The sequence below is a fragment of the Acidovorax sp. genome, from assembly GCF_027492855.1.
Classification (GTDB): domain Bacteria; phylum Pseudomonadota; class Gammaproteobacteria; order Burkholderiales; family Burkholderiaceae_C; genus Acidovorax.
The window spans coordinates 54628-106627 of sequence record NZ_JAPUDY010000022.1 but is presented as its reverse complement, the minus strand read 5'-3'; the positions used below and the strand labels follow the sequence as shown (position 1 = coordinate 106627).

Here is a 52000-nt window from a genome sequence, read left to right as displayed (position 1 = left end):
GACATCCTGCGCTCGCCGCACGTCAACAAGACCAGCCGCGACCAGCTCGAAATCCGCACGCACCAGCGTCTGATGGACATCGTGGACCCTACCGACAAGACGGTGGACGCACTGATGAAGCTCGACCTGCCTGCTGGCGTGGACGTCGAGATCAAGCTGCAGTAATGGCCGTTGCGAGGTGGGTTCGCCCGCCTCGCGATGTCTCAAATAACGCGAACTTGCTTGCAAAAGCAGTTCGCGTTATACTTTAGGGCTTCGCTCAATTTGTGTGCGCTTTTTGGCGCGCGCAGGAGTGGAGTTTTAATAACCCTCTTTCATGCACGCAAGTGCAACGCCGTAGCCAATTGAAGTTGCGGCGGTGGAAGTTTTGGAGAAACAAATGAGTCTGAGCAACTCCCTCGGGTTGCTGGGTCGCAAAGTGGGCATGATGCGTCTGTTCACCGATGATGGGGACGCAGTGCCTGTCACGGTGGTGGATGTGTCCAACAACCGCGTTACCCAGGTCAAAACCCAAGAGAACGATGGCTACGTGGCCCTGCAGGTCACGTTCGGTTCGCGCAAGGCATCGCGTGTGACCAAGCCAGAAGCCGGCCACCTTGCCAAGGCAGGTGTGGAAGCCGGTGAAATCATCCAGGAATTCCGCGTGACCGCAGAAACCGCCGGCAAGTACGCCGCTGGTGCTGCTGTTCCTGCCTCCGATGTGTTTGCCGTGGGCCAAAAGGTCGACGTGCAAGGCACCTCGATCGGTAAGGGCTACGCCGGTACCATCAAGCGCCACAACATGAGCTCGCAGCGCGCGTCGCACGGTAACAGCCGTTCGCACAACGTGCCTGGCTCTATCGGTATGGCACAAGACCCTGGTCGCGTGTTCCCCGGTAAGCGCATGACGGGCCACCTCGGCGACGTCACCAAGACCACGCAAAACCTCGATGTCATCCGCATCGACGAAGCGCGTCAACTGCTCTTGATCAAGGGCGCTATTCCGGGCTCCAAGGGCGGGTTCGTGACGGTGCGTCCAGCGATCAAGGCCAAAGCCTCCAAAGGAGCGAACTAATGCAGCTCGAACTCCTGAATGACCAAGGCCAAGGCGCGTCCAAGCTGGATGTTCCTGAAACCGTGTTCGGTCGTGAATACAACGAAGATCTGGTTCACCAGATCGTGGTGGCTTATCAAGCCAACGCACGCCAAGGCACTCGCGCCCAGAAGGACCGCGAGCAAGTCCGTCACTCGACCAAGAAGCCTTTCAAGCAAAAGGGTACGGGTAACGCACGTGCAGGTATGACCTCTTCGCCACTGTGGCGCGGGGGCGGTCGGATTTTCCCGAACATGCCTGACGAAAACTTCACGCAAAAGATCAACAAGAAGATGTACCGCGCCGGTATGTCTGCCATCTTGTCGCAGCTGGCCCGCGAAGGCCGTCTGGCAGTGGTCGATTCGCTGAAGCTTGACTCGCCCAAGACCAAGGTCCTGGCCGACAAGTTCAAGGCGATGAACCTGCAATCGGTGATGGTGATCGCCGAAGAAGTGGACGAAAACCTGTACCTGGCTTCGCGCAATCTGGTGAACGTGCTCGTCGTCGAGCCCCGTTACGCCGATCCCGTGTCGCTGGTCCGATTCAAGAAAGTGCTCGTCACCAAGGGTGCAATCGACAAACTCAAGGAGATGTTCGCATGAGCACGCTCAAGTTTGACGAAGGTCGTCTGATGCAAGTGCTGGTCGCTCCCATCGTGTCCGAAAAGGCCACCATGGTTGCTGAAAAGTCCAATGCTGTGACGTTCAAGGTGCTGCAGAACGCTACCAAGCCAGAAATCAAGGCCGCTGTGGAATTGATGTTCAAGGTTGAGGTCAAGGGCGTTTCCGTGGTGAACACCAAAGGCAAGACCAAGCGCTTCGGCAAGACCGTGGGCCGCCGCGACAACGTTCGCAAGGCATACGTCACGCTGCAGCCAGGTCAAGAGCTGAACCTCTCCGGGGAGGCCGCGTAATCATGGCTGTCGTAAAGATGAAACCAACCTCGCCCGGCCAACGTGCCGTGGTGAAGGTCACGCGTGACCACCTGTACAAGGGTGAAGCTTACGCCCCCCTGCTGGAGCCACAATTCCAGAAGGCCGGTCGTAACAACAACGGTCACATCACTACCCGTCACAAGGGCGGTGGTCACAAGCACCACTACCGTGTGGTGGACTTCAAGCGCAACAAGGACGGCATTCCAGCCAAGGTTGAGCGCATTGAGTACGACCCCAACCGTACGGCCCACATCGCTCTGGTGTGCTATGCCGACGGCGAGCGTCGCTACATCATCGCTCCCCGCAACCTGGAAGTGGGCGCAACCCTGCTGTCCGGTTCGGAAGCCCCGATCCGCGCTGGCAACACGCTGCCTATCCGCAACATCCCCGTGGGTTCGACCATCCACTGCATCGAGCTCAAGCCCGGTGCCGGTGCACAGATCGCACGCTCGGCCGGTGCTTCGGCAACGCTGCTGGCCCGTGAAGGCGTCTACGCTCAGGTGCGTATGCGCTCGGGTGAAGTGCGCAAGATCCACATCGAATGCCGCGCCACCATTGGTGAAGTGGCCAACGAAGAACACAGCCTGCGCCAACTGGGCAAGGCCGGTGTGAAGCGCTGGATGGGTATTCGCCCAACGGTTCGCGGCGTTGCCATGAACCCAGTGGATCACCCTCACGGTGGTGGCGAAGGCCGCACCGGCGAAGGCCGCCATGCAGTCGATCCTTGGGGCAATCTGACCAAGGGTTATCGCACCCGTAACAACAAGCGCACACAGATCATGATCGTGTCGCGTCGCAAGAAGTAAGGGGTAACAGATGACTCGCTCTCTTAAAAAGGGTCCATTTGTTGACCATCACTTGCTGGCCAAGGTCGAAAAGGCCGTCGCCACCAAGGACAAGAAACCAGTCAAGACCTGGTCGCGTCGCTCCATGGTTCTGCCCGAGTTCATCGGTCTGACCATTGCCGTGCACAACGGCAAGCAGCACGTACCTGTCTATGTCACCGACCAGATGGTGGGCCACAAGCTGGGCGAATTCGCCCTGACGCGCACCTTCAAGGGTCACCCCGCTGACAAAAAAGCGAAGAAGTAAGGAACGACCATGTCTGAAACACGTGCAGTCCTCCGGGGCGTCCGTCTGTCGGTCGACAAGGGCCGTCTGGTCGCCGATCTGATCCGCGGCAAGAAGGTGGACCAGGCTCTGAACATCCTGAACTTCACGCAGAAAAAAGCTGCGGGAATCGTCAAGAAGGTTCTGGAGTCGGCCATCGCCAACGCCGAACACAACGATGGCGCTGACATCGACGAATTGAAGGTCAAGACCATCTACGTCGAACAAGGCACCACGCTCAAGCGCTTCACCGCGCGCGCCAAAGGCCGCGGCAACCGCATCAGCAAGCCCACGTGCCATGTGTACGTGACGGTTGGCAACTAAAGGCTCGGAAGACTATGGGACAAAAAATCCATCCTACCGGCTTCCGCCTTGCGGTCAGCCGCAACTGGTCCAGCCGTTGGTACGCTAGCAACCGCGACTTCGCGGGCATGCTGGCCGAAGACATCAAGGTGCGCGAGTACCTGAAGGCCAAGTTGAAGAACGCCGCCGTGTCGCGCATCCTGATCGAGCGTCCTGCCAAGAACGCCCGCATCACCATTTACTCGGCACGTCCTGGTGTGGTGATCGGCAAGAAGGGTGAAGACATTGAGAACCTCAAGAAGGAACTCGCTGCTCGCCTGGGCGTGCCCGTCGCAGTGAACATCGAAGAAGTGCGTAAGCCCGAAATCGATGCCAAGCTGATCGCCGACAGCATCACGCAACAGCTCGAAAAGCGGATCATGTTCCGCCGCGCCATGAAGCGTGCCATGCAAAACGCCATGCGTCTGGGTGCCCAGGGCATCAAGATCATGTCGTCCGGCCGTCTGAACGGTATCGAAATCGCTCGCTGCGAGTGGTACCGCGAAGGCCGCGTGCCACTTCACACGCTGCGCGCTGACATCGACTACGGCACCTCTGAAGCCAAGACCACCTATGGTGTGATCGGCGTCAAGGTCTGGGTCTACAAGGGTGACACGCTGGGCCGCAATGACCTGCCCGCCGTGGAAACGCCTCGTCCAGACGAAGAGCGCCGCCCACGCGGCCCACGCCGTGATGGCCGCCCAGGTGGCGACCGTCCAGGCGCAGGCCGTGGCCCACGTCGTCCTGTCGGTGGCAACACCGCTCCGGCCGACGGCAGCGACAAGCCAGCGGAAGCTGGTGGCGCTGATAACACCGCCGTTAAGCGCGTACGCAAAGTCGCCGCGCCCGCTACAGCAGCGGACGGAAAAGGAGAATAAGTATGCTGCAACCTGCTCGCCGCAAGTACCGCAAGGAGCAAAAGGGCCGTAATACCGGTGTCGCAACGCGGGGTGCCTCCGTTGCGTTCGGTGATTTCGGTCTGAAGTGCACCGATCGTGGCCGTCTGACGGCCCGCCAGATCGAAGCTGCACGCCGTGCGATTTCCCGTCACGTCAAGCGTGGCGGCCGTATCTGGATCCGCGTGTTCCCGGACAAGCCAATCTCTACCAAGCCCGCAGAAGTGCGTATGGGTAACGGTAAGGGCAACCCCGAGTACTACGTGGCCGAAATCCAGCCCGGCAAGATCGTTTTCGAGATCGTCGGTGTGCCCGAAGAACTGGCCCGTGAAGCGTTCCGCCTGGCTGCTGCCAAGCTGCCGCTGCGCACCACGTTCGTCAGCCGTCACCTTGGCGCGTAATTCAGGAGAACAAGCAATGAAGACTACTGAACTGCGCCAAAAAGACGTCGCCGGTATCGAAGCCGAAATCAAGGCTCTGCAAAAGGCCCATTTCGGCCTGCGCATGCAGAAGGCTACGCAGCAATTGGGTAACACCAACACGCTGCGCACCACCCGCCGCGATATCGCCCGTGCCAAGACCATTCTTGCTGAAAAGCAAGCCGCCAAGTAAGGAGCCCACATGACGGAACCTAAAAAATCCCTCAAGCGCACCTTGGTTGGCAAGGTGGTCAGCGACAAGCGTCAAAAGACTGTGACCGTGCTGGTCGAGCGCCGTGTGAAACACGAGCTCTACGGCAAGATCGTGGCCAAGTCGAGCAAGTACCACGCCCATGACGAAAAGGGCGAGTACAAGCTGGGCGACACGATCGAAATCACCGAGAGCCGTCCGCTCTCCAAGACCAAGAACTGGGTTGCTACCCGCTTGGTGCAAAAGGCTGGCCTGCTGTAATCGCAGCGCTGCATTGAAGTCCGGGGCAAAACCCTGGACTGCAAGGCCCTTCAAAACGACCCACAATGTGGGTCGTTTTGCTTTGTGGGCGCCGTTTTTTCGGCGGCCCCTGCAGATTCCTGGGCTCCATCGCTTCCGATGGCCCCACTCATTCACGCATTTATTTCCAAGGAGACAACAATGATCAAAGTCGGTGACACCCTGCCAGCCAGCACGCTAATGGAGTATTCGGAAGTGGAGGGCGAAGGCTGCAGCATTGGCCCAAACCCCGTGCCAGTGGACAAGGCCACGGCGGGCAAGACGATTGCCCTGTTCGCGCTGCCCGGCGCCTTCACGCCCACCTGCTCGGCCAAACATGTGCCAGGCTATGTGGAAAAAGTGGCCGAGTTCAAGGCCGCTGGCGTGGATGAAATCTGGTGCGTGAGCGTGAACGACGCCTTCGTGATGGGCGCTTGGGCGCGCGACCAGAAGACCGACGGCAAGGTGCGCATGCTGGGCGACGGCGATGCCACGTTTGCCAAGGCCACCGGCCTCACGCTGGACCTGACCGGCAAGGGCCTGGGGCTGCGCAGCAACCGCTACTCGATGCTGGTGCGCGATGGCAAGGTGGTCACGCTCAACGTGGAAGCCCCTGGCAAGTTCGAGGTGAGCGACGCCGCCACGCTGCTCCAGCAGGCCCAAAAGGCTTGAGGCTAGCGTTGCCCTAAGTCGTCGTTGTAAATCGGATGGTATCGAACAGGCGCATCAACTTGTCCTTGCGCGTCGATGCCAGCCACTGACCGGCCCAGTGGAGTTCTCCAGCAACCTGGGCGCGCTCGTTTGCGTCCACCTGAGACAGGTTCGCCAGCCGATGTAGCCGTGCCTTGAGCGTGTCGTACTGGGCGCGGCTGTAGTTCGCGCGCTGATTGACCACCAAGCCCGTGACGTACTGCCGCTGGTGCGCGGGCATCACGCGGGTTTTATCCACACGCAGTGTGAAGCCCTCATCCTGCGCAATGGCGCTTACCCAGGCGCGCAGCGCTCCAAACTGGCCGCGCAACGCCTTGGGGCCGGAGAACACAAGGTCGTCGGCATAGCGTGTGTAACACGCGCCAAAGCGTTGAGCCAGCGCATGCAGCCGCAGGTCCAGCTCGAAGGCGCACAGATTGGCCAGATTCGGCGATGTGGGAGCACCTTGCGGCAGATGGGGCTGCGCCAGGCGTATGGCGATGGCCCGGCGCTGCGCAATGGCCTGTGGCGGAATCGGCGTTGTTTCCAGCAGGCGTTCGCGAATGGCCTGGGGTGTGCGTGTGGTGGTCAGGCGCGTCAGCAAGTCGGCGGCAGAGCGGCCATGCCCCAGCGCGCGCCACAGTGCTCGCACGCGCGTGGCATTGATGCTTGTAAAAAAATCGGCCAAATCGAAACGGATCACCACCGCTTGGTTCGTGTGAACCTGTGCGTGGCTGCCCACGCTGCGGCCGCGCACAAAGCCGTGCGCGGCCTCGTGGGTTGGAACTCCTGCCAACAAGGTGTCGAGGATGCGACGCTGGGCGACGGCGAGGCGCGGGCGTGGCGCCTCCAGCAAGCGTAAGCCGCCACTCGGCTTGGGCAGCAGGCGGTAGCGGTAATGCGAAGAGGGCAGCGCGTGGCCTCCGTCTTGCCGCTCGCGCCATTGCGCATGTTCGGGCGCGAGCCACAGCAGATCCTCCTGTGGCACACCCAGGGCCTGCGTGACGTCATGTGCTGATGCAAGCACAGGCGTTTTGCTGTCGCGTCCCATCCATGCAGGATGTGGACCCGCTGTGCCTGGCCGCAGCAGCCAGCGCAGGGGCATGCCTGAGCGCGGAGTGGCGGCCCAGGTGCGAAATGCTTGGGCGAGTTCGAGGGCGGTCCATTGATGCAATGGCAAGGTGGGATGTGCGTCGTCCTCATCGGCCAGGCCGTCGTGCCAGTCTTCGGCCTCTAGGTCCGCGTCTTCTGGCGCCAGGGGCTGTACCGAGCCACCGCGCACCCCCGCCTTGCGCCGCCAGTAGCCGCAGCAAAACCACGTCGCCAGGTCTTCCGGCTCCAGCCGAGCCCATTCGGATGTGGACACGATGGATACGCGGCGTAATTGCTCGAACAGAGCTTCGGGCAGGGGGCGTGGGTCTTGCCCTGGGGTGGTATGGCCAAGGCAGTTTCCTGCCCGCGCAGCCAGTGCCCGGATCGTGCGGCCCTCGGGGGGCGCGGAATCGGCCAGCACGGCCATGGACAAGGCCTTGGCCAGTGCGCGGGCGCGTGGGGGAATGATCACGAAATGGTGTGCTACTGCAGTGGGTTGGCCTGGCACCAACCAGCGGGTTGGGCGCGAACTGCTTGCCATGCGTGGCAGATGGTTCGCGCGCCGCAATGAGCGCGTTTCAATAAAACACCGTGAGGCTGCCCCACGGCTCGAACCCTAACAGGCTCGAAATGCTTGGCACCAGGCCGCTGTGATTTTATGCTTGCTGCCAAAATAATAGCTATCGGTGCATGCCCAATGCGCCCCAAAGCACAAAAAGGCTAAAAAATGTCGACCTTAAGGTAATGCGCCCCCGCAATGGGGTTGTGGTAGTAGGGCGGGATCTCTTCAAAGCCCAGGTCGGTGTACAGCGCGCGCGCTGATTCCATTTCGTCCAGCGTGTCGAGCAAAACGCAGGCGTAGCCCGCTTGCCGGGCGCGGTCAAGCATGGCTTCGGCCAGCTCGCGCCCCAGGCCAAACCCCCGGAACGCCTTGCGCACATACAGGCGTTTCATCTCGCTGGCGTTGGGGTAGTCGGCCGTGTCCAGCGGCCTCAGGGCGCAGCAGCCGGCTATGGAGCCCTCCACCTCCGCCAGCAGCAAGGCCCCGCGTGGCTCTGCGTAGTCGCCGGGCAATTCGGCGAGCTCGTTTTCGAAGTCTTGAAAACACAAGTCCACGCTCAGCGTGCTGGCGTACTCGCGGAAGATGTCACGGACGGCGTCCATCTCGGCGGGCGAGTTGGCGATCCGCAGGGTGATAGAGGGCTTGTCCAAGGCGCTGGGGATTCGAAATCAACAAAGACGGAACCCGCAGTGTAGCGATTTCGCTCAGAAGCCTGCCGCCATGCCCAGCGATGACACCCACCAGGCCACACCCGCGCAGAGGGCCAGCACGGCCAAGGCCAGAAGGCGGCTTGGGGCATCGTCGCGCGACGGCGTGGCGGGCGCGGGGAGCGTTTTGTCGCCGCCCAGCATGGGTTTGACGAGTGGTTGCCTGCGCACCCGCGCGTAGAAGATGATGGCCAGCACATGCAGGGCCACCAGCCCCAGCACGAGGTACTGGCCGATGTCCTTGTGGTAACCGGTGGCCTGGCCGACCACTGCGTTCGAAACAAAACGGGTCAGCGGGCCCGCAAAGGCGATTTCGTCGTCGCTGAGCAAGCCGGTGCCCACCTGCGCCATCAGCACGGCCAGCAGTGCGAACACCGACAGGGCGCCCAGTGGGCTGTGTCCCACGCCGTCCTCTGGGTGTGGTGTGCCGCGCAGGTAGCGCACCAGCCGTGCTGGCGAATACAGAAAGGCCGAGAACCGCGACCAGCGCCCGCCGATCAGCCCCCAGACCAGACGGAACAGCAGCAGCGCCAGCACCGTGTAGCCCAGCCGAAAGTGCCATTCCATGGCGTTGCCGCCCACCTTGGCGGTGATGACCAGTGCCACCACGCAGATGGCCAGCGTCCAGTGAAACAGGCGGGTGGGGAGGTCCCAGATGCGTACGGTGTGTTGCGTCGTCATGGCGGCAGGGGTGGGGAAGGGCGGATGGCCGCATTGTGAAGGTGGTTGGCCTCGTCTGGAAGATCGCCGTCTGCGAAATCGCCCGCAAATTGGCATACTCCGATCGGGAAGAAAAATATTGATTCACCTCACGACAAAGGAAATCTCCCATGAAAGCATTTGCCGCAATTGCTCTCGCCGCCGCCACGCTGACGCTGTCGGCCCCGGCCTCGGCCCAGTTCGCCAAGGCCGAAGACGCCATCAAATACCGCCAGAGCGCGCTTTTTGTGATGGGCCAGCACTTTGGCCGCATTGGGGCCATGGCCAACGGCCGCGCGCCGTTTGATGCCAAGGCCGCGCAAGAGAATGCCGAGGTGGTGGCCCAGATGGCCAAGCTGCCTTGGGCGGGCTTTGGTGCGGGCACCGACAAGGGCGCGCCCACCAAGGCCCTGCCCGAGATCTGGACCGAGCAGGCCAAGTTCAAGGAGCATGCCGACAAGCTGGAGGCCGAGGCCGTCAAGCTCGCTGCCGCTGCCAAGACGGGCAGCCTGGACAACCTCAAGACCGCCTTTGGTGCGACCGCAGGCAGCTGCAAGGCCTGCCACGACAGCTACCGTGGCAAGTAATTTGCTATCAAATAAATAGCTGTTAGCGCTTATTCATCAAGCGCAAGGGGCTGATTTCATGCGAAATCAGCCCCTTGTTGTATGGGCAGGGCGCGTGGCCTTCGTCAGGTCTCGGCCAGCAGCTTCTCGATGAGCTGGTGCAGCTCGGGGAAGTTGGGCGCGCCCACGTAGGTTTTGACGATTTCGCCGCGTTTGTTGACGATGAAGGTTGAGGGCGTGAGCCGCACGTCGCCCCAGGCCTTGGCCACGTTGCCGGTGTTGTCGATGGCCACCTTGAACGGCAGCTTGCGCGTTTCGGCAAAGTTCACCACGTAGCTGGGCGGGTCATAGCTCATGGCCACGGCCAGGGTGTCGAAGCCCTTGCTGTTGTATTTGTTGTAGGTGGCGATGATCTCGGGCATCTCGGCCACGCAGGTGGTGCAGCTTGTGGCCCAGAAATTCACCAGGGTGACCTTGCCCTTCATGTCGGCGGTGGACTGGCTCGTGCCGTCCAGCAGCACGAAGGTCGATGCGGGCGCTTCTGCGCGGCCCGTGTCCAGGTACACATAGGCGCCCACGGCCACGAACGCCGCCACTGCCACACCTGCTGCCCAATGTTTGATCGCCATGACTTTCACCATCCATCCCAAAAAACGAAGGGGCTGAGACCCCGCCCGTTATTGTGCCGGAGGGGGCGCCCAGCAAGGGTGGAGTCAGCCCGCCCGCGAAAGTTCGGGGGCAAAGCGCGAGGCGGCACACGGCCTGGGGCCGCACTGCCGATAATTCCCCGATGAAATGGACACTGACCGGGGCTGCTGCCCTGCTGTTGCTCGCGGGCTGCAGCCCCGCGCTGAATTGGCGCACCGTGCCGCTGCCCGAGGCGGACCTCACCATCACCCTGCCGTGCAAACCCGACCAGGCCACCCGCACTGTGGAGCTGGCTGGTGTGCCCGTGGAGCTGAGCATGGCGGGCTGCGATGCTGACGGCGCGACGTTTGCGGTGTCCCACGCGGTGCTGGCCGACCCGGCCCAGGTGGGCACGGCGCTCACACACTGGCGGGCTGCTGCTTTGGCGCGGCTGGGCGCTGGCGCGGCCGCCAGTGCCAAAGACATACCCTACGCGCCGCGCGGCACCTTGGCGCTGCCGCAATCGGTGCGCACCGTGGCCCAGGGGCAACGTGCCGACGGCAGCGCGGTCACGGCGCAGGCCGTGTGGTTTGCGCGTGCGGCGGGCACCCAGGTGCGGCTGTACCACGCGGTGGTCTATAGCCCAAAGCCCCGGCCTGAGGTGGCCGACCAGTTCTTCGCCGGACTGGTGTTGCCATGAGCGGCAGCAGCGTGCTGCCGCGGCGTGCGGCCATCATCGTTTTCCTGGCATTTGCCTTTGCCTACTTTCTGTCGGCGCTGGTGCGGGCCGTCACGGCCACCTTGGCGCCCACGCTGGCAGAGGAGTTCAGCCTGCAGGCCCGCGACCTGGGGTTGCTGGCGGGTGGGTATTTTCTGGGCTTTGCGGCCACGCAACTGCCGCTGGGTGCCTGGTTGGACCGCCATGGCCCCAAGAAGGTGGCGCTGGGCTTTCTGGGCGTGGCCGTGGTGGGCAGCTTTGTGTTCTCGGCCGCCACCGGCTTCTCTGGTCTGCTGGCCGGGCGCGTGCTGTGCGGCGCGGGTGTCAGCGCCTGCCTGATGGCGCCGCTCACGGGCTATCGCCGCTGGCTGGAGCCCGTGGCCCAGATGCGGGCGAATTCGTGGATGCTGATGACCGGTTCGCTGGGTATGGTGGCCTCTACCCTGCCGGTGCAATGGGCGCTGCCGCTGGTGGGCTGGCGCCCGCTGTTCTGGGGGCTGGCGGTGCTGATCGCACTGTCGATGGTGGTCATCGCCATCTGGGTGCCAGGCTGGGGCGCGGCCAGCGAAAAACCTGCCGATGCCGATGCTGTTGCCGTGCCCCAGGGTTACGGCGTGGTGTGGCGCCATCCCTATTTTCAGCGCCTGGCGCCCCTGGGTTTCTTTTGCTACGGCGGCATGGTCGCCATGCAGACGCTGTGGGCCGGGCCGTGGATGCAGCGTGTGGCGGGTTACACCGCCCTGGAGGCGGCCACCGGGCTGTTCTGGATCAATGTGTCCATGCTGTGCACGTTCTGGAGCTGGGGCATGCTCAACCCCTGGCTGCTGCGCAAGGGTTTTGGCGCCGATCGGCTCATGGCAATGGGCCTGCCGCTGTGCCTGGTGGTGTTGCTGGGCATCATCCTGGCCGGGCCGCAGGCGGGGGGCGGTGCCTGGGCCTTGTTCTGCGTGTCGTGCACCTTCGTGTCGCTGTCGCAGCCTGCCGTGGCGATGGCGTTTCCGCAGGCGCTGGCGGGGCGTGCGCTGTCGGCCTACAACCTGGTGATTTTTGCGGGCGTGTTTGTGGTGCAGTGGGGCATTGGCCTGGCGGTGGATGCCTTTGCCGCTGCCGGTTTGGACACGGTGCCCGCCTTTAAGGCGGCCATGGCGGTGTACCTGGCGTGCAACGCCAGCGCCTATGCGTGGTTCCTGCTGCGGGGGCGGCGCCATAATGTGCTGTCAACCCCTGCACCATGAGCACCACCAGCATCCTCATCATTGCCCACGCCCCGCTGGCCCACGCGCTGCGCGAATGTGCGCTGCACGTGTTTCCCGACAGTGGCGACAGCGTGGCCGCCCTGGACGTGTTGCCCAACCAGCCCCCTGAAGAGTCGCTGGCCCAGGCACGCATCCTTCTGGAGCAATTGGGCACGGACACCACCCTGGTGCTGACCGATGTATTTGGCGCCACGCCCTGCAACGTTGCGCAGCGCCTGGTGGATGGCGTGCGCTCGCGCCTGGTCACGGGCGTCAACCTGCCAATGCTGCTGCGTGCCGTGAGCTACCGGGCCGAGCCACTCGACTCCGTGGTCACCCGCGCCGTGGTGGGTGGCACGCAAGGGGTGATGCAGGTGGCCATCTCCGCGCCGCAGAACCAGAACCGCCGAAACCGACATGATCAAGACCCGTACGACCATCAGCAATAAATTGGGCCTGCATGCCCGCGCCTCAGCCAAGCTCACCAAGCTGGCGGGCAGCTTCCCCTGCGACGTTTTCATGAGCCGTGGCGAGCGCCGCATCAACGCCAAGAGCATCATGGGCGTGATGATGCTGGCCGCGGGCATGGGCTCTGAAGTGGAGCTGGAAACCAACGGCGACCGCGAGCAGGAGGCCATGGATGCCCTGCTGGCGCTGATCAACGACAAGTTTGGCGAAGGCGAATGAGTCTGCCAGCCCCGTATTTTTTGGCCCTGTTGTGAACCCATAAAAACATGACCTTCTCCGTCCACGGTCTTGCAGTCGCGCGCGGCATTGCCATTGGGCGTGCGGTGTTGGTGGCATCGAGCCGTGTGGACGTTGCGCATTATTTCGTAGAGCCCGACCAGATCGAGCGCGAGATCGAGCGGGTGCGCCAGGGCCGCAATGCCGTGGTCGAGGAACTGCAGCGCCTGCAGACCGACATGCCCACCGATGCGCCGCACGAGCTCACCGCGCTGCTCGACGTGCACCTGATGCTGCTGCAGGACGAGGCCCTCACGGGCGGCGTCAAGCACTGGATCACCGAACGCCTGTACAACGCCGAGTGGGCGCTGACCACGCAGCTCGAAGTCATCGCGCGCCAGTTCGACGAGATGGAAGACGAGTACCTGCGCGAGCGCAAGGCCGACCTCGAACAGGTGGTCGAACGCATCCTGCGCTACATGAAAGGCGTGGCCAGCCCCGTGGCGCCGCCCGCCAGCAGCCCGCGCCGCAAGACGCAGCAAGATTTGCTGCTCGACGACACGGTAGACGTGCCCCTGGTGCTGGTGGCGCACGACCTCTCGCCCGCCGACATGCTGCAGTTCAAACAAAGCGTGTTCGCCGGTTTCGTGACCGACGTGGGTGGCAAGACCAGCCACACCGCCATCGTCGCGCGCAGCATGGACATCCCCGCCGTGGTCGGCGCGCGTGCCGCGAGCCAACTGGTGCGGCAAGACGACTGGGTCATCATCGACGGCGACGCGGGCGTGGTCATCGTTGACCCCTCGCCCATCATCCTGGCCGAATATGGCTTTCGCCAGCGCCAGGTGGAGCTGGAGCGCGAGCGCCTGGCGCGGCTGCGCCACACGCCCGCCATCACCCTCGACGGCCACAAGATCGAGCTGTTGGCCAACATCGAACAACCTGGCGACGCTGCCACCGCCGTGCGCGCCGGGGCCCTGGGTGTGGGCCTGTTCCGCAGCGAATTCCTGTTCATGGGCAAAACGGGCAACCTGCCCGGCGAAGACGAACAATACAGCGCTTACTGCGAGGCCATCGACGGCATGCAAGGCCTGCCCGTCACCATCCGCACCATCGACGTGGGGGCCGACAAGCCGCTCGACAACAAGGCCCACAAGGACAACTACCTGAACCCGGCCCTGGGCCTGCGCGCCATCCGCTGGAGCCTGGCAGACCCGGCCATGTTCCGCACCCAACTGCGCGCTGTGCTGCGTGCGGCGGCGCATGGCAAGGTCAACCTGCTGTTCCCCATGCTGGCGCACACGCACGAGATCCAGCAGACGCTCGCCCAGGTCGACCTGGCCCGCGCCGAGCTGGACGCGCGCGGCGAGCCCTATGGCCCGGTGCAACTGGGCGCGATGATCGAAGTGCCCGCCGCCGCGCTCATGGTGCGCACCTTTCTCAAGTATTTCGACTTTTTGTCCATCGGCACCAACGACCTGATCCAGTACACCCTGGCCATCGACCGCGCCGATGAGGCCGTGGCCCACCTGTACGACCCCCTGCACCCCGCCGTGCTGCGCCTGGTGGGCGATGTGATCGCCGAGGGCGAGCGCCAGGGCAAAAGCGTGTGTGTGTGTGGTGAAACGGCGGGCGACGTGAGCATGACGCGCCTGCTGCTGGGCCTGGGCCTGCGCAGCTTCTCCATGCACCCCGCGCAGATACTGGCCGTCAAGCAGGAAGTGCTGCGCGCCGACACCCGCAAGCTCGCGCCCTGGGCGCAGCAGGTGCTCGACGGCGATGAACCTGCGGCGCTGCTGGCGTCGTAAGGATCATCAAAATTGATAGCTGCTAGCGCTTATTGGATAAGCGCTGGCAGCCTATTTTTCTTGAAAATTCAGCGCGCCCGCATGCCCATGATGGCGGCGCTGATGATCATCACCGTCGCCAGCGCAATGCTCCAGGTAAAGGGGCGGCCACTCACCACAATCAGCAGCGCGGTGGACAGCAGCGGCGTGAGGTAGCTCAGGATGCCGATGTGGCGCGCATCCCCGAGCTTGAGCGCCTTGTCCCACAGAAAGAACGACGCCCCCAGCGGCCCCAGGCCCATTGCGGCCAGCAGCGCCCAGTCGCGCGACTGCAGGCTTGCGGCGGGCTCTAGCGCCACATGGCACAGCAGCGACAGCACGCCCGACACCAGCCCGAACAGCCCAATGGCCGTGGTCGGAAAGGCCGCCACGCGTTTGGTGAGCAGCGAATACGTGGACCAGATGAACGCCGCCGCCAGCGCGGGCAGATAGCCCCAGGCCAGTGTGCCGCTCAGCTCGCGCCCGCCCACGATGGCGATGGCCGCACCCCCAAAACCCAGCAGCGCCGCCAACACATGTGGCAGGCGCAGCGCCACACCGGGCAGCACCACGGGCGACAGCACCACGATGAACAGCGGCCACAGGTAGTTGACCAGGTTGGCCTCGACCGGCGGCGCATGGCGCAGCGCGATGAACAGCAGAAAGTGGTACGCGAACAGCCCATACACCCCCAGAGCCAGCGTGCGCAACGGAATGCGCCACTGCGATGGATCGCGCAGCACGAATGGCCAGGCCGGCACGCTGCCGATGATGAGTGCGATGCCCGTGAGCAGGAACGGCGGAACGTGGGTGAGCGACACACCCAGCGAAGCGAGAGAGGCCCACAAGATGATGGCGCCCAGGGCATAGAGGTTGGCTTGCATGGCCTGAGCTTAAGCGCGCGGGCCGTCGCGCAACGATGGTGAATCGTCGCGCACTAATGGCGCTAATGGCATCAATGGCCGGTGCGGCGCAGCGCGGCGGTCAGTGCCGACGGCGAGTGGTAGCCCGTGCGCCGGGCCACTTCGGCCACCGCCATGCCACTGCCGCGCAGCAGCCGGGCCTGCGCCAGGCGCTGGCTGCGCAGCCAGGCCATGGCGCCCATGCCTTGTTCGTCGCGGCAGCGCGCGGCAAATTGGCTGGGGCTCAGATGTACCTGCGCAGCCAGGTCGGCCACCGTCAGATCGGTGTGCCACTGCCGGGCCGCCCATTGCTGCAGCGCATGCCAGTCCACGGTGCGGCGGCGTGCTGAGGATAGTGGTGCGGGCTCAGGGCCATCGGCCAGCCAGGCCTCGCGCAGCAGCGCCGGGCCATGGGCCTGCGCCAGCGGGCGGCCCTGCTGCAGCGCGCTGGCCAGGTAGTGCACCAGCGGTAGCGCCTGGGCCGGGGGCACCACGGCACCGCGCAGGCCCGCACACTGTGCCCAGGCCGGGTGCGCGCTGTCGAGCACCAGGCACAGGCTGCCATGGGTGGATTCAAAGTCGTGGCGGTACCCAGGGGCAATCACACAGCCGCTGCCGGATGCGACCCGCACGCCACGCCCTTCGACTTCCAGTTCCAGCGCGCCGGACAGGCCCAGCAGGACCTGGAAATGGTCGTGGCTGTGGCTGCCGGGAGAGGCGCCATAGCGGCGCAGGGAGATCTGGTCGAGGGCGTTCATGGTGCTGCCCTTTTTTGCGATGCGGGGAGAGGCCGGGTGCCCAATCTCTCAGACTGTCTTCGTTTCGAAGTTAATGAGAAAATCGCGTGAAATATTTGGCATGCTAGCTCGAAGTAGGTGAGAATTAGTAGCGAAGTAGGTGCGACTGGATCGGTCGCGCTGGTTGGCCGGGAGGGCCATGCATGCCCGTTCGCAAAGTTCCAAAGAATTATCTCTTCGTCACTGGCCGCCATGCAACAGCCCTTTCCGCGGAAATGGTGGAATTCGAGTCCACACTTGAGAAGGATTTCATGCTCCTTTTGGACTTCGATCCCCGTGTGTCGGGGTATGAAGCACAGCCTGTTGAGATCCCTTTGCCTGACGGGCGCTCGTATGTCCCAGATCTGCTTGTGCGGTTTCATCCGGGATCGGATGGGGTTGAGCCTCCTCGAGACCTCGTGGAGGTCAAAACCCAGGCATTCCTGGATCGCTACGCTGACGAATATGCGGCAAAGTTTGCCGCTGCAAACGCGTATGTGCTGGAGAAGGGCTGGCGATTTCAAAAGAGAACTGAGAAGGAAATCCGTACGCCGCGGCTCGCCAACATCAAGTTCTTGCGTGGGTATCTACTTGCGCTCCAGCTACTGTCGAATCAAGTCAAGACCTTCCCTGTACGTGGTCACCTCGAAATCCGGGAAGCGGCACTTGAACTTGGTGGAATCGAAGAGGTTGTCCTGCCCGTACCGGGGCAGCAGCTCCTTGATCTCGCGCACCTGGCTGGAGAAGAGGCTGGCGGCGGCCAGGGTCCACCGGCCGATGATCGTGTAGGCGGCATCCCGGCCGAAGACCTCGCTGGCCATGGCGACGAACTCCCGGTAGGTCGGCCGGTCATCGCAGCAAGGCAGGTGCCAGGTCTGCCCGAACGCATCCGGCGCATTGCCTAGGGCCGCCAGCGCGCGGCTCGCGTCGGGTGTCCAGATGAGCGTTCGCCGCGTGTCGTCGCGCACCGGCACGCGGGGTTTTTGGCCCGCCTGGAGCCTCTCGATCACCAGCGCGTTCGTGAAGCTCTGCGTCTTGCCCGGGCCATAGAACTCAGGCGCTCGGCCGATGAGGACCGGGATCTCCCCGCGCGCCATCTCTTTAAGCACCATGGACGCCATCGCCGCGCGCACCTTGCCCTTGCGCCCGACCGGCGCGAAGGGCGTTGCCTCCGTCTGCAGCCGGTCGTCCTGCGGGTACATGTAGGTGTTGTCGAAATAGGCGAACTTCGCGCCTGCCGCCCGGCATGCATCCAGGGCGTTTTGCAGCATCACGGGGAACTGCGTTTCCCACAGCTCGGTGTTTGGCGGCAGGCCCGCGGTGAAATAGACCACGCTGCTGCCCCTGACCGCATCCAAGGTCTGGCCCGCATCGAGGAGGTTGGCGGACACCAGGCTGTCGGTGTCGTGGACCTTGCGCGGATTGCGGCTGACGAGCCTCAGTTCACCGGGGTATTTGCGTTGCAGTTCCCGCGCCAGTTCCACTGCGATCTGGCCGTTCGCGCCCAATATCGTTTGCATCTCATCTCCTTACTGATCGGTTCTGCCAATGCTGCTGGAAAGCTGGCGGACGATGGCCTCGCGTACGTTCTGCACGTGCGCCATGCCCGCCGCGTCCGCGGCCTGCGCGTCGCCACGAAGCACGGCGTCGCACATGGCTTGGTAATCGCGCATGCGAACCTTCTGCAGGGTCGAAGGACGATGCTGCGCATAGACGATGGGCATCTGGATGGATGGAAAAAGTCGCTTCAACTCTCGGCTGCCGCTGGCATGGAGCAGCGCGCGGTACAGCCTGCGCCGCGCCCGCGCGAAGGCGTCGGGATCCTGGGCGGCATTGGCTTGGTCGAGTTCGATGAGCGACTCGCGGATGCAGTCGCCCGCCTGGCCGGCGGCAATGCCCAGGGCGGCGCTCCTGGCGAGCAGCCCGGTCATGCGCTCAGCCACGTCCAGGACTTCTAGGGTTTCCTGCAGGCTCAGCGACCGGATCGCCGCGCCCTTGTTGCGCGGTATCTCGACGACGCCTTGCGCCGCAAGTTGCTGCAGTGCCTCCCGTACGGAATTGCGGCTCACCTGGTATTGCTCCGCCAGATCGACCTCCACGAGCCGTTGGCCTGGAACGAGTTTCTGCTCGGCCAAGCCGTTCATGATCCCGTAGAACACCGCGCTCGATGCGCTGGCGGCGGCTTCATCGAAGCGCATGGGTTGAGGATTCCTGCATAGGTCAAGGAGGCAGTTGAGGGAGGTAAGACGCAGAGCGCCCTTTGGAGGTTGCGATTGTAATGTTTATCGATCTACAATATTGTCCAACAATTTTGTAGATCAATGAATCAAGGGCCACATGGATTTTTCTATCTCCCCCGAGTTGCACGCCCTGCGCGACAAGACCCGGCAATTCATCGCAGAGCAGGTGATCCCGCTGGAAAACGACCCGCGCCAGTCGCACCACGGCCCCGATGAGTCGCTGCGCCGCGAGTTGGTGGCGCGCGCCAGGGCGGCGGGCCTGCTCACGCCCCACGCCTCGCGCGAGATGGGCGGCATGGGCCTCACGCACGTGGAGAAGGCCGTAGTGTTCGAGGAGGCGGGCTACTCGCGCCTGGGGCCCACGGCGCTCAACATCCACGCGCCCGACGAGGGCAACATCCACCTGATGGAGGAGGTGGCCACGCCCGCGCAGAAGGAGCGCTGGCTGCGCCCGCAGGTGGCGGGCGAGCTACGCTCGTGCTTCGCGATGACCGAGCCTTCGCCCGGCGCGGGGGCCGATCCGTCCATGCTGCAGACCACCGCGGTGCGCGACGGCGACGACTACGTCATCAACGGCCTCAAGTGGTTCATCACCGGCGCCGACGGAGCGGACTACGCCATCATCATGGCGCGCATGGAAGACGGTTCGGCCACCATGTTCCTCTCGGACATGGACCGCCCCGGCATCACCCTGGAGCGCAACATGGACGCGATGGACGCCTGCTTCACCGGCGGCCACGGCGTGCTGCGCTTTCACGACCTGCGCGTGCCCGCCGCCGACGTGCTCGGCGAGGTGGGCAAGGGCTTTCGTTACGCGCAGGTGCGCCTGGCGCCCGCGCGCCTCACGCACTGCATGCGCTGGCTGGGCCAGGCGCGCCGCGCGCACGACACGGCATTGAACTACGTGCGCAAGCGCCACGCCTTCGGCAAACCGCTGGTGGAGCACGAGGGCGTGGGCTTCATGGTGGCCGACAACGACATGGACCTGCACACCGCGCGCCTGCACATCTGGCACACGGCCTGGCTGCTGGACCAGGGCGAGAAGTGCAACTTCGAGTCGAGCCGTGCCAAGGTCGTGTGCTCCGAGGCCGAATGGCGCGTGGTGGACCGCAGCGTGCAGATGCTCGGCGGCCAGGGCGTGACGGGCGAGACGCCGGTGATGCGCATCTTCACCGACATGCGCGCCTTCCGCATCTACGACGGCCCGAGCGAGGTGCACCGCTGGAGCATGGCGCGCAAGCTCGCCCACATGGCCGAGAAGGCCGAGGCCGAACTGCTGCGCGAAGGAGGTGTGGCATGAGCGCCGTGATGGATCAGTTCAGCCTGCAAGGCAAGCTGGCGCTCGTGACTGGCGCCTCCAGTGGTCTGGGCACGCACTTCGCAGAAGTGCTGGCCGCCGCCGGCGCCCGCGTGGCCCTGGCCGCGCGCCGCGTGGACAAGCTGCAGGGCGTGGTGGACGCCATCGCCGCGCAGGGCGGCGAGGCGCGCGCCTTCGCGCTCGACGTGACCGACAACGCCAGCGTGCGCGCCTGCTTCGACGCGCTGTGCGCTTGGGGGCGGCCCGACGTGGTGGTCAACAACGCGGGGGTGACGGTGACGCGTTCCGTGCTGGAGCAGACCGAACAGGACTTCGACCACGTGCTCGGCACCAACCTCAAGGGCAACTGGCTCGTGGCCACCGAGGCCGCGCGCCGCATGGTGGCCGCGGGCCGTGGCGGCAGCATCGTCAACGTGGCCTCCATCCTCGGCGAGCGCGTGGCGGGCGGCGTGGCGCCATACGCCATCTCCAAGGCCGGCGTGGTGCAGGCCACCAAGGCCCTGGCGCTGGAGCTGGCGCGCCACGGCATCCGAGTGAACGCGCTGCTGCCCGGCTACGTGGTCACCGATCTGAACCGCGACTTCCTCACGAGCGAGCAGGGCGACAAGCTGCGCGTACGCATCCCCAGCCGCCGCTTTGGCGAGGTGGCGGACCTGGACGGCCCGCTGCTGCTGCTGGCCTCCGATGCGGGAGCGGCCATGTCGGGCGCCACGCTGGCCGTCGATGGCGCGCACCTGGTGAGTTCGCTATGAGCGGCCCAGCGAATCCCTTGCCGGTGGAAGCGCTCGGTGATTACCTGCGCGCCCAGGGCCTCGCGGGCAGCGCGCCGCTGGAGGTGCGCGTGCTCGCGGGCGGCCAGTCCAACCCCACCTACCGCATCACGGCCGGCGAAGGCCGCGACTACGTGCTGCGCAAGAAGCCGCCGGGCACGCTGATCGCATCGGCCCACGCCATCGACCGCGAATACCGCGTGATGAAAGCGCTGGCAGGCACCGATGTGCCCGTGCCGCGCATGCTGCACTACTGCGAGAGCGGCGAGCTGCTGGGCACGCCGTTCTACGTGATGGATTTCCTCCAGGGCCGCGTGCTCATGGACCAGTCCCTGCCCGGCATGCAGCCCGTCGAGCGCCACGCCATCTACCGCGAGATGAACCGCGTCATCGCCGCGCTGCACGCCGTGGACTACCGCGCCGTGGGCCTGGGCGACTACGGAAAGGAGGGCAACTATGTGGGCCGCCAGATCGCCCGCTGGTCGCGCCAGTGCCGCGAATCCACCGTGCCCATGAATGAGGCCATGCACCACCTCATGGACTGGCTGCCCGCGCACTTGCCCGCGGGCGACGAGACCACGCTGGTGCACGGCGACTACCGGCTGGACAACCTCGTCTTCCATCCCACCGAGCCGCGTGTCATCGGCGCACTGGACTGGGAGCTGTCGACCCTCGGCCACCCGCTGGCCGACCTGGCCTACCAGTGCATGGCCTGGCGCATCCCGCCCAGCCTGTGGCGCGGCATCGCAGGGCTGGACCTGGCCGCCTTGGGCATTCCGCAGGAGGCCGAATACATCGCCTGGTACGAGCAGGCCACGGGCCGGCAGGCGGCCGGGCACTGGGATTTCTACATCGCCTACAACCTGTTCCGCATGGCGGCCATCCTGCACGGCATCGCCCAGCGCGCGGCGGAGGGCAACGCCACGGCCGAGGACGCGGCGGACAATGGCCGCAAGGCCGGCCCGCTGGCCGAACTGGGCTGGCAGGCCGCCCAGCGCTACATGGCACGGTGATGGACACCGGCGGCGGGGGCGGCTGGAGCCTGGCCCTCATCCACACCAAGATGACGCCGCCGCGCCTGGCGGGTGAACCCGTGGGACGGCCGGCTTTGCTGGAGCGGCTGGCTCAAGTGGCGGACAAGCGGCTCACGGCCATCGTCGCGCCCGCCGGATTTGGCAAGACCACGCTGATGACGGAGTGGCACGAAGCCCTGCGCCAGCGCGGCGATGCGGTGGCGTGGCTGACGCTGGACGAGGATGACGACGATGCGCAGCAGCTCGGGCACTACCTCGTCTCGGCCCTGCGCGGTGTGGGCCGCCGGGCCGCCGAGTTGCTGCAACACGACCCGCTCACGCCCATCAAGACCGTGCAGGCGGTGCTGCTCAACGAGATCGCGCAGGCGGGCCGCGAGGTATTCCTGTTCCTCGACGACTTCGAGCGCATCGGCTCACGCGCCAGCCTCGCGCTGGTCACGCGACTGTTGCGCTATGCGCCGGCCAACTTCCACGTCTGCATCGGCACGCGCCGCGATCCGGGCCTGCCGCTGGGCGCCTGGGCTCTGCCGGAGCAGGCCGTGACCTTGGACGCCGCCGCACTGCGCTTTTCCAACGACGACGCGCTGGCCTTCTTCGCGCGTGCGCACGGCGTGGCGCTCGACCGGCCCGGCATCGAACTCATCAACAGCGCGTCCGAAGGCTGGGTCACCGGCCTGCAGCTGGCGGCGCTGGCCCTGCGCAATGCCGACGAACCGGCGCGGCTGGCGCGCGAGCTGGCGGGCAAGAAGCTGATCGGCGACGCCTACCTGTACGAGGTCGTGCTCTCGCGCATGCCCGCGCCGGTGCTGCAGTTCGCGCTGCGCGTGTCGGTGCTGGAGCGCTTTTGCAGCGACGTGTGCGACGCGATGGTCAAGCCCGGCGGGCGCAGCTGGGAAAAGCTGGAATGGCTGCAGCAGCACAACATGTTCCTCCGTGCGCTCGACGACGAGCAGCGCTGGTTCCGCTTCCACACCCTCATGGCTGACGCGCTGCGCCGCCGGGCCGAAGTGCAGCTGGGCGGCGAGCTGACCGCGCTGCACCGCCGCGCCAGCCGCTGGTTCGCGGGCCAGCGGCTGTGGCCCGAGGCCGTGCGCCATGCGATAGCGGCGGGCGACGTGGAGCAGGCCGTGCAGTGGGCCGAGGGCTGCGCGGCCGCGCTGATCGACCGCAGCGACATTCCCACGCTTCTGGGCTGGTTCTCGCAGCTGCCCGTCGATCTGGTGCAGCGCAGCCTGCGGCTGCGCATCGCCAAGGCCTGGGGCTTGACCCTGTCCTTCCGCATCCCCGAGGCCGAGCGCCTGGTGCAGGAAATCGGCGACGAGATCGCGGTCCAGGATGGCTGCGCCGACAGCCCTCTGCCCGCCGAACTGGCGTCAGTCAGCGCGCTCATCGCGGGCTTCGCCGACGACACGCCGCGCTCGCTGGAACTGGGGCGCCGTGTGGAGCAGTCGCCCGTGCCCGTCTCGCGCTGGGCGCAGCGCTTCGCGCAGACCGCGCTGGTCTTCGGCCTGGCCTATGACGGGCAGTTCGGCGAGGTGCGCCGCCGCGCCGCCACGCCGCAGGAGATGGCCGATGGCGAGCCCGTCTATTCCAGCGTCTACCGGCAGAGCATGGTCGGGCTGGGCGCGATGGTGGAGGGGCGGCTGGCCGATGCCGCCCGCATCTTCGAGAGCGCGCTGCTGCGCGCCGAAACCGCCGTGGGCCGAGACTCGGCGGCGGCCGCCGTGCCCTCGGGCTACCTCGTGGCGCTGCACTGCGAGCGCGGCGACATGGCCGCCGCCGCCCGCGTGATGGACGGGCGCATCGCGCTGGCCAAGGAAGCATGCCCGCTGGGCTCGCTGCTGCGCTTTTGCCTGGGCAGCGCACGCGTGTACGCGCGCCAGGGCGATGTGGCCTCGGCGCTGGTGGTGCTGGAAGAGGCCCGCGAGGTGGCCGCCGAGCGCCATTGGCTGCGCCTGCGCGCCGGCTGCGATGCCGAGGCCATCCGCCTCTTGCTGCAGGCCGGGCGGCTGACCGACGCGCAGCAGGTGCTGGTGGAGCTGAATGGACTGATGCCCGCGCGGCGCCCGCAGCCCCTGGGGAGCTTTCTGGAAACCTGGAGCAGCTTCTGCTGCGCCTCGGCGCGCGTGGCCCTGGCCCAGGGCCGTTCCGAAGCCGCCGTGGATTTGCTCCAGCAACTGCGCGGGCAGTTGGACGCGGCGGGCATGCGCTATCTGAGCGCCTGCGCGTCGCTGCTGCTGGCGCTGGCCTGGCAACAGCAGGGCGAGGGCGATGCGGCCCTGGGGGCGCTGGAGGCCGCGCTGCGTTACGCGTGCGCCGAGCCCATGGCCAGCAGCTTCACCGACGAAGGCGCGCCGCTGTTGCAATTGATGGACAGGCTGCGCCGTGCTTCCCGGTCCATCGGCCAGCTCTACCTGCCCCTGCTGGACGGCTGGCTGGAAGGCAGCCCGCAGCAGGTGGCCGTGCCCCTGCAGCAACCTTCACCCGGCCTGGCCCGCGCGGCCACGTTGCTGAGCGCGCGCGAGGTCGAAATCCTCGAACACATTGCGCGCGGCCAGTCCAACAAGGAAATTGCCCGGGCGCTGAGCGTGGCCCCCGAGACCGTCAAATGGCACCTCAAGAACATCTTCGAGAAGCTCAATGTTGGCTCGCGCCTTGAGGCCGTGCAGGCCGGGTTGGGCCTGGCGCCTTTGGGTAAGGGGTGAGTGCTCCCAATTAAATAGCTGCTTGCGCTTGCTGCATAAGCGCTGAAGGCATTTTTCGCTTGAAAAATTCCCTAGGCACTCTCGGCCATGCGAAAGACGCTCACGGCCTGGTTGAGCGCCTGCGTCTGCACCTCCAGGCTACTGGCCGCCGCCGCGCTCTGCTCCACCAGCGCGGCGGTCTGCTGGGTCGCTTCGTCGAGGGCCAGGATGGAGCGGTTGATCTGCTCCAGCCCGGCGGACTGCTCCTGGGTGGCATGGTTGATCTCCTGGATGATGGCCGCCACATGCTGCGAGGATTGCACGATGTTCGACATGGTGCTGCCTGCGTCCGCTACGAGGCGGCTGCCCGACTCGACCTTTTCCACGTTCGCCGTGATCAGGTCCTTGATCTCGCGCGCCGCTTCGGCGGCCCGGCGGGCCAGGGCGCGAACCTCCCCGGCCACCACAGCAAATCCTCGCCCCTGCTCCCCGGCCCGCGCGGCCTCCACGGCTGCATTCAATGCCAGGATATTGGTCTGAAAGGCGATGCCGTCGATGGCACCGATGATGTCGGCGATCCGGTGCGAGCTGAGCCTGATCGCGTCCATGGTCGCCACCACCTGGTCCATGTGCCGGCTGCCCTGGCTGGCTATCCCCGAGGCATCGACGGCCAGGCGTGCCGCCTGGAGCGCGGCCTCGGCGTTGCTGCGGATCGATTCGCTCATCTGCTCGATGGTGGACGCGGTGGCCTGCAGGCTGCTGGCTTGGCTTTCCGTGCGCACCGACAGGTCATGGTTGCCCGCCGCGATTTCGCCGGAGGCCAGCAGCACCGAGTCCGACGAGCTGCGCATGGCGCTGATGACGCTTCGCAGGCTGTCGGCCATCCGGTTCAGTGCGGCGAGCAGTTCGCCGATCTCGTCGCCGCTGGCGTGGGGCAGGCGCACCGTGAGGTCGCCCTCGGCCACTCTCTCCGCAGCGGCCACGGCACGGCGCAGCGGCCGCACGACCGAGCGCGAGACCAGCCAGCCGGCGAGCCCGGCCAGGAGCAGGCCCGCCAGCGCGCTGGCCGCCATCAGCCGGGTGGCCGAGCGGCCTTCGGCCAGCACCCGCTGCTCCGCCGTGTCCGCCTGCTCCTGCTGCAGCCTCGCAAACTCCGCCAGGCGCTCCCGGCGCTGCTGCGACAGCGGGTCGAGCTGCTGGACCAGGATGTCCGCCGCGTCCTGGGATTGAAGCGCAAGCGCCATGTTGACGGCCTTGTCCACCACCGGCTTGCTGCGCTGGTCGAGCGCCCGGGCCTGCTCCAGCATCGCCTGCTCGGCACCGGTCTGGCGATCCTGCGCCAACTGGTCCAGCGTGGCGGTCAGCGCCTTGCCCGCCGCGCGGGCCGCAGCCGCCTGGGCCTGCATCTGGCTCACGTCCGTCAGCAGGCCTACCTGCCGCAACCGCATGTCCTGCTCCAAAACCAGCTGGACCATGTGGTTCGCGCCCGCCAGCCTTTGTCGCGACGAGGCCAGGTCTTCGCTGACCAGCTTCTGGGTACGGACGATGTTGAGGTATCCCATCACGCAGACCGAGAGCAGCAGCAGCGCCATCGTGCCAAAGCCCGCCGCCAGCCGCCGCGAGACCGTCCATCGGCCGGACGGCGGCGCGTGGCGGGATACGCTCACTGTCACTTGTAGACCCCGACGCAGATCAGGCCGCCGTCCACAGGCTCGCAGTACGAGCTTTTGGCCTCGATTTCCTTGGTCAGCGGGTTGGGCCACTTGTAGTCGATCCAGGCCGGTTTTCCGGTCTTGGCCTTCTCGACCATCTCAATGACATAGGACTTGCCGTCCGCGTCCTTGAGCTGCAGCAGGTCCCGGCCGATCATCTTCTCGTTGGTGGCATGCGCGATGTTCTTTCCATTCAGGTCGAGGACGAACACATAGAGGTCGCGGTCAACGAACGCGCCGCCCTTGCGCGAAAAGTCGGCCAGCGCCTTGTCTTTCCCCTCGCTCTTGAAATGCGCGACGGCCTTCTTGGTCATCGCGATAGCCTCGTCCCTGGTGCCGTGCCCGGGGCCCGCCGCCATGGATGCGGTGCCCGCCAGCAAGGCCGCTGAAAGGACGGCGCGCACAAAAATAGCCGTTGTGGACTGACTGGATGGATGCATGGAGTCTCCGTGGTTGGGTTGAACTAGCCGGCTACGCGCAGGATGATCTTGCCGATGTGGCTGCCGCTTTCCATCAGCCGGTGCGCATCCGCCGCGCGCTCCAGGGGGAACTGGGCATGGACGGTGGGCAGGCAGCGGCCCGCTTCAAGCAGCGGCCACACCTTGGCCTGCAGGTCGCGGGCGATTTCCGCTTTCTCATCGACCGAGCGCGCGCGCAGGGTCGAGCCCGTCACCGTCAACCGCTTGACGGCCAGGGTGAGCAGGTTGACGCTGGGCGCCACCTCGCCACCCAGGAAGCCGATGAGCAGCAGCCGCCCATCCTTGGCCAGCGCCGCCACGTTGCGCTCGAAGTAGGCGCCGCCCACGATGTCCAGGATGGCATCGACGCCCCGGCCGCCCGTCCATTCGCGTGCCACCTCCACGAAGTCGCATTCGGCGTAGTCGATCGCCTCCTGCGCGCCGAAGCGCAGCGCCGCCGCGAGCTTGTCGGCTCCGGAATCGGTGGCGAGGGTGCGGATGCCGAACTCCTTGGCCAGCATCAGCGTCGTTGAGCCAATGCCGCTGGTCCCGCCGTGCACCAGCAGCGTGCTGCCGGGTGCGATGTGGCCGCGCTGGAAGACGTTGGCCCAGACGGTGAAGAAGGTCTCGGGGATGGCGGCGGCGTGCAGCACATCCACGTTGCTGGGCACGGGCAGCGCCTGCGTGGCGGGCACCACGCAGTATTCGGCGTAGCCGCCGCCCTCGGTCAGGCCGCAGACCAGGTCGCCCACCTGGAACCCCGTGACACGCTCGCCCACCGCCACGACGCGCCCCGCCACCTCCAGGCCCGGGATAGGCGTGACGCCGGGCGGCATGGGGTAGGTGCCCGTGCGCTGCATGACGTCGGGACGGTTGACGCCCGCGGCCTGGACGCGGATGAGCAGTTCGTCCGGGGAGGGCGCGGGCACGGGCGCCTGCCGTGCTTGCAGTACCTCGGGGCCGCCGAAGCGGGTGATCTCCACCCGTTGCATGGTGGTAGGGAGGGCGGTGTCTTGCATGAGAAGTGCGTGCTTTCTGTCGTTGGTGTGAGGGTGTCTTGCAAAAGGTCTTGCGTGCAAAAAATTCTAGGAAGCACTGGCCTGTGGAGGTGCATCCGCGCGGGGAGGCTGGTGGGGGGGCGGGTCTTCCCCAGCCCTCCCCATCGGAGGGGGGCGTTTGCGAGGCACGCGCCCCTACGCTCGTGGCTCTTCAAGTTCCAACCCCCAACGAAGGAGACAAACCATGCATTTCCATCCACCGTTCCGCTCCCTTCTCTCTGCCGCCGCCGGCGCGGCCCTGCTGCTTTGCGGTGCCGCTGCGCAGGCGCAGGAGTCTTTCAAGATCGGCGTCGTGACCTTTCTCTCGGGCCAGGCGGCCGAGAGCTTCGGTATTCCCGCCGTCAACGGCGCCAAGGTGCTGGTGGATGCGTTCAACCGGGGCGCCGCGCCTGCGCCGTATGACAAGAAGGGCATCGGCGGCCTGAAGATCGAGGCGGTCTACGTCGATGAGGCCGGGGGAGCGACCAAGCAGGTGCAGGAGCTGCGCACGCTTTACGACCGCGAGAAGGTCGATGCCGTCGTCGGCTACGTCGGCTCGGGCGACTGCCTGGCTGTGGCGCCTGTGGCCGAGGAACTCAAGCGCTTCCTGATCCTGCACGACTGCGGCACGCCGCGCATCTTTGAGGACAACAAGTTCTCCTACGTCTTTCGGACCGCATCCCACGCCACGATGGACAACGTGGCGCTGGCGCGCTATCTGAAGGCGCGCAATGTCAAGGCAGGTTCCATCAACCTCATCAACCAGGACTACGCCTGGGGCCATGACGCCAAGGCCGATTTCACCGCCGCCATGGGCCAGTTCTATCCCGCTGCCACGGTTGGCCAGGACCTGCTGCCCAAGTTCGGCGCAGGGCAGTACGGCACGGAGATATCGGCCTTGCTGTCCAAGCCCGCCGACGTGACGCACACCAGCCTGTGGGGCGGCGACCTGCAGGCGCTGATGCTGCAGGCCGGGCCGCGCGGCCTGTTCAAGCGCACGCAACTGGTGATCTCAGCGGGCGACCACGTGCTGCCCGTGCTGGGCCAGCGCATGCCCGACGGCGTGATCCTGGGCGCGCGCGGAGCCTACGGGCAGATGGCGCCCAAGTCCGCACTGAACGACTGGTGGAACGAGGTCTATGCGAAGGCCAACAACGGCCAGCAGCCGTTGCATTCGCCCTACCGCATGGCGCAGGCCCTGCTGGGGCTCAAGCTCGCGGCAGAAAAGGCCATGGCCGCCAACGGGGGCAAGAAGCCTTCGCCGGAGCAGTTGGCCGCCGCGCTGCGCGGCAGCGAGTGGGATTCGCCGGGCGGCCGCATCCGCATGGCGCTGGCCGACGGGCACCAGGCCATCCAGGACACGGCCATTGCGCGCACCCGCTACGACGCCGCCAGCAAGAAGGTGGTGCTCGAAGACATCGCGCACTTCCCTGCGGAATGCGTGAACCCGCCCGCCGGCACCACGGCGGAGGCATGGATCAAGGCGGGCTTCCCCGGCGCCAAGAACTGCCCCTGACCACATCCTTTCCTCTAGGAGCCCGCACATGGATGGTCTGCTGACCCTGCTCATCGACGGCCTGAACTACGCTTCGTGGCTGTTCATCGTTTCCCTTGGCCTGACGCTGGTTTTTGGCGTACTGAAGATCCTCAACATCGCCCACGGCAGTTTCTACGCCCTCGGCGCCTATGCCGCCGCCAGCTTCGTCGGCTGGGCGGCGGGCATGGAATGGTCGCCCTGGACGTCGCTCGCCGCCATGCTGCTGGCGGCCGTTGCGGTGGCAATGGTGGTGGCGCCCGCCATTGAGCGCGGCCTGCTGCGCTTCTTCTACGGCCGGGACGAGGTGCTGCTGGTGCTCGTCACCTACGCCCTGTTCCTCGTCATGGAGGACGTGACCAAACTGGTCTGGGGCGCCAACCCCTACTTCGTGACCGAGCCCTATGGCCTGTTCGGCAGTGTTGATTTCGGGTCGATGTCCTACGTCGGCTACGACTTCGCGCTTTGGGGCCTGGCGGTGGCGGCCGGGCTGGCGGCGTGGTGGGCCCTGAACCGCACACGCCAGGGCAAGATCGTGCTGGCCGTGATTCACAGCGCGGAGGTGGCCTCCAGCATGGGCGTCCACGTCTCTCGCGTCTACACGCTGGCTTTCGGGGCAGGCGTGTTCCTGGCGGCCCTCGCGGGAGCCTTTACCGCGCCGATGATCTCGGTCCAGCCCGGCCTGTCGGTCAGCGTGGTGGTGCTGTCGTTCGCGGTCGTGATCATCGGCGGCCTGGGCAGCATCGAGGGCGCGGCCATCGGCGCGCTGCTGGTGGGGCTGGCCCGGTCCGCCGCAGTGCACCTGGCACCCGCGGCCGAACTCTTTGTCATCTACGCCGTCATGGCGGGCGTGCTGGTGTTCCGGCCCGAGGGCCTGTTCCAGCGCATCCAGGCACGCAAGATCTAAGTCAATTTCACATGAACACCATCATCGACTCAATGGCCCTCGTGCGAGGGTCGCAAAGGCCATCGCGCTCTTTGCATGCGCTGGCTGCCACGGCCGGGACATTGGCCGTACTCGCCGTGGCCGGCCTGTACGCCCCCGCCTGGCTGACCTATCTGGTCACGATCGCGGCAGGCAATGCGCTCGTCTCGCTCGGCATCGTGACGCTGATGCGCGGGGGCGTGGTCTCCTTCGGGCAGGGCATGTTCTTCGCGGCGGGCGGCTACGGGGCGGCCCTGCTGTTCACCCATGTGGGATGGACGGACGCCCTGGCGCTGGCAATCTCCGGCGGGGCGCTGGCCATGCTCTTGGCCTTGCCCTTCGCGCCGCTGCTTGCACGCTACCGCGGCATCTTCTTCGCAACGCTCACGCTGGCGCTGTCCATGGTCGCCTATGGCGTGCTGATGAAATGGCCGGAACTCGGTGGATCGGACGGCTTCACCGTCGGCAGGCCGACCTTGCTGGGCGAGCGGCTCGATGGGCCGGCCGGCTCCTACCGGCTGTTCCTGCTCACGATGGCATTCGCGGCGGTGATCGGGTTCCTGGCGCGGACCTATTTCGCTTCGCCCGCCGGACTGGTCACCCTGGCCGCGCGGGACAACGAACTGCGCGTGGAGTACCTGGGCGCCTCGGTGCGGCGGCTGATCGGTGCCAACTTCCTGATCGCCGCGTTCTTCGGCGGCGTGGGCGGTGCCCTGGTCGTGCTCTCGTTGGGTCACGTCGAGCCCGCTTTCAGCTACTGGACCACTTCGGGCGAGTTCGTCTTCATCGCCGTCCTGGCGGGATACCGCAGCGTGCCGGCGGTATTCGTCGCCAGTTTCCTGCTGGAGATCGTGCGCTCGTTCTCCAGCGCCTACTTTCCCAACACCTGGCAGCTTGCGCTCGGCCTGTTCCTGCTGCTGGTCATCCGGTTCCTGCCGCAGGGCATCGGCTCTCTTTGGACACGGGAGGCACGCTGATGCAAGCCATTCTTGAAGCCCATGGCGTCGCCAAGCGTTTCGGTGCCGTGGTAGCGGCCTCGGACATCACGGTCAAGATTGGACCTGGCGAGCGCGTCGGTCTCATCGGCAGCAACGGTGCGGGCAAGACCACCTTCGTCAACATGATCACCGGCTATCTCAAGCCCGATGAAGGGCAGATCAAGCTGGCCGGTACCGACATCACGCGCCTGACGCCCCGTGCCATCAATACGCTTGGCGTCGCCCGATCCTTTCAGATTCCGCAGCTTTTCGGCGAACTGTCCGTGCTTGAGAACATGCTGGTGGCGCTGGCCTGCCGCAATGGCGGCTCCAGCTTCCTGCGGTCTGCCCGGGATCCCGTGCGCGTCGAGCAGGCGGACGACCTGCTGCGGCGTTTCCGCCTGCTGGAACACCGCCGCAGGCGCGTCAGCGAACTGCCGGGTGGCGTGCGCAAGTTGCTGGACATCGCAATGGCGTTGACGGCCCGGCCCAAGCTGCTGCTGCTGGACGAGCCGACCAGCGCGGTCGCCGCCGATGAGAAGTTCCAGATGATGGACACCATCATGTCCGCGCTGGAGGAAGATCCGGACACGCCCGTGCTCTTTGTCGAACACGACATGGACATCATCGGCCGGCACGCCACGCGCGTGATCGCGTTCTACAGCGGCCGCATCATTGCAGACGACGTGCCCGCGTCTGTCCTTGCCCAGAACGACGTGCGCCGGTACGTCACGGGCGAACTCTCTGCGGAGTGACCAGCATGCTCGAAATCCAAGGCATCCATGTATCCATCCAATCCGTCGCGGTGTTGCGCGGGCTGTCCCTGAGCGTGCCCGAGCGCTCCTTGGTCGGGCTCGTCGGGCGCAACGGTGCGGGAAAAACCACCCTGATGCGTTCGCTGATGGGGCATCTGCGCCCGTCCCAGGGCCATATCCGATTCCACGGCCACGACCTCTGCGCCCTGGCGCCGCACGAGCGCGCCCTGCTGGGCATCGGCTACATGCCGGAGGACCGCGGCCTGGTGCCGGAGCTGACCGTCGAAGAGAACATCCTGTTGCCCGTGTGGACGAACCGCAAGCTCTCGGAGGCCGAACGCCTGGCATTCGTCTACGGCATTCTCCCGGAGGTGAAGGAGATGCGGGACCGCAGGGCACTGCTTCTGTCTGGCGGGCAGCAAAAGCTGGTCGCACTCGGGCGCGCGCTCGCCGCTGGCACGAAGCTGCTGCTGCTCGACGAACCTTTCGAAGGCGTCGCACCCGCACTCAGCAAGCGCCTGGCGGACGTGATCCTGAAGCTTAAGTCCAGCGACCTGTCCATCCTCATCTCGCAGAGCGACCTGAACCACTCGCGGCGCGTCGTTGAGGCGGAGTACACCATCGAGCGCGGCGCGAATGCCGATGCAGTCCATGCCTAGGTTACGCCGCAGGTTGCTGCAGGGCGCCACGGCCCTGGCGGGCGCCGCGGTGGGCTGGCCGGGCATCTCACTCGCGCAGAACAAGCCGATCAGGATCGGCATGCCGACGGTCCTCACGGGGCGCATTGCGATGATGGGCAGGTCCTCGCGCAACGGCGCGATGCAGGAGGCCGAGAAGTTTAATGCCGCGGGCGGCCTGAACGGCCGGCGCATCGAGATCGTCGTGCGCGACTCCAAGGGCCAGCCGCAGGAGGCGGCCCGCAACGCACGCGAGCTGGTGACCAGGGAGGGCTGCGAGATCCTGGTGGATGCGGAGCCGTCCTCCGGCGCCCTGGCCGTGCACGAGGTGGCGCGCGAACTGGGCGTGCTGTGCCTGCACACGGTGTCGGAGGCATCCTCGCTGACGGCGGACCCGAAGCTGCACGTGCCCACTGCCTTCCGGTGCGCGCGCATGGCCATTCACGACGCCATCGTCGGCGGGGCCTATGCCGCGAAGGTCTCCCGCGACAAGGGCGTGCGCCACTGGATGACCTGCTCGCCGGACTACGCCTACGGGCGCGACACCACGGCGGAGTTCCTGACCTACCTGCGGCGCTTCAACAAGGATGTCGAAGTGATCGGCGAGTTCTGGCCCCAGTTCATGCAGCCGGACTACAGCAGGGAGCTGGCGCGCATCGTCCTGAGCAAGGTGCAGGCCGTCTATTCGGCGCTGTGGGGCGGGGACCTCGCGGCGTTCATCGACCAGGGGAACATCTTCGGCTTCTTCAACAGGCTGGAATTCTTTTCGCCGAACATGGCCGACTACACGGTCCTCGCTGCGACGAAGTATGTCCCGCCCAGCATCCACTCCGGCAACCGGTACCTGCGTGGCTTTCCGAGCACGCCGGCCAACCAGGGCTGGGCGGATGCGTACCTGGCAAAGAACCGCGAGATGCCCACCAACTGGAGCTGGGCCAACGCATCGGCCATCAGCTTTCTCGCGGTCGCGCTGAAGGCGGCGCAGAGCACGGATGGCAAGAAGCTCTCCGAGGCGCTGCGGGGGATGAGGATCCCGTCACCTTTCGGCGCCAACGGCGAACTCACGCTGCGTGCGCAGGACCACACGCTGATTGGCTATGCCACCGGCTGGGGAGGGCTGACCACGACGGAGCCCTACATGCCCTCGCCGGTAGCGGGTGACTGGAAGCTGATCCTGGAGCTGGAGGCGGAGTGGAAGAAGGGCAAGGCCTGGGCGTGACCCTCCGAAACGCCAGGGCAGTTCCGCAGGTTATCCAGTCAATCTGATTTTTTTTGCAATAGAGGATGCATAGATGGAGAAAGTCTTTTCCAGCGCACAGGAAGCGCTTTCTGGGCTGGTGCGGGACGGCCAGTTGGTCGCGGTCGGAGGCTTCGGCCTGTGTGGCATCCCGGAAGCATTGATCGATGCGCTCCTGCAGTCCGGAGTGCAAAACCTCACGGCTGTCTCCAACAATGCAGGGGTGGATGACTTCGGGCTTGGCAAGCTGCTTCGTTCGCGGCAGATCAAGAAGATGATCGCCAGCTATGTGGGCGAGAACAAGGAGTTCGAGCGCCAGTATCTGGCCGGAGAACTGGAGCTGGAATTCACGCCGCAAGGCACGCTGGCCGAAAAGCTGCGCGCTGGCGGAGCGGGCATCCCGGCCTTCTTCACCCGGACTGGCGTCGGAACGGTGGTGGCGCAGGGCAAGGAGTTGCGTGAGTTCGGTGGCAGGACCTACCTGCTCGAAGAGTCCCTGGTTCCGGATCTCGCACTCGTCAAGGCCTGGAAGGCCGATCGTGCGGGCAACCTGGTGTTTCGGCGAACGGCGCGCAATTTCAATCCAGCGGTCGCGATGGCGGGAAAACGGTCCGTGGCCGAGGTAGAGCATCTGGTTGAAACGGGCGATCTGGACCCTGATGAAATCCATCTGCCGGGGGTCTATGTGCACCGCATCGTCGTGAATGCCATGCCCGAAAAGAGAATTGAACGCCGCACGGTGCGGGCTGCAGCAGGAGCTTGGTGATGGCCTGGAACCACGATCAGATGGCGCTGCGCGCAGCCCGCGAACTGCAGGACGGCTTCTACGTCAATCTTGGAATCGGCCTTCCAACCAAGGTCGCAAACTTCGTCGCCAATGACATGGAAGTCTGGCTGCAGAGCGAAAACGGCATGCTCGGCATCGGGCCCTATCCCACCGAGCAGGAAGTCGATCCAGATGTGATCAACGCCGGCAAGGAAACGGTGACGACGATACCCGGCACCAGCATCGTTGCATCGCATGAGAGCTTTGCGATGATCCGAGGCGGAAAGATGGACTTGTCGATCCTCGGGGCGCTTCAGGTCAGCGAAAGCGGGGACCTCGCGAACTGGATGATCCCGGGGAAGATGGTCAAGGGCATGGGCGGCGCCATGGACCTCGTCGCCGGAGTGGCCCGGGTCATCGTGCTGATGGAGCACGTTGCCCGTCGCAAGGACGGAGGCTGGGAGCCGAAGATCCTCCCCCGGTGCACGCTGCCGCTGACGGGGGTTGGCGTTGTGAGCCGCATCATCACCGACCTGTGCGTCCTCGATGTCACGCCCCATGGCCTGAAAGTCGTGGAGATCGCGGATGGCGTATCGCCGGAGGCGCTTCAAGGCATGACCGGAGTGTCTCTTGTCTTCAGTTGAGCACTGCCGTCGAGGCTGAATACACCATTGAACCCAGCACCCACGCGAAGCGATTGACATTGAAGTCAACTTCAAACTTATGCTTCGCGGCGATGTCATTCCACCTCCAAGGCAACACCATGAAAAGTACTTCCCTGGCCCCTGTCTTCGGCGCATGCCTGCTGGCCGTAGCCCCACTCGCGCAGGCGGCCGAAACCACCATGATCAAGATCGGTGACCACGATGTACCCGTGGTGAAAGGCGGCCTGTACGACCGCTTCCGCTCCAACCCGCCGCTGTCCGTCATCGCAGCCGAGGCGCCAGGCACCGATCTGAGCTGGTTCAAGGGCATCGCCAAGGAGAAGGTCGATATCGGCTTTGAAAGCTATTCGCCCAACTTCTATTACAAGAACAGCCGTATCACGGCCATCTTCACGGCCGACCTGGCGCGGCTGCGCGAGTTGATTCCCGCCCAGGTGTTGGAGCAGGTGCAGCCGCTGCAGGTGTGGCCGGGCCGGGGTGTGGTCGCCCTGACTGCGTACGCCTACCACTACTGCGACAACGACAGCTACAACGAAATCGGCCTGTCCGTGGTCACCAACCAGCCAGGCAACTCCAACTGGGGGCCGTTCACCCTGATGCGCCAGTCCTCGGCAGATAGCTTCTGGGGCTACGTGCTCAAGCTGCCCGTCGATACCGAACTGGCACGGGTGCGTGGCGTGGTGGGCTACAACCTGCCCAAGTGGCTCACGCGCATCGACTACAGCGAGAACGACAGCAACGTTGTTGTCAAAATCTTTGACAGCGAAACCAAGAAGCTGGACGTGACGCTGGAGACCCAGAAGCTCGACGTCACCTCAGCCAGGGAAAGCCTTGTCACGAACAGTTTCACCAACATCGACCAGCAAGGGCAACTGACCACAGGCTATACCACCTCGCGCCAGTTGCGCCATGCCAGCACGTCCAGTTCGGACGCCGTGCAGCTCACGCTCGCGGATGGCAGCCTCTCGCGCTTCATTGAGTCGCTGAAGCTGGGCAAGATGGTCAAGTACGAGTACGTGCCCGACTTCCAGGCGGCGCTGTACGCGCCCAAGCCGCTGAAGTCCTCTTCCGCCACCAAGTAACCGCGCCGCGCAGGAACCGGGAGAGACTCCATGACTGAAGACAGCACCCGCATGGCCACCCTGCTGAACCGGCAGCGCAGCGCTTTCCTCCACGAAGGCCCGCCGAGTCTGACGTTGCGCAAGGCCCACCTCGCCCGACTGCGTACAGCGGTGCTCAAGCACCGCGAAGCGCTGAAGGACGCGGTCAGCGCCGATTTCGGCAACCGCTCGCGCCACGAGACCGACATCATGGAGCTGTCCTGCGTCATCCAGGCCATCGACTACCTCTCCAGCCACCTGCGCCGCTTCATGAAGCGCGAGCGCCGCCATGTGCCTTTCTTCTTCCGCTCCGCGCGTGCCTATGTGGAATACCAGCCGCTGGGCGTCGTGGGCGTGATGGCGCCGTGGAACTACCCCATCTCCCTCACGCTGGTGCCGCTGGCCACCGCCCTGGCGGCAGGAAACCGCGCCATGCTCAAGCCCTCGGAGCTGACCCCGCGCACCAGCGAGGCGATGCGGCGCATGCTGGCCGAGGTTTTCACCGAAGAGGAAGTGGCCGTGGTGCTGGGCGGCCCCGAGGTCGGCGCTGCGTTCAGCGCCCTGCCGTTCGACCACCTGCTGTTCACGGGCAGCACGCAGGTCGGCCGCAAGGTGATGCGTGCCGCCAGCGACAACCTGGTGCCCGTGACCCTGGAGTTGGGCGGCAAAAGCCCTGCCATCGTGGCGCGTGGCCACGCAAACGCACGCACTCTGCAAAGCATCGTGTACGGCAAGCTGTCCAATGCCGGTCAGACCTGCGTGGCGCCAGACTACGCCCTGGTGCACGAAGGCGACCTGGAGGCCTTCATCGCCCAATACGCCACCACCGTTCAGCGCTTCTATCCGGAGGGTTTCGGAAGCCTCGACTACACGACCATCGTCAGCGACCGCCACTACGACCGGCTGCGCGGGCTGGTCGAAGACGCGCGCCGCCGCGGTGCCCGCGTGATCGAGGTGGGAGAGCGCCCCGTCCAGGCGGCCGGGCGCCAGCGCACCCTGGTGCCGACGCTCGTCGTCAACGCGGGCGACGACGCACCCCTGATGCAGGAGGAAATCTTCGGCCCGGTCCTGCCGGTGCGCACCTACCGCCAGATCGATGAAGCCATCGCCTACGTGAACGCGCGGCCCCGCCCCCTTGCGCTCTACTACTTCGGTGCGGAGGACAGCGACTGCGCCCAGCTGCTCGCGCGTACCACCTCCGGCAACGTGGGCATCAACAACACGCTGATGCACGTGGCGCAGGACGACCTGCCTTTCGGCGGTGTTGGCCCGAGCGGCATGGGGGCCTACCATGGCGTCGAGGGCTTCCGGGCGATGAGCCATGCCAAGGGTGTGTTCGTACAGGGGCGCTGGAATTTCCCCGGTTTGTTGCATGCGCCGTTCGGCAAGCTCGCCGACAGGGCGGTTTCGCTCACGCTAGGCAAAGCCAAGGCGTCGTCATCATGAAGATCGGAGAACTCGCCCAGCGCACCGGCCTTGCGCCTTCGCGCATACGCTTCTATGAACGTATCGGCCTGCTGAAGGCGGTGGAACGGCAGGCCAACGGCTACCGCAGCTATTCCGAAGATGCCGTCCTCGTGCTCAGGCTGATCACGACCGCGCAAAAGGCGGGCTTCAGCCTGGATGAGCTGCGCACGCTGCTGCCCAGTGGGCTGGCCTCCTGGGAGCATGGCGTCCTGATCGGCACCTTGCGCCGCAAGGTGCAGGACATCGAGGCACTGGAGACGCAGCTTGCCGAGAGCAAGGCGCACCTGGTCGAATTGATGGCCCAGATTGAAGCCAAGCCCTCTGACATGGACTGCGCCGCCAACGCCAAGCGCGTGCTGTCGGAAATGAAACTGGATGCTGATGCTGACGGGACGCTGCCTACCCCCCAGGCGACCCGCTCGGCCCTGAACTGGCCTTGACGGCCTATTCAGGGCGCCTGCCTGTGTATCAGCGAAGCATGGCCGCCACCTGCTCGGCCGTCGCCTTGGCCGACTGCGGGTTCTGGCCGGTCACCAGCCTTCCATCGACCACGACCTTGGAGAGGAAGGGCAGCCACGCCTTTTCATAGAGGGCGCCGCGCCGCCGCATCTCCTCCTCGGCGTTGTACGGAACCTTGCGGGCGACGCCGGCCAGCACTTCCTCGCGCCAGGAAAAGCCGGTGAGCCGCCGCCCGGCAACCAGCAGCGCGCCATCCGACAGCGCCGTGTTCAGCAGGCCGCAGTAGCCGTGGCACACCGAGGAGACGATGCCGCCGCGCTCGTAGATCTCGCGGGTGATGCGCTGCAGCCCGTGCGCGTCCGGAAAGTCCCACATGACGGCGTGCCCGCCGGTGAAGTAGACCGCGCCGAAGTCCGCCGGATCGATCTCATCGGGCCGGGCGGTGTTCGACAGCAACGCCATGCGCGTCGCGTCGGCCAGCCAGTCCTTCGCGGTGGCGTCAATGTTCGGCCACTTCAGCGACCGCGGCTCCAGCGGGGAAAGGCCGCCCGATGGGCTCACGAGCCTCTGTTCATGGCCTGCGGCCGCAAACACATGCCAGGCATGGGTCAGCTCCGACAGCCACAGGCCGGTGGGCTCGGCCGGATCGTCGTAGTGGGAAACGTTGCTGACAACGTGCAGGATGCGGTGGGTCATGCCGAAGGTTCTCCTTGGCTCAGCACCTTAACCTTGAAGTGGAGTTCATTGTCAAGGAGTGCCAAGATAACAGCCGCCCGGGCCAACGTTATGCGACGGGCTATACGGCTTTGCAGGCTTGCAGTGCGCGAGCAGTCTGCTCTTGGGTTTGCTCGATCAGATAGTCCAGGAACACGCGGGTGCGTTGAGGTACGAACTTGCGACTGGGCATCGCAGCGTACAGGGAGAAACGACCGGTAACCCAGGGGCTGAGTACCCGCACCAGTTCACCACGCGTAAGGTAGGGCGCCACAAGGTTTATGGCGACCGAAGCGATACCAACACCGTCCAGGGCGGCCTGTACTAGCGAGTCTGTGTGATTGGAGACCATTATGGGCTCCACTGCCACTGATACCGACTGGGTGGGATTCTCTGAGCACCACATGCTCCAGCCACTCGCTCTGCCGAGGGCGAGTGCATGCATCAGGCAGGCGTGCTGGGGCAAATCGTTCGGCGCACTTGGCAGCCCCTTGCGTTTCACGTAAATTGGGGAGGCCACCAAGATCGCCTCAGAGTCTGCAACTTTGCGGGCGACCACATTGGCGTCGAATCCTTCCCTTGTGCCAATGAGCGTGAGATCGAAGTCCTCGATAGGTAGTTCGCGCCTTGTTTCGACGTCCAGATCAATGCGGATCCTAGGATAGCGCGCGAAAAAACCTGGCAGCAGGGGTGAGATCACATGAGTAGCCAGCACTGGCAGCGCGTGTATGCGCAATGTACCGACCATTTCTTGGGTGTGGGCACTGGCCACCGCATGCGCTTCCTCGATGTCCTGCAAGATGTGGCGTACCCTGTCTAGGTAAGACTGGCCTGCTTCGGTGAGCGATAGGCGCCGGGTACTACGCTGCAACAATCGGGTTCCAAGGTGATCTTCCAAGTCGGCCACCAAGCGCGTGACCACCGGTGGGGACATGTCTAGCGCCCGCGCGGCAGAAGCAAAGCCACCTTCGGTCACGACCCGCTCAAAAACCCGCATCGACAGCAACAACCGATCCATTCTGTTTCCCTTGTGCAAGTTCCTGCTCTCGCAGGCTGTTGAAAAACCGATTCCAAGTGAGAGTTTTTGATGGTTTTGAGGGCTCGTCCACCCCTATCTGATCAAACAGAATCGCTGGTAGGCCGTTCTATGTGATCAATTTTTTGATCAAGTGGAATCCTCCGTGGTTTTTCAACAGCCCGCCAGTGTCCGCTATGTGCCCAAAGCGGACGCACTATGCGTGATTTTGATCTGCTGCACTCGCTGCAAAGTGGACTTCATGTTGATCAGCAACATCTCTCGCCAATCGTTGACCGTCTGTTAAGAGGCGTCACTACCCAGCGTTTCGGCGAACGGCTGCGAAGTATTGATACCGAGTCACTTCACAATGACCCGGTGACCTTCGGTAACGCCAACTTCGGCTGCGTGACGACGTTCGGAGACAATCGCTTCGTCCTCGCTCCTCTTCAATTTCACGCCCAAAGTACCCCGGTGAACCCAGTCCTGCGTCTGCGCATCGAGCACGATCCTGATGGAACTGCGGAGCTATTCGTCGAGCTTTTGCACCCGGCATTCACTGGCAGGGCATCGGCTTGGTTTGATGCCACGAGGTTGACTGAGTTCGGCACGCGCCTTGCGGAAACGTTCCCGCTTGCGAAAGAGAGGCCGATTGAGCTGGTGGGCGGCTACTGGAGCCGTACAGGAGACTCCATTGAGCAACTGCATGTCGGTCTCAGGTTTTATCCCATTGGTGGCACGGGTACGGTCGGAGTCTATGTTCAGCTAGCTACGGACTACCAAGCCGATGAGAGACCTGAATCCCAATGCAAGGTAGCTGCGGAGATCAAGACAAACTACGAAGAGCTTCGCCGTTTTGGTCTGGCAGTGAAGGCTCTTGCACAAAGGCAAACGTCCCTCGCGGAACTCAATGAACACTCGCACTAATTTAGTTGCCAGCAGGACCTGGCTACTTGAGCAATTCAATCGTGCGAGCATCTGGCAGACCGCCGAAATACTTCTGAAGCAAGGCTTCAAACACATTGCCCTTGGATGACGCTTTGCCAAACAGGGTGATGCTCGAGCGCAGCTTGAGGTCGTCCGGAGTGCCGAAGACATCCAGGGCAGAAGAGGTCTCCAGCTCAAGCAGGATCTGGCAGCACTCCAGGAGGCGGCCCCCGAGCACGGGGTGTGCGAGGTAGGCCTGCGCCTCGGCGTAGGACTGGATGGCATAGCGTGTTGCCATGTCGCTATGCCCCAGGCCTTTGAACTGCGGAAACACAAACCACATCCAGTGTGTGCGCTTTTTGCCAGCTCTGAGTTCGGCGAGCACGCGCGCCCAGACAGGCTCTTGGGCTTGCAGAAATCGGTCAAGAACCGGAGGCAAGGGCATGCTGATGATCGCGCCTAAGCAGTGTTCGTGGCCCCATGGTGCCGAGGATTTCTTGTCTGGGCAAGGCGGCAATGGCGCTGGGGGCCAAGTGGAGAAGAGGTGTTGCAGATGTCTCACAGGCTTCATTGCACTTGCGCAGGTGCTGCATCCAGAACCTCCGCGGCTGGCGGCTGCAACAGATTGCGAGCGTTAGGAAGTAGAGGCTAGTGAGTCAAGCCTTCCAGCGCTTAGCGCTTGCTTACGCGGTAACGCAGGGTGTCCAACGCCATCACGAAGCCCGGCTCGGCGGCCTTGGCATCTTCCTCTGCCACCTGGGTCATGACGATCACGGTGGTCTCGCCCAGATTGGCTTTGAAAAAACGCGCCTCATGCGGCAGGTTCTGGCCCAGCATGCTGACCACGAAACGCTGCGAAACACCCTTGTTCTCCTTGCCAGCAACTTGACGGGTAACGGGTGTGACAGTCACAGGGCCCATTCGAGCCTGTTGGGCGGTATTGGCTCGTGCGGCGTCCGCACGATTGCGGGCAGCTGTAGCCGCGAATTTCTCGATGTCCTGACTTGCAAGGAAAGGGCTGAACATCAAACTCACGACGGCCTCATTGGGGCCTTCGAGGTCGATGCTACGCAGGCGGGTTTCGTCCTGCGCTACGACATCTTCGGTCACTTTCCAGGCGGCAGGGTGTTCGAAACTCACCCCGTCCTTACTGTACGTGATGGGTGGGGCAGCGTGCACGGGAGTCAACGCCGTGAGAACGAACGACGCCAAGAATGCCAGAGTCAGGATCAGGTGGACAGTGGGGCGGTAAGGCAGGCGAACGAAGAGCATGATGAAAACGAGCGATTGCTGCCACAAGGATTCTTGCATGAGCGATGAATCGCCCCCACGGGGGGAGACTTGCCGCGTCCCAGAGCTACCGGTGGAAGGACTTGCCCGTTCACCGAGCAGGCGCGCACTGCAAGGGCCGGCCACTAAGCATATTCAAGGCCATGGTCCGAGCGCTCGCAAGTGCCTCTTCGCGAGTTTGAGCTACGCGATCGAACGACTCGGCGATGAACTCCTGGCGTGCGTGCGCGCCACCCGCCCAACGGGGGGCAGCACTGGGAGGCGTAGTTTTCGTTGCCATGCCAGCAATTTCCTCTTGCTAAGCCATTTTTGGAAACAATTTTCGCTGAGACCCGCCATCTCGCTTGCTATTCTGGCTCCCGCTATGGATCGGTTCACTGTTTGCTTACGTTATGTCGCCGTATCAGGCGATTGGAATTTATAGGCGAGCCATCGCGCAATGCGTTTCTGAGCATCATTCAGGGTTGGCGCGACACGCCACCTCCGAAAAGGCGGCTCGGATCGCGGTCTTGCAAGCTCTTCGAGCCTGTCCAAGAGCAAGCGGCTTGGATCCGCGGCCTCTATTTCGCTGAGCGGTTGGAACTCCGGAAAAAGCTCGTGCCCTTCCATCACCGTGAGCAGCGCTTTCATACTCCCAGAAGAGATTAGGAAGAGTGCAATGCGCCGTGGTTTTCCGTTTTCCGAAAAAAAGAATCCGTCGTTGATCACGCCATCTTCATCGGCCAGCAGGCTTACTGGAACCGTCCAGCCATCTTCGTCACTTGCAGTCAGGACCTGGACTTCAAGCGTTGGCATGGACTCCATGGCTCCAACTGCGTAGCGCAGGAAAGTAGGCAAGGCCGGTTTGCGGCTGCCAGTTCTGATCTCAACCAGGCTAACAGGTCGAATGCGTCGTGCGGAGCCAGGTTGCCCCACAGCAAGTTCTGAAACAAGGGCGGGTGAGGTCGAGGGTTGTGGTTGCGCGTCTTTGTGAAGAAGGCGCTCTGTGTGGATGGACTTGCCATCCAGATCTGGAAACCGGCGTGTACTTGCTTGAGTTCGTAATGTGGGCGCTAGCGTGGACGACGCATCGTGCTCTTGGAGCGTCTGCGGCTCGGCGGGTACAGGCTCGGCCGCCTTCTTGCGAACAACCGGCTCCGCTGGCTTCTCTGGCTGTTCCAGATTGGGACGATACGCCGGAGGTTTTGGGGGCGTGTTCTGGTGGAGTTTGACGCGCAGCGTCCGGAAGGGGAACGGGTGGTAGCAACTGTGCAACTGATAGGCGAGGAAAGTGCCGTTCTCCACATCGCCGTGCGGGAGCCATAAGCCACTCGCCTGAAGCGTTGTAGTGCCTTCGAACGGAAAAATTGCTTGCGGATAAATGTCTCTGCCTGCGACAGATGACTTCAAGCATGACGACGAAACGAGGGCTGCCGCTCTCCAAGCTGCATCGCAGCCTGCGATCCGAGCAACATCTTCAGCACTCGCGCGCGGGATGCGCTCCGCGAGTTCAAGGCTCATGTAACCCTTCGGGGTAAGAAACGACCTATGGTGAAGCTTGCTTCGGCTCAAGGGCGGTGCAAACAGGCGGGATATGAGTTCGCTGGAAGATCCAAAGTAAAAGCGCACCAGCTCCATGCAGGGCACGACCAGGACTCGGTCATCAGGAAGCGCGACACGTACGCAATAGGAGTGGGTGTTGTTGAGGTGCCACGGATGATGGGCCAGTGGCAGCAGAAATGAGCCAGCATCAGAACTCAAGCCCGCCTTGACCAGACTCGTCAGTTCCCAGTTGATGGTGACATCTTCGAAAACGGCCTGCTCGTAGCTGGGGCGCGCAACCAATGTCTGGTTCTGCCAAAGATCTCCGATACGCAGCAGGAGCGTTGTCCCTACGCTAACCCACCTCTTGGCCTGCTGGCTCGCCGGTAGTGTGCAGTTCGGCTGCAACAGGGCCGAAGGGTTTTCGAGGGGAGAGGGGGCAACTACCTTGGACAGGTAGACCAGAACCGAAGGCTGTCTTCGACGAGCCATCCGGTCGGGAAATGCAATGGGGCCATACCAGTCTATGCGCCATATGTCCTTTCCCTTGGGAAAGGCGTCAATACGCAAGGCGGGGGCGCTCGTCTCCACTGGGCTTGGAAGGGTTTCCGGCGGTTAAGCGGCGTCCATCGGAAGGGGTTGATTTTTTCGTATCACCTTCGATATTTTCTTAGCTACTTCGAGATTTTCTCATTTACTTCGAGTCATCGACACAGACGCCCGCGGCGTGCGCCTGCTGGTCTGCGTGGTAGCTGCTGCGCACCATGGCGCCCACGGCGGCGTGGCTGAAGCCCATCTTGTAGGCTTCTTGCTCGAACATCTTGAAGGTGTCGGGGTGCACGTAGCGGCGCACGGGCAGGTGGCTGTTGCTGGGCGACAGGTACTGGCCGATGGTCAGCATGTCGATGTTGTGCTCGCGCATGTCGCGCATCACCTGCAGGATTTCCTCGTCCGTCTCTCCAAGGCCGACCATGATGCCGCTCTTGGTCGGCACGTTGGGGTGCAGGGCCTTGAACTTTTTCAGCAGGTTCAGGCTGAACTGGTAGTCGGAGCCGGGGCGCGCTTCCTTGTACAGGCGGGGCGCGGTCTCCAGGTTGTGGTTCATCACGTCGGGCGGTGCGGCCTTGAGGATTTCGAGCGCGCGGTCATCGCGGCCGCGGAAGTCGGGCACCAGGATTTCGATCTGCGTCGCGGGCGACAGCTCGCGGATGTTCTGGATGCATTTCACGAAGTGGCCGCTGCCGCCGTCGCGCAGGTCGTCGCGGTCCACGCTGGTGATCACCACGTACTTGAGCTTGAGCGCGGCAATCGTTTTGGCCAGGTTCAGCGGCTCGTCCTTGTCGAGCGGGTCAGGGCGGCCATGGCCCACGTCGCAGAACGGGCAGCGGCGCGTGCACTTGTCGCCCATGATCATGAACGTGGCCGTGCCCTTGCCGAAACACTCGCCGATGTTGGGGCAGGAGGCCTCTTCGCACACCGTGTGCAGCTTGTGCTCGCGCAGGATCTCCTTGATCTCGTAGAAGCGCGTGGTGGGGCTGCCCGCCTTCACGCGGATCCACTCGGGCTTCTTGAGCACTTCGCCGTGTTCCACCTTGATGGGAATGCGCGACAGCTTGGCGGCCGCCTTCTGCTTGGCCAGGGGGTTGTAGGTTTCGGCGGATTGCGCTTCGCGGACGACTTCTGGGGTGCTCATGGCGTGTAGGCAGCGGGTAGGGGGTCAAGGCGCAAGCCGGATGCTGAGCTGTTGGCCCAGCACCTGCGCGGCATCGGCCCAGGTGGTGTGGACCCCGATTGTAGAAAGATCCACCGTTTTCAATCCTGCGTAACCGCAAGGGTTGATGCGCGAGTAGGGCTCCAGGTCCATGGCCACGTTGAGCGCCACGCCGTGGTAGGTGCAGTGTCGGCTGACCTTGATGCCCAGGGCTGCGATCTTGCCCAGGCCCTCGAAATCGGGGGCTGGCGGGGCTTCGGTGCCGGTGCGCCGTTGAGGGCGCTGGGGTAGCAGGGCGTGGCTGTGTGGGTCGTCCAGGCGGACATAGATGCCCGGCGCGCCGCCCACCCGGTGGCCCGTAACGCCGAAGTGCGCCAGCGTGCGGATCACGGCTTCTTCGACGCGGTAGACATATTCCTTGACGAAGTAGCCCGCGCGCTGCAGATCGATCAACGGGTAGGCCACCACCTGGCCCGGGCCATGGAAGGTGACCTGCCCGCCCCGGTTGGTGGCGACCACGGGGATGTCGCCAGGGGCCAGGACATGGTCGCTTTTGCCCGCAAGCCCCTGGGTGTACAGGGGCGCGTGCTCGCACAGCCACAGCACATCGGGGGTTTCGGGCGTGCGCGCGGCTGTGTAGTCCTGCATGGCCTGCACGGTGGCGGCGTAGTCCACCCGGCCCAGGGTGTCGGGGCTGATGCGCATTGGCGGTGGCGGATTCGTCGGAGGTGCCGTGCTTACTTACAGCACCACCTTGACCAGAGGATGTGCCGACAGTGCGCTGTACAGGTTGTCGAGCTGCTCGCGGCTGGTCGCGGTGATGGTGATAGTTACTCCGAGGTAATTGCCGGCGCGGCTGTCGCGCAGTTCAATGGTGCTGGCATCGAACGTGGGGTCAAATTGGCGGGCGAGCTCTGTGACCGCGTGCACAAAACCGTCCACCTTGGCGCCCATGACCTTGATCGGGAAGCTGGAGGGGTATTCGATCAGCGAGTCTTTGCGCGGATCGGTAGTCTGTTCGTCCAGCCCGTTGGAGGGTGTTGGAGTCGAGGATGTCATGGTGAATAGCTCCTGGAGTTTTGCTTCTGTTTCAATAGCTTGTCACGCTTTGCTATTGTGCGCTACAGGCGATTCTGGTCATGGAAATTGACCTGTTTCTCATGAATGAAAACGGTGCATCTTCCGGCGTTGGGCGTGCGCAGATGCGTTGGCCGATCGCCACAACCGAACATGCTCGCGCACCAGCCGTTGGGCCGGATTGCGGGTTTTTTGTCGTGCGTCACGGGTTTTTACTTATAATTAGAGGCTTTGTGAAAGTTGCAGTCTGTAACGCGGGCGTCATTCAACAATGAAAACAATCGCGCCTGAGACTGAAACTGAGGCTGAAGAATCTGACTTCAAGCCCCTGACGGCCCAAGAGGCTGATCAGTGGCGTAGCCGCAATCCACCCATTTCGGTGTGGAAGGTGGTGGCAGGTCAGGCGCTGGTCGGAGTGCTGGTGGCCCTGGTGGCCTGGGCTCTGACGGGCAGGGTATCGGTGGGCTGGTCTGCAGCTTACGGTGCGCTGGCGGTGGTGGTTCCGGCAGGCTTGTTTGCACGGGGAGTGTTTCGCCACAAGGCGTCCTCCAATCCGCGTGCCGCCATGCTGGGGTTCTTTGGTTGGGAAATCGCCAAAATCGTGTTGACGGTGGCGCTGCTGGCAGCGGCACCCCGGCTGGTGCCGGGCTTGAGCTGGATGGCCTTGCTGGCAGGCATGGTGATCACAATGAAAACGTACTGGGTGGCGCTGTTGGTGCGGCCCGGTGTCCGAAAAACCGATTGATTTAGAGAAGAGTTGTCCGATGGCCGCAGAAGCGCACGCTCCGACTGCAAGTGAATACATCGTTCACCACCTGCAGCATCTTCAAAACGTCAACCAGACCAAGATTGTTGACTTCACCGTCATCAATTACGACTCGATCATCGTGGGCCTGATTCTGGGTGCTCTCACGCTGTTGATTCTCTGGTCCGCAGCCCGCAAGGCAACTTCCGGCGTACCCGGCCGCTTCCAGGCGGCGGTGGAAATGCTGGTCGAGATGGTGGACAACCAGGCCAAGGCCAATATCCACAACGCCGAAAGCCGCAAGTTCATTGCCCCCCTGGGTCTCACGGTGTTCGTCTGGATTTTCCTGATGAACTTCATGGACATGCTGCCCGTGGACCTGTTGCCTGCACTCTGGCAGGGCGCAACGGGCGACGGCCACGCCTATCTGCGCGTCGTGCCCACGGCTGACCTCTCCACCACGCTGGGCCTGGCATTTGCCGTCCTGATCCTGCGTTTCTGGTACAGCGTCAAGATCAAGGGCGCTGGCGGCTGGGCGCATGAGCTCGTGTCGGCCCCGTTTGGCACCAGCAAGAATCCCATCTTCGCCCTGATCCTGGGCGTGGTGAACCTGCTGATGCAGGTCATTGAATATGTCGCCAACACCGTGTCGCATGGCATGCGGTTGTTCGGCAACATGTACGCCGGCGAACTGGTGTTCATGCTGATCGCCCTGATGGGTGGCGCGGCTGCACTGTCGCTGTCGGGTGTGCTGCTGCCTGTGGGCCACGTCATCGCTGGCACCATCTGGACGCTGTTCCACATTCTGGTGATCTCGCTGCAAGCCTTCATCTTCATGATGCTTGCGCTGATTTACCTCGGTCAGGCGCACAACGCGCACTAACGGTTCCCTTTCGTTTCTCTTTCCTTTTTCAACTTTTCTTTTTTAACTCAGGAGTCATCATGGAAAACATTCTCGGTCTCGTCGCTCTGGCTTGTGGTCTGATCGTTGGTCTGGGCGCTATCGGCGCTTCCATCGGTATCGCACTGATGGGTGGCAAGTTCCTCGAATCGTCGGCACGTCAGCCTGAGCTGATCAACGAACTGCAAACCAAGATGTTCATCTTGGCCGGTCTGATCGACGCTGCTTTCCTGATCGGCGTGGCTATCGCTCTGCTGTTCGCTTTCGCCAACCCCTTCGCTTCCACGTTCTTGGCCAACCTGCCCAAGTAATTCCCACTCAACGCCACTCTAGAAAGGTGTTGCCGTGAGTATCAACGCGACCCTGTTCATTCAGGCCATCGTCTTCCTGATCCTGGTGTGGTTCACGATGAAATTCGTGTGGCCCCCGATCGCGAAGGCGTTGGATGAACGAGCCCAGAAAATCGCCGAAGGCCTCGCTGCTGCCGACCGTGCCAAGTCCGAACTGACCGCTGCCAACCAGCGCGTCGAAAAGGAACTGTCACAGGCGCGCAACGAAACGGCCTCGCGTCTTGCGGACGCCGACCGACGTGCCCAGGCCATCATCGAAGAAGCCAAGGCACGCGCCACGGAAGAAGGCAACAAGATCGTTGCTTCCGCACGTGCCGAAGCCGAGCAGCAAACGGTGCAAGCCCGCGAAGCCCTGCGTGAGCAGGTCGCCGCGCTGGCCGTCAAGGGTGCTGAGCAGATTCTCCGCAAGGAAGTCAATGCCGGCGTTCACGCCGACCTGCTCAACCGCCTGAAGACCGAGCTGTAAGGGGACAACATGGCTGAACTCGCCACCATTGCCCGCCCTTACGCCGAAGCCCTGTTCAAGGCCGCTACTGCGGGTGCGGGCATGGACCTGGCCAGCACCGCTGACTGGGTCGATGAACTGGCGGCGATTGCCGCCAACCCCCAGCTGCGTCAGTTGGCGGACAGCCCCAAGGTAACGGCAGACCAGGTGTTTGCCGTCGTCACGGGTGTTGCGCGTTCGGCGCTGTCCGATACGGCCAAGAACTTCCTGCGCACGGTCATCGACAACGGGCGCCTTGACGCGCTGCCAGAAGTCGCAGCGCAGTTTCGTGCCCTCGTGAATCGCCGCAGCGGCTCTTCGGATGCTGTCGTGTACAGCGCATTTCCGATGGATGCTGCAGCGCTGGCTGAAGTCGGTACGACGCTGGAAAAGCGCTTCGGCCGCAAGCTCAACCTCACCGTTCAGTTGGATGCGTCCCTGATCGGTGGCATTCGCGTAGTGGTGGGTGACGAGGTGCTGGACACTTCGGTCAAGGCCCGTCTTGAACAAATGAAAGCGGCCCTTACCGCATAAGCGGCGAGGACAGCGAACCAAAGAAAGAAGGAAAGAGTCATGCAACTCAATCCCGCAGAAATTTCTGAACTCATCAAGAGCCGCATCGAAGGTCTGGCCGCCAGCAGCGATATCCGCAACCAGGGTACCGTGGTCTCCGTGTCCGACGGTATCGTGCGCGTGCACGGCCTGTCGGACGTGATGGCCGGTGAAATGCTTGAGTTCCCCGCCACCAAGGACGGCCAGCCCTCCTACGGCCTGGCCCTGAATCTCGAGCGCGATTCCGTCGGCGCCGTGATTTTGGGTGAGTACGAACACATCTCCGAAGGCGACACCGTCAAGTGCACGGGCCGTATTCTGGAAGTGCCGGTCGGCCCTGAGCTGGTTGGCCGCGTGGTGAACGCCCTGGGTCAGCCGATCGACGGCAAGGGCCCTATCAACGCCAAGCTCACCGACGTGATCGAAAAGGTCGCTCCGGGCGTGATCGCCCGTAAATCGGTGGACCAACCCCTGCAGACCGGCCTGAAGTCCATCGACTCCATGGTGCCCGTGGGCCGTGGCCAGCGCGAGCTGATCATTGGTGACCGCCAGACCGGCAAGACGGCAGTGGCCATCGACGCCATCATCGCCCAGAAGGGCCAGGGCGTTACCTGTATCTACGTCGCGATCGGCCAGAAGGCTTCGTCGATCAAGAACGTGGTGCGCGCACTGGAACAAGCCGGTGCCATGGAATACACGATTGTGGTGGCCGCATCGGCTTCTGAATCGGCCGCCATGCAGTACGTTTCGGCCTACTCCGGCTGCACCATGGGCGAATACTTCCGCGACCGTGGCCAGGACGCTCTGATCGTTTATGACGATCTGTCCAAGCAGGCCGTGGCCTACCGCCAGGTTTCTCTGCTGCTGCGCCGCCCACCAGGCCGCGAAGCCTACCCTGGCGACGTGTTCTATCTCCACAGCCGCTTGCTGGAGCGCGCTGCCCGCGTGAACGCCGACTACGTCGAAGCCTTCACCAAGGGTGAAGTCAAGGGCAAGACGGGTTCGCTGACGGCACTGCCTATCATCGAAACGCAAGCTGGCGACGTGTCTGCTTTCGTTCCTACCAACGTGATCTCGATCACGGACGGCCAGATCTTCCTGGAAACCTCGCTGTTCAACGCCGGTATCCGCCCCGCCATCAACGCCGGTATCTCGGTGTCGCGCGTCGGTGGTGCCGCCCAGACCAAGCTGGTGAAGAACCTGTCCGGCGGTATCCGTACCGACCTGGCCCAGTACCGTGAATTGGCTGCGTTCGCGCAGTTCGCTTCCGACCTGGACGAAGCCACCCGCAAGCAGTTGGACCGCGGTGCCCGCGTGACCGAACTGCTCAAGCAGGCGCAGTACAGCCCCCTGTCCATCTCGCTGATGGGCGCGACGCTGTTCGCTGTGAACAAGGGCTTCATGGACGACATCGACGTCAAGAAGGTTCTCGACTTCGAACACGGCCTGCACCAGTTCCTGAAGACCAGCCACGCCGCACTGCTGGCCAAGCTGGAACAGGCCAAGGCTATGGACAAGGACGCTGAAGCCGAATTGACCGCTGCTGTCGCTGCGTTCAAGAAGTCGTTCGCTTAAACCGGACGAGGAGCCATCATGGCAGCAGGCAAGGAAATACGCGGCAAGATCAAATCGGTGGAGAACACCAAGAAGATCACCAAAGCCATGGAGATGGTGGCTGCATCCAAAATGCGCAAGGCGCAGGAGCGGATGCGGGCTGCCCGCCCTTACAGCGAGAAGATCCGCAACATTGCAGCCAATCTCGGCCAGGCCAATCCGGAATACGTGCATCCGTTCATGAAAGTGAACGATGCCAAGACGGCTGGCGTGATCGTGGTAACGACCGACAAGGGCCTGTGCGGTGGCATGAACACCAACGTGCTGCGCGTCGTGACGGGCAAGCTGCGTGAGCTGCAAGGCGCTGGCGTGTCCACCGAGGCAGTTGCCATCGGCAACAAGGGCCTGGGTTTCCTGAACCGTGTCGGTGCCAAGGTGGTTTCGCACGTGACGGGCCTGGGTGACAAGCCCCATCTGGACAAGCTGATCGGCCCCGTGAAGGTGCTGCTCGATGCTTACGCTGAAGGCAAGATCAACGCGGTGTACCTCTCGTACACCAAGTTCATCAACACCATGAAGCAGGAATCGGTGGTGGAGCAGTTGCTTCCCCTGTCGTCCGAGCAGATGCAGGCCGAAAAGACCGAACACGGCTGGGACTACATCTATGAGCCCGATGCACAGACCGTGATCGACGATCTGCTGGTCCGCTATGTCGAATCGCTGATCTACCAGGCCGTTGCGGAAAACATGGCGTCCGAGCAGTCGGCACGCATGGTGGCCATGAAGGCCGCCACCGACAACGCCGGCAGCGTCATTGGCGAGTTGAAGCTGGTCTACAACAAGACGCGCCAGGCAGCGATCACGAAAGAACTTTCGGAAATCGTGGCTGGCGCCGCTGCTGTGTAAGCAGCTCAACCAACATCTTTATTGGAGCGAAAAATGGCTCAAGTGCAAGGCAAGATTGTTCAATGTATCGGCGCGGTGGTGGACGTTGAGT

General features: G+C 64.0%; 62 protein-coding genes and 1 pseudogene (1 of these 63 cut by a window edge). 44 read left to right on the top strand and 19 right to left on the bottom strand.

Annotation, left to right across the window (positions count from 1 at the left end):
* The 12 genes from rpsJ to Q0105_RS04330 all read left to right on the top strand — a co-directional run.
* On the top strand, window positions 1-165 hold a 165-nt coding region (rpsJ, locus tag Q0105_RS04385; protein ID WP_298209122.1), incomplete at its 5' end, for a 30S ribosomal protein S10.
* 214 nt (window positions 166-379) lie between these two features.
* The gene (rplC, locus tag Q0105_RS04380; RefSeq protein WP_298209113.1) at window positions 380-1054 is read left to right on the top strand and encodes a 50S ribosomal protein L3; all 675 of its coding nucleotides are present in this window, start codon (window positions 380-382) and stop codon (window positions 1052-1054) included.
* The gene (rplD, locus tag Q0105_RS04375) at window positions 1054-1674 is read left to right on the top strand and encodes a 50S ribosomal protein L4 (RefSeq protein ID WP_010467171.1); all 621 of its coding nucleotides are present in this window, start codon (window positions 1054-1056) and stop codon (window positions 1672-1674) included. The genes rplC and rplD overlap by 1 nt, the downstream gene beginning before the upstream one ends.
* Entirely contained in the window at window positions 1671-1985 is a 315-nt protein-coding gene (gene rplW / locus Q0105_RS04370) for a 50S ribosomal protein L23 (protein ID WP_007847815.1), read from the top strand. The genes rplD and rplW overlap by 4 nt, the downstream gene beginning before the upstream one ends.
* A 2-nt stretch (window positions 1986-1987) precedes the next feature.
* A complete protein-coding gene (gene rplB, locus Q0105_RS04365; protein ID WP_008906426.1) occupies window positions 1988-2812 on the top strand; it encodes a 50S ribosomal protein L2 in 825 nt (274 codons plus the stop codon).
* 10 nt (window positions 2813-2822) lie between these two features.
* On the top strand, window positions 2823-3098 hold the full coding sequence (gene rpsS / locus Q0105_RS04360; RefSeq protein ID WP_010467177.1) for a 30S ribosomal protein S19: 276 nt from the start codon (window positions 2823-2825) through the stop codon (window positions 3096-3098).
* A gap of 9 nt (window positions 3099-3107) precedes the next feature.
* Window positions 3108-3440, top strand: a complete 333-nt coding sequence (gene rplV, locus Q0105_RS04355; protein WP_007847806.1) for a 50S ribosomal protein L22 — start codon at window positions 3108-3110, stop codon at window positions 3438-3440.
* A 14-nt stretch (window positions 3441-3454) separates the two neighbouring features.
* Complete coding sequence (gene rpsC, locus Q0105_RS04350; RefSeq protein ID WP_142149114.1) at window positions 3455-4336, top strand: 30S ribosomal protein S3; 882 nt, start codon at window positions 3455-3457, stop codon at window positions 4334-4336.
* Between the two features lie 2 nt (window positions 4337-4338).
* On the top strand, window positions 4339-4755 hold the full coding sequence (gene rplP / locus Q0105_RS04345) for a 50S ribosomal protein L16 (RefSeq protein ID WP_015012190.1): 417 nt from the start codon (window positions 4339-4341) through the stop codon (window positions 4753-4755).
* Between the two features lie 16 nt (window positions 4756-4771).
* Window positions 4772-4966, top strand: a complete 195-nt coding sequence (rpmC, locus tag Q0105_RS04340; RefSeq protein ID WP_008906429.1) for a 50S ribosomal protein L29 — start codon at window positions 4772-4774, stop codon at window positions 4964-4966.
* 9 nt (window positions 4967-4975) lie between these two features.
* On the top strand, window positions 4976-5245 hold the full coding sequence (gene rpsQ, locus Q0105_RS04335) for a 30S ribosomal protein S17 (protein WP_298209102.1): 270 nt from the start codon (window positions 4976-4978) through the stop codon (window positions 5243-5245).
* Between the two features lie 180 nt (window positions 5246-5425).
* Window positions 5426-5935, top strand: a complete 510-nt coding sequence (locus tag Q0105_RS04330; RefSeq protein ID WP_298209100.1) for a peroxiredoxin — start codon at window positions 5426-5428, stop codon at window positions 5933-5935.
* A 13-nt stretch (window positions 5936-5948) separates the two neighbouring features.
* On the opposite strand, the gene Q0105_RS04325 is transcribed toward Q0105_RS04330, so the two are convergent.
* From Q0105_RS04325 to Q0105_RS04315, 3 genes are all read right to left on the bottom strand, one after another.
* On the bottom strand, window positions 5949-7517 hold the full coding sequence (locus Q0105_RS04325) for a reverse transcriptase family protein (protein WP_298209096.1): 1569 nt from the start codon (window positions 7515-7517) through the stop codon (window positions 5949-5951).
* 248 nt (window positions 7518-7765) lie between these two features.
* A complete protein-coding gene (locus tag Q0105_RS04320; RefSeq protein WP_298209094.1) occupies window positions 7766-8257 on the bottom strand; it encodes a GNAT family N-acetyltransferase in 492 nt (163 codons plus the stop codon).
* A 54-nt stretch (window positions 8258-8311) separates the two neighbouring features.
* Window positions 8312-8995 carry a cytochrome b/b6 domain-containing protein gene (locus Q0105_RS04315; RefSeq protein WP_298209092.1) on the bottom strand — a complete coding sequence of 228 codons (684 nt, stop codon included), beginning with the start codon at window positions 8993-8995 and terminating at the stop codon, window positions 8312-8314.
* 149 nt (window positions 8996-9144) lie between these two features.
* Between Q0105_RS04315 and Q0105_RS04310 the strand changes: the two genes are divergently transcribed.
* Window positions 9145-9600 carry a cytochrome c gene (locus tag Q0105_RS04310; RefSeq protein WP_298209091.1) on the top strand — a complete coding sequence of 152 codons (456 nt, stop codon included), beginning with the start codon at window positions 9145-9147 and terminating at the stop codon, window positions 9598-9600.
* Window positions 9601-9704: 104 nt separating this feature from the next.
* Here Q0105_RS04310 and Q0105_RS04305 read toward each other — a convergent pair whose 3' ends face one another.
* Window positions 9705-10208 carry a TlpA disulfide reductase family protein gene (locus Q0105_RS04305; RefSeq protein WP_298209089.1) on the bottom strand — a complete coding sequence of 168 codons (504 nt, stop codon included), beginning with the start codon at window positions 10206-10208 and terminating at the stop codon, window positions 9705-9707.
* Window positions 10209-10369: 161 nt separating this feature from the next.
* Between Q0105_RS04305 and Q0105_RS04300 the strand changes: the two genes are divergently transcribed.
* Genes Q0105_RS04300 through ptsP form a run of 5 tightly spaced genes read left to right on the top strand, consistent with a single transcriptional unit; the run spans window position 10370 to window position 14651 of the window.
* On the top strand, window positions 10370-10906 hold the full coding sequence (locus Q0105_RS04300; RefSeq protein WP_298209088.1) for a hypothetical protein: 537 nt from the start codon (window positions 10370-10372) through the stop codon (window positions 10904-10906).
* Window positions 10903-12159, top strand: coding sequence for an MFS transporter (locus Q0105_RS04295; RefSeq protein ID WP_298209087.1), 1257 nt, complete (start codon window positions 10903-10905; stop codon window positions 12157-12159). The genes Q0105_RS04300 and Q0105_RS04295 overlap by 4 nt, the downstream gene beginning before the upstream one ends.
* On the top strand, window positions 12156-12608 hold the full coding sequence (locus Q0105_RS04290; RefSeq protein ID WP_298209086.1) for a PTS fructose transporter subunit IIA: 453 nt from the start codon (window positions 12156-12158) through the stop codon (window positions 12606-12608). Before Q0105_RS04295 ends, Q0105_RS04290 begins: the two co-directional genes overlap by 4 nt.
* Window positions 12577-12846, top strand: coding sequence for an HPr family phosphocarrier protein (locus Q0105_RS04285; protein ID WP_298209084.1), 270 nt, complete (start codon window positions 12577-12579; stop codon window positions 12844-12846). Before Q0105_RS04290 ends, Q0105_RS04285 begins: the two co-directional genes overlap by 32 nt.
* Window positions 12847-12893: 47 nt before the next feature.
* Window positions 12894-14651, top strand: a complete 1758-nt coding sequence (ptsP, locus tag Q0105_RS04280; RefSeq protein ID WP_298209082.1) for a phosphoenolpyruvate--protein phosphotransferase — start codon at window positions 12894-12896, stop codon at window positions 14649-14651.
* A gap of 68 nt (window positions 14652-14719) precedes the next feature.
* Here the strand turns inward: ptsP and Q0105_RS04275 are convergent, their stop codons facing one another.
* A complete protein-coding gene (locus tag Q0105_RS04275) occupies window positions 14720-15553 on the bottom strand; it encodes a DMT family transporter (protein WP_298209080.1) in 834 nt (277 codons plus the stop codon).
* Between the two features lie 71 nt (window positions 15554-15624).
* Window positions 15625-16329, bottom strand: a complete 705-nt coding sequence (locus Q0105_RS04270) for an AraC family transcriptional regulator (protein WP_298209078.1) — start codon at window positions 16327-16329, stop codon at window positions 15625-15627.
* A gap of 182 nt (window positions 16330-16511) precedes the next feature.
* Between Q0105_RS04270 and Q0105_RS04265 the strand changes: the two are divergent.
* A pseudogene (locus Q0105_RS04265) lies at window positions 16512-16871 on the top strand (TnsA endonuclease N-terminal domain-containing protein); the annotation flags it as partial.
* A gap of 78 nt (window positions 16872-16949) precedes the next feature.
* On the opposite strand, the gene Q0105_RS04260 reads toward Q0105_RS04265, so the two are convergent.
* Both Q0105_RS04260 and Q0105_RS04255 read right to left on the bottom strand, forming a co-directional pair.
* Window positions 16950-17867 (bottom strand): NAD-dependent epimerase/dehydratase family protein, encoded by a 918-nt coding sequence (locus Q0105_RS04260; RefSeq protein ID WP_298209076.1) that lies wholly within the window; start codon window positions 17865-17867, stop codon window positions 16950-16952.
* A 9-nt stretch (window positions 17868-17876) separates the two neighbouring features.
* A complete protein-coding gene (locus tag Q0105_RS04255) occupies window positions 17877-18545 on the bottom strand; it encodes a GntR family transcriptional regulator (protein ID WP_298209074.1) in 669 nt (222 codons plus the stop codon).
* A 139-nt stretch (window positions 18546-18684) separates the two neighbouring features.
* Between Q0105_RS04255 and Q0105_RS04250 the strand changes: the two genes are divergently transcribed.
* From Q0105_RS04250 to Q0105_RS04235, 4 genes are read left to right on the top strand one after another with little or no spacing between them, the layout of a single operon-like run.
* Window positions 18685-19887: an acyl-CoA dehydrogenase family protein gene (locus Q0105_RS04250; RefSeq protein WP_298209073.1), complete on the top strand. Its 1203-nt coding sequence runs from the start codon at window positions 18685-18687 to the stop codon at window positions 19885-19887.
* Window positions 19884-20657, top strand: a complete 774-nt coding sequence (locus Q0105_RS04245; RefSeq protein ID WP_298209071.1) for an SDR family oxidoreductase — start codon at window positions 19884-19886, stop codon at window positions 20655-20657. Before Q0105_RS04250 ends, Q0105_RS04245 begins: the two co-directional genes overlap by 4 nt.
* Window positions 20654-21688: a phosphotransferase gene (locus Q0105_RS04240; RefSeq protein WP_298209069.1), complete on the top strand. Its 1035-nt coding sequence runs from the start codon at window positions 20654-20656 to the stop codon at window positions 21686-21688. The genes Q0105_RS04245 and Q0105_RS04240 overlap by 4 nt, the downstream gene beginning before the upstream one ends.
* Complete coding sequence (locus tag Q0105_RS04235) at window positions 21688-24414, top strand: LuxR C-terminal-related transcriptional regulator (RefSeq protein ID WP_298209067.1); 2727 nt, start codon at window positions 21688-21690, stop codon at window positions 24412-24414. The genes Q0105_RS04240 and Q0105_RS04235 overlap by 1 nt, the downstream gene beginning before the upstream one ends.
* A 71-nt stretch (window positions 24415-24485) precedes the next feature.
* On the opposite strand, the gene Q0105_RS04230 is transcribed toward Q0105_RS04235, so the two are convergent.
* Genes Q0105_RS04230 through Q0105_RS04220 form a run of 3 tightly spaced genes read right to left on the bottom strand, consistent with a single transcriptional unit; the run spans window position 24486 to window position 27555 of the window.
* On the bottom strand, window positions 24486-26060 hold the full coding sequence (locus tag Q0105_RS04230; protein ID WP_298209065.1) for a methyl-accepting chemotaxis protein: 1575 nt from the start codon (window positions 26058-26060) through the stop codon (window positions 24486-24488).
* Between the two features lie 2 nt (window positions 26061-26062).
* Complete coding sequence (locus Q0105_RS04225) at window positions 26063-26545, bottom strand: cache domain-containing protein (protein ID WP_298209063.1); 483 nt, start codon at window positions 26543-26545, stop codon at window positions 26063-26065.
* Window positions 26546-26568: 23 nt separating this feature from the next.
* Window positions 26569-27555, bottom strand: a complete 987-nt coding sequence (locus tag Q0105_RS04220) for an NAD(P)H-quinone oxidoreductase (protein WP_298209120.1) — start codon at window positions 27553-27555, stop codon at window positions 26569-26571.
* A 250-nt stretch (window positions 27556-27805) separates the two neighbouring features.
* On the opposite strand from Q0105_RS04220, the gene Q0105_RS04215 reads away from it, so the two are divergent.
* From Q0105_RS04215 to Q0105_RS04165, 11 genes are all read left to right on the top strand, one after another.
* The gene (locus Q0105_RS04215; RefSeq protein ID WP_298209061.1) at window positions 27806-29116 is read left to right on the top strand and encodes an ABC transporter substrate-binding protein; all 1311 of its coding nucleotides are present in this window, start codon (window positions 27806-27808) and stop codon (window positions 29114-29116) included.
* Window positions 29117-29144: 28 nt separating this feature from the next.
* Window positions 29145-30041, top strand: a complete 897-nt coding sequence (locus Q0105_RS04210; RefSeq protein ID WP_298209059.1) for a branched-chain amino acid ABC transporter permease — start codon at window positions 29145-29147, stop codon at window positions 30039-30041.
* 11 nt (window positions 30042-30052) lie between these two features.
* Window positions 30053-31036 carry a branched-chain amino acid ABC transporter permease gene (locus Q0105_RS04205; RefSeq protein WP_298209057.1) on the top strand — a complete coding sequence of 328 codons (984 nt, stop codon included), beginning with the start codon at window positions 30053-30055 and terminating at the stop codon, window positions 31034-31036.
* A complete protein-coding gene (locus Q0105_RS04200; protein WP_298209055.1) occupies window positions 31036-31791 on the top strand; it encodes an ABC transporter ATP-binding protein in 756 nt (251 codons plus the stop codon). The genes Q0105_RS04205 and Q0105_RS04200 overlap by 1 nt, the downstream gene beginning before the upstream one ends.
* Before the next feature lie 5 nt (window positions 31792-31796).
* Window positions 31797-32450: an ATP-binding cassette domain-containing protein gene (locus Q0105_RS04195; RefSeq protein WP_298209053.1), complete on the top strand. Its 654-nt coding sequence runs from the start codon at window positions 31797-31799 to the stop codon at window positions 32448-32450.
* A 13-nt stretch (window positions 32451-32463) separates the two neighbouring features.
* Window positions 32464-33687, top strand: a complete 1224-nt coding sequence (locus tag Q0105_RS04190; protein WP_298209051.1) for an ABC transporter substrate-binding protein — start codon at window positions 32464-32466, stop codon at window positions 33685-33687.
* Window positions 33688-33760: 73 nt separating this feature from the next.
* On the top strand, window positions 33761-34471 hold the full coding sequence (locus Q0105_RS04185) for a CoA transferase subunit A (RefSeq protein WP_298209049.1): 711 nt from the start codon (window positions 33761-33763) through the stop codon (window positions 34469-34471).
* Entirely contained in the window at window positions 34471-35115 is a 645-nt protein-coding gene (locus Q0105_RS04180; protein WP_298209047.1) for a 3-oxoacid CoA-transferase subunit B, read from the top strand. Before Q0105_RS04185 ends, Q0105_RS04180 begins: the two co-directional genes overlap by 1 nt.
* Window positions 35116-35234: 119 nt before the next feature.
* Window positions 35235-36218 carry an acetoacetate decarboxylase (ADC) gene (locus Q0105_RS04175; protein ID WP_298209045.1) on the top strand — a complete coding sequence of 328 codons (984 nt, stop codon included), beginning with the start codon at window positions 35235-35237 and terminating at the stop codon, window positions 36216-36218.
* Between the two features lie 30 nt (window positions 36219-36248).
* On the top strand, window positions 36249-37682 hold the full coding sequence (locus Q0105_RS04170; RefSeq protein WP_298209043.1) for a coniferyl aldehyde dehydrogenase: 1434 nt from the start codon (window positions 36249-36251) through the stop codon (window positions 37680-37682).
* Window positions 37679-38143 (top strand): MerR family transcriptional regulator, encoded by a 465-nt coding sequence (locus Q0105_RS04165; protein WP_298209041.1) that lies wholly within the window; start codon window positions 37679-37681, stop codon window positions 38141-38143. The genes Q0105_RS04170 and Q0105_RS04165 overlap by 4 nt, the downstream gene beginning before the upstream one ends.
* A 28-nt stretch (window positions 38144-38171) precedes the next feature.
* Here the strand turns inward: Q0105_RS04165 and Q0105_RS04160 are convergent, their stop codons facing one another.
* Together Q0105_RS04160 and Q0105_RS04155 are read right to left on the bottom strand one after the other, a co-directional pair.
* Complete coding sequence (locus Q0105_RS04160) at window positions 38172-38858, bottom strand: type 1 glutamine amidotransferase domain-containing protein (protein ID WP_298209039.1); 687 nt, start codon at window positions 38856-38858, stop codon at window positions 38172-38174.
* 100 nt (window positions 38859-38958) lie between these two features.
* Window positions 38959-39912 (bottom strand): LysR family transcriptional regulator, encoded by a 954-nt coding sequence (locus tag Q0105_RS04155; RefSeq protein WP_366145910.1) that lies wholly within the window; start codon window positions 39910-39912, stop codon window positions 38959-38961.
* 198 nt (window positions 39913-40110) lie between these two features.
* On the opposite strand from Q0105_RS04155, the gene Q0105_RS04150 reads away from it, so the two are divergent.
* On the top strand, window positions 40111-40818 hold the full coding sequence (locus Q0105_RS04150) for a hypothetical protein (RefSeq protein WP_298209037.1): 708 nt from the start codon (window positions 40111-40113) through the stop codon (window positions 40816-40818).
* Window positions 40819-40840: 22 nt separating this feature from the next.
* On the opposite strand, the gene Q0105_RS04145 is transcribed toward Q0105_RS04150, so the two are convergent.
* The 6 genes from Q0105_RS04145 to Q0105_RS04120 form a co-directional block, all read right to left on the bottom strand.
* Entirely contained in the window at window positions 40841-41263 is a 423-nt protein-coding gene (locus Q0105_RS04145) for a DUF1810 domain-containing protein (RefSeq protein ID WP_298209035.1), read from the bottom strand.
* Between the two features lie 227 nt (window positions 41264-41490).
* Window positions 41491-42129 carry a hypothetical protein gene (locus Q0105_RS04140; protein ID WP_298209033.1) on the bottom strand — a complete coding sequence of 213 codons (639 nt, stop codon included), beginning with the start codon at window positions 42127-42129 and terminating at the stop codon, window positions 41491-41493.
* Between the two features lie 369 nt (window positions 42130-42498).
* Window positions 42499-44199 (bottom strand): hypothetical protein, encoded by a 1701-nt coding sequence (locus Q0105_RS04135; protein WP_298209031.1) that lies wholly within the window; start codon window positions 44197-44199, stop codon window positions 42499-42501.
* A gap of 124 nt (window positions 44200-44323) precedes the next feature.
* Entirely contained in the window at window positions 44324-45322 is a 999-nt protein-coding gene (lipA, locus tag Q0105_RS04130) for a lipoyl synthase (protein WP_298209030.1), read from the bottom strand.
* A gap of 24 nt (window positions 45323-45346) precedes the next feature.
* Window positions 45347-46045, bottom strand: coding sequence for a lipoyl(octanoyl) transferase LipB (gene lipB, locus Q0105_RS04125; RefSeq protein WP_298209028.1), 699 nt, complete (start codon window positions 46043-46045; stop codon window positions 45347-45349).
* A 36-nt stretch (window positions 46046-46081) separates the two neighbouring features.
* Window positions 46082-46399: a DUF493 family protein gene (locus Q0105_RS04120; protein WP_298209026.1), complete on the bottom strand. Its 318-nt coding sequence runs from the start codon at window positions 46397-46399 to the stop codon at window positions 46082-46084.
* Between the two features lie 80 nt (window positions 46400-46479).
* Here Q0105_RS04120 and Q0105_RS04115 point away from each other — a divergent pair, with 80 nt between their 5' ends.
* The 9 genes in view from Q0105_RS04115 to atpD are tightly spaced (at most 59 nt apart) and all read left to right on the top strand, a layout consistent with a single transcriptional unit that may run on beyond the window.
* Complete coding sequence (locus Q0105_RS04115; protein ID WP_298209024.1) at window positions 46480-46692, top strand: hypothetical protein; 213 nt, start codon at window positions 46480-46482, stop codon at window positions 46690-46692.
* On the top strand, window positions 46689-47162 hold the full coding sequence (locus Q0105_RS04110) for an ATP synthase subunit I (protein ID WP_298209022.1): 474 nt from the start codon (window positions 46689-46691) through the stop codon (window positions 47160-47162). The genes Q0105_RS04115 and Q0105_RS04110 overlap by 4 nt, the downstream gene beginning before the upstream one ends.
* A 19-nt stretch (window positions 47163-47181) precedes the next feature.
* Window positions 47182-48045 carry a F0F1 ATP synthase subunit A gene (gene atpB, locus Q0105_RS04105; RefSeq protein WP_298209020.1) on the top strand — a complete coding sequence of 288 codons (864 nt, stop codon included), beginning with the start codon at window positions 47182-47184 and terminating at the stop codon, window positions 48043-48045.
* Between the two features lie 59 nt (window positions 48046-48104).
* Complete coding sequence (gene atpE / locus Q0105_RS04100) at window positions 48105-48374, top strand: F0F1 ATP synthase subunit C (protein ID WP_007847749.1); 270 nt, start codon at window positions 48105-48107, stop codon at window positions 48372-48374.
* A 34-nt stretch (window positions 48375-48408) separates the two neighbouring features.
* A complete protein-coding gene (locus tag Q0105_RS04095; protein ID WP_007847746.1) occupies window positions 48409-48879 on the top strand; it encodes a F0F1 ATP synthase subunit B in 471 nt (156 codons plus the stop codon).
* 9 nt (window positions 48880-48888) lie between these two features.
* Window positions 48889-49431: a F0F1 ATP synthase subunit delta gene (locus tag Q0105_RS04090; RefSeq protein WP_298209017.1), complete on the top strand. Its 543-nt coding sequence runs from the start codon at window positions 48889-48891 to the stop codon at window positions 49429-49431.
* A 39-nt stretch (window positions 49432-49470) separates the two neighbouring features.
* Window positions 49471-51024, top strand: coding sequence for a F0F1 ATP synthase subunit alpha (atpA, locus tag Q0105_RS04085; protein ID WP_063460149.1), 1554 nt, complete (start codon window positions 49471-49473; stop codon window positions 51022-51024).
* Window positions 51025-51042: 18 nt separating this feature from the next.
* Window positions 51043-51909, top strand: a complete 867-nt coding sequence (atpG, locus tag Q0105_RS04080) for a F0F1 ATP synthase subunit gamma (RefSeq protein ID WP_298209014.1) — start codon at window positions 51043-51045, stop codon at window positions 51907-51909.
* Between the two features lie 33 nt (window positions 51910-51942).
* Window positions 51943-52000: the 5' end (the start) of a F0F1 ATP synthase subunit beta gene (gene atpD, locus Q0105_RS04075; protein ID WP_298209012.1), read on the top strand. The gene runs 1349 nt beyond the window's last position; only the first 58 of its 1407 coding nucleotides appear in the window; it begins with the start codon at window positions 51943-51945; the stop codon falls past the right edge of the window.

Excerpts from the sequence above, each read along its gene's own strand:
- atpA (WP_063460149.1), top strand. The coding sequence starts at position 49,471 with ATGCAACTCAATCCCGCAGAAATTTCTGAACTCATCAAGAGCCGCATC.
- lipB (WP_298209028.1), bottom strand. The coding sequence starts at position 46,045 with ATGCGCATCAGCCCCGACACCCTGGGCCGGGTGGACTACGCCGCCACC.
- Q0105_RS04210 (WP_298209059.1), top strand. The coding sequence starts at position 29,145 with ATGGATGGTCTGCTGACCCTGCTCATCGACGGCCTGAACTACGCTTCG.
- Q0105_RS04240 (WP_298209069.1), top strand. The coding sequence starts at position 20,654 with ATGAGCGGCCCAGCGAATCCCTTGCCGGTGGAAGCGCTCGGTGATTAC.
- ptsP (WP_298209082.1), top strand. The coding sequence starts at position 12,894 with ATGACCTTCTCCGTCCACGGTCTTGCAGTCGCGCGCGGCATTGCCATT.
- Q0105_RS04305 (WP_298209089.1), bottom strand. The coding sequence starts at position 10,208 with ATGGCGATCAAACATTGGGCAGCAGGTGTGGCAGTGGCGGCGTTCGTG.
- Q0105_RS04310 (WP_298209091.1), top strand. The coding sequence starts at position 9,145 with ATGAAAGCATTTGCCGCAATTGCTCTCGCCGCCGCCACGCTGACGCTG.
- rplW (WP_007847815.1), top strand. The coding sequence starts at position 1,671 with ATGAGCACGCTCAAGTTTGACGAAGGTCGTCTGATGCAAGTGCTGGTC.
- Q0105_RS04290 (WP_298209086.1), top strand. The coding sequence starts at position 12,156 with ATGAGCACCACCAGCATCCTCATCATTGCCCACGCCCCGCTGGCCCAC.
- Q0105_RS04235 (WP_298209067.1), top strand. The coding sequence starts at position 21,688 with ATGGACACCGGCGGCGGGGGCGGCTGGAGCCTGGCCCTCATCCACACC.
- Q0105_RS04165 (WP_298209041.1), top strand. The coding sequence starts at position 37,679 with ATGAAGATCGGAGAACTCGCCCAGCGCACCGGCCTTGCGCCTTCGCGC.
- rplP (WP_015012190.1), top strand. The coding sequence starts at position 4,339 with ATGCTGCAACCTGCTCGCCGCAAGTACCGCAAGGAGCAAAAGGGCCGT.
- Q0105_RS04255 (WP_298209074.1), bottom strand. The coding sequence starts at position 18,545 with ATGCGCTTCGATGAAGCCGCCGCCAGCGCATCGAGCGCGGTGTTCTAC.
- Q0105_RS04285 (WP_298209084.1), top strand. The coding sequence starts at position 12,577 with ATGATCAAGACCCGTACGACCATCAGCAATAAATTGGGCCTGCATGCC.
- Q0105_RS04110 (WP_298209022.1), top strand. The coding sequence starts at position 46,689 with ATGAAAACAATCGCGCCTGAGACTGAAACTGAGGCTGAAGAATCTGAC.
- Q0105_RS04120 (WP_298209026.1), bottom strand. The coding sequence starts at position 46,399 with ATGACATCCTCGACTCCAACACCCTCCAACGGGCTGGACGAACAGACT.
- Q0105_RS04315 (WP_298209092.1), bottom strand. The coding sequence starts at position 8,995 with ATGACGACGCAACACACCGTACGCATCTGGGACCTCCCCACCCGCCTG.
- Q0105_RS04330 (WP_298209100.1), top strand. The coding sequence starts at position 5,426 with ATGATCAAAGTCGGTGACACCCTGCCAGCCAGCACGCTAATGGAGTAT.
- Q0105_RS04170 (WP_298209043.1), top strand. The coding sequence starts at position 36,249 with ATGACTGAAGACAGCACCCGCATGGCCACCCTGCTGAACCGGCAGCGC.
- rplD (WP_010467171.1), top strand. The coding sequence starts at position 1,054 with ATGCAGCTCGAACTCCTGAATGACCAAGGCCAAGGCGCGTCCAAGCTG.
- Q0105_RS04300 (WP_298209088.1), top strand. The coding sequence starts at position 10,370 with ATGAAATGGACACTGACCGGGGCTGCTGCCCTGCTGTTGCTCGCGGGC.
- Q0105_RS04245 (WP_298209071.1), top strand. The coding sequence starts at position 19,884 with ATGAGCGCCGTGATGGATCAGTTCAGCCTGCAAGGCAAGCTGGCGCTC.
- rplC (WP_298209113.1), top strand. The coding sequence starts at position 380 with ATGAGTCTGAGCAACTCCCTCGGGTTGCTGGGTCGCAAAGTGGGCATG.
- Q0105_RS04175 (WP_298209045.1), top strand. The coding sequence starts at position 35,235 with ATGAAAAGTACTTCCCTGGCCCCTGTCTTCGGCGCATGCCTGCTGGCC.
- rplV (WP_007847806.1), top strand. The coding sequence starts at position 3,108 with ATGTCTGAAACACGTGCAGTCCTCCGGGGCGTCCGTCTGTCGGTCGAC.
- Q0105_RS04115 (WP_298209024.1), top strand. The coding sequence starts at position 46,480 with ATGGAAATTGACCTGTTTCTCATGAATGAAAACGGTGCATCTTCCGGC.
- Q0105_RS04215 (WP_298209061.1), top strand. The coding sequence starts at position 27,806 with ATGCATTTCCATCCACCGTTCCGCTCCCTTCTCTCTGCCGCCGCCGGC.
- rplB (WP_008906426.1), top strand. The coding sequence starts at position 1,988 with ATGGCTGTCGTAAAGATGAAACCAACCTCGCCCGGCCAACGTGCCGTG.
- rpsS (WP_010467177.1), top strand. The coding sequence starts at position 2,823 with ATGACTCGCTCTCTTAAAAAGGGTCCATTTGTTGACCATCACTTGCTG.
- Q0105_RS04180 (WP_298209047.1), top strand. The coding sequence starts at position 34,471 with ATGGCCTGGAACCACGATCAGATGGCGCTGCGCGCAGCCCGCGAACTG.
- Q0105_RS04090 (WP_298209017.1), top strand. The coding sequence starts at position 48,889 with ATGGCTGAACTCGCCACCATTGCCCGCCCTTACGCCGAAGCCCTGTTC.
- Q0105_RS04160 (WP_298209039.1), bottom strand. The coding sequence starts at position 38,858 with ATGACCCACCGCATCCTGCACGTTGTCAGCAACGTTTCCCACTACGAC.
- Q0105_RS04140 (WP_298209033.1), bottom strand. The coding sequence starts at position 42,129 with ATGCAAGAATCCTTGTGGCAGCAATCGCTCGTTTTCATCATGCTCTTC.
- Q0105_RS04205 (WP_298209057.1), top strand. The coding sequence starts at position 30,053 with ATGAACACCATCATCGACTCAATGGCCCTCGTGCGAGGGTCGCAAAGG.
- rpmC (WP_008906429.1), top strand. The coding sequence starts at position 4,772 with ATGAAGACTACTGAACTGCGCCAAAAAGACGTCGCCGGTATCGAAGCC.
- rpsQ (WP_298209102.1), top strand. The coding sequence starts at position 4,976 with ATGACGGAACCTAAAAAATCCCTCAAGCGCACCTTGGTTGGCAAGGTG.
- Q0105_RS04145 (WP_298209035.1), bottom strand. The coding sequence starts at position 41,263 with ATGCCCTTGCCTCCGGTTCTTGACCGATTTCTGCAAGCCCAAGAGCCT.
- lipA (WP_298209030.1), bottom strand. The coding sequence starts at position 45,322 with ATGAGCACCCCAGAAGTCGTCCGCGAAGCGCAATCCGCCGAAACCTAC.
- Q0105_RS04270 (WP_298209078.1), bottom strand. The coding sequence starts at position 16,329 with ATGAACGCCCTCGACCAGATCTCCCTGCGCCGCTATGGCGCCTCTCCC.
- Q0105_RS04250 (WP_298209073.1), top strand. The coding sequence starts at position 18,685 with ATGGATTTTTCTATCTCCCCCGAGTTGCACGCCCTGCGCGACAAGACC.
- Q0105_RS04295 (WP_298209087.1), top strand. The coding sequence starts at position 10,903 with ATGAGCGGCAGCAGCGTGCTGCCGCGGCGTGCGGCCATCATCGTTTTC.
- atpE (WP_007847749.1), top strand. The coding sequence starts at position 48,105 with ATGGAAAACATTCTCGGTCTCGTCGCTCTGGCTTGTGGTCTGATCGTT.
- Q0105_RS04260 (WP_298209076.1), bottom strand. The coding sequence starts at position 17,867 with ATGCAAACGATATTGGGCGCGAACGGCCAGATCGCAGTGGAACTGGCG.
- Q0105_RS04195 (WP_298209053.1), top strand. The coding sequence starts at position 31,797 with ATGCTCGAAATCCAAGGCATCCATGTATCCATCCAATCCGTCGCGGTG.
- Q0105_RS04150 (WP_298209037.1), top strand. The coding sequence starts at position 40,111 with ATGCGTGATTTTGATCTGCTGCACTCGCTGCAAAGTGGACTTCATGTT.
- Q0105_RS04225 (WP_298209063.1), bottom strand. The coding sequence starts at position 26,545 with ATGCATCCATCCAGTCAGTCCACAACGGCTATTTTTGTGCGCGCCGTC.
- atpB (WP_298209020.1), top strand. The coding sequence starts at position 47,182 with ATGGCCGCAGAAGCGCACGCTCCGACTGCAAGTGAATACATCGTTCAC.
- rpsC (WP_142149114.1), top strand. The coding sequence starts at position 3,455 with ATGGGACAAAAAATCCATCCTACCGGCTTCCGCCTTGCGGTCAGCCGC.
- Q0105_RS04275 (WP_298209080.1), bottom strand. The coding sequence starts at position 15,553 with ATGCAAGCCAACCTCTATGCCCTGGGCGCCATCATCTTGTGGGCCTCT.
- Q0105_RS04200 (WP_298209055.1), top strand. The coding sequence starts at position 31,036 with ATGCAAGCCATTCTTGAAGCCCATGGCGTCGCCAAGCGTTTCGGTGCC.
- Q0105_RS04220 (WP_298209120.1), bottom strand. The coding sequence starts at position 27,555 with ATGCAACGGGTGGAGATCACCCGCTTCGGCGGCCCCGAGGTACTGCAA.
- Q0105_RS04185 (WP_298209049.1), top strand. The coding sequence starts at position 33,761 with ATGGAGAAAGTCTTTTCCAGCGCACAGGAAGCGCTTTCTGGGCTGGTG.
- atpG (WP_298209014.1), top strand. The coding sequence starts at position 51,043 with ATGGCAGCAGGCAAGGAAATACGCGGCAAGATCAAATCGGTGGAGAAC.